This is a genomic window from Amycolatopsis sp. NPDC051371 (assembly GCF_040682155.1).
GTDB lineage: Bacteria > Actinomycetota > Actinomycetes > Mycobacteriales > Pseudonocardiaceae > Amycolatopsis.
The window spans coordinates 112,836-158,863 of the sequence record NZ_JBFBAG010000026.1 but is presented as its reverse complement, the minus strand read 5'-3'; the positions used below and the strand labels follow the sequence as shown (position 1 = coordinate 158,863).

39 protein-coding genes and 2 pseudogenes (1 of these 41 only partly in view) are annotated in these 46,028 nt (G+C 65.7%); 18 read left to right on the top strand and 23 right to left on the bottom strand.

Annotation, left to right across the window (positions count from 1 at the left end; genetic code table 11):
- A partial coding sequence (locus AB0M59_RS29590) for an SAVMC3_10250 family protein (RefSeq protein ID WP_364621387.1) occupies window positions 1-621 on the bottom strand: 621 nt, incomplete at its 3' end.
- A 213-nt stretch (window positions 622-834) separates the two neighbouring features.
- Window positions 835-1,950 (bottom strand): hypothetical protein, encoded by a 1,116-nt coding sequence (locus AB0M59_RS29585; RefSeq protein WP_364621386.1) that lies wholly within the window; start codon window positions 1,948-1,950, stop codon window positions 835-837.
- Window positions 1,951-2,202: 252 nt separating this feature from the next.
- On the opposite strand from AB0M59_RS29585, the gene AB0M59_RS29580 reads away from it, so the two are divergent.
- The gene (locus tag AB0M59_RS29580) at window positions 2,203-3,447 is read left to right on the top strand and encodes an RNA-binding domain-containing protein (protein WP_364621383.1); all 1,245 of its coding nucleotides are present in this window, start codon (window positions 2,203-2,205) and stop codon (window positions 3,445-3,447) included.
- Window positions 3,448-3,694: 247 nt separating this feature from the next.
- Here the strand turns inward: AB0M59_RS29580 and AB0M59_RS29575 are convergent, their stop codons facing one another.
- Window positions 3,695-5,215, bottom strand: a complete 1,521-nt coding sequence (locus AB0M59_RS29575) for a hypothetical protein (RefSeq protein WP_364621381.1) — start codon at window positions 5,213-5,215, stop codon at window positions 3,695-3,697.
- 2 nt (window positions 5,216-5,217) lie between these two features.
- Window positions 5,218-5,805 (bottom strand): hypothetical protein, encoded by a 588-nt coding sequence (locus tag AB0M59_RS29570; RefSeq protein ID WP_364621379.1) that lies wholly within the window; start codon window positions 5,803-5,805, stop codon window positions 5,218-5,220.
- Between the two features lie 202 nt (window positions 5,806-6,007).
- On the opposite strand from AB0M59_RS29570, the gene AB0M59_RS29565 reads away from it, so the two are divergent.
- A complete protein-coding gene (locus AB0M59_RS29565) occupies window positions 6,008-6,667 on the top strand; it encodes a hypothetical protein (RefSeq protein ID WP_364621377.1) in 660 nt (219 codons plus the stop codon).
- 62 nt (window positions 6,668-6,729) lie between these two features.
- Here the strand turns inward: AB0M59_RS29565 and AB0M59_RS29560 are convergent, their stop codons facing one another.
- Both AB0M59_RS29560 and AB0M59_RS29555 read right to left on the bottom strand, forming a co-directional pair.
- Window positions 6,730-6,897 carry a hypothetical protein gene (locus tag AB0M59_RS29560; protein ID WP_364621375.1) on the bottom strand — a complete coding sequence of 56 codons (168 nt, stop codon included), beginning with the start codon at window positions 6,895-6,897 and terminating at the stop codon, window positions 6,730-6,732.
- On the bottom strand, window positions 6,890-7,090 hold the full coding sequence (locus tag AB0M59_RS29555) for a hypothetical protein (protein ID WP_364621372.1): 201 nt from the start codon (window positions 7,088-7,090) through the stop codon (window positions 6,890-6,892). Before AB0M59_RS29555 ends, AB0M59_RS29560 begins: the two co-directional genes overlap by 8 nt.
- A gap of 826 nt (window positions 7,091-7,916) precedes the next feature.
- Between AB0M59_RS29555 and AB0M59_RS29550 the strand changes: the two genes are divergently transcribed.
- Complete coding sequence (locus AB0M59_RS29550; RefSeq protein WP_364621370.1) at window positions 7,917-8,795, top strand: hypothetical protein; 879 nt, start codon at window positions 7,917-7,919, stop codon at window positions 8,793-8,795.
- A gap of 361 nt (window positions 8,796-9,156) precedes the next feature.
- Here the strand turns inward: AB0M59_RS29550 and AB0M59_RS29545 are convergent, their stop codons facing one another.
- From AB0M59_RS29545 to AB0M59_RS29530, 4 genes and pseudogenes are all read right to left on the bottom strand, one after another.
- Entirely contained in the window at window positions 9,157-9,792 is a 636-nt protein-coding gene (locus AB0M59_RS29545) for a hypothetical protein (protein WP_364621367.1), read from the bottom strand.
- A gap of 425 nt (window positions 9,793-10,217) precedes the next feature.
- Window positions 10,218-11,249, bottom strand: coding sequence for a site-specific integrase (locus AB0M59_RS29540; protein WP_364621365.1), 1,032 nt, complete (start codon window positions 11,247-11,249; stop codon window positions 10,218-10,220).
- Window positions 11,246-11,581: an AbrB/MazE/SpoVT family DNA-binding domain-containing protein gene (locus AB0M59_RS29535; RefSeq protein ID WP_364621363.1), complete on the bottom strand. Its 336-nt coding sequence runs from the start codon at window positions 11,579-11,581 to the stop codon at window positions 11,246-11,248. Before AB0M59_RS29535 ends, AB0M59_RS29540 begins: the two co-directional genes overlap by 4 nt.
- Window positions 11,582-12,000: 419 nt before the next feature.
- A pseudogene (locus AB0M59_RS29530) lies at window positions 12,001-12,432 on the bottom strand (integrase core domain-containing protein); the annotation flags it as partial.
- Between AB0M59_RS29530 and AB0M59_RS29525 the strand changes: the two are divergent.
- Window positions 12,415-13,191, top strand: a complete 777-nt coding sequence (locus tag AB0M59_RS29525; protein ID WP_364621360.1) for a hypothetical protein — start codon at window positions 12,415-12,417, stop codon at window positions 13,189-13,191. The pseudogene AB0M59_RS29530 and the gene AB0M59_RS29525 sit on opposite strands and share 18 nt — an antisense overlap.
- A gap of 217 nt (window positions 13,192-13,408) precedes the next feature.
- Here AB0M59_RS29525 and AB0M59_RS29520 read toward each other — a convergent pair whose 3' ends face one another.
- The 6 genes from AB0M59_RS29520 to AB0M59_RS29495 form a co-directional block, all read right to left on the bottom strand.
- On the bottom strand, window positions 13,409-13,891 hold the full coding sequence (locus AB0M59_RS29520; RefSeq protein WP_364621357.1) for a hypothetical protein: 483 nt from the start codon (window positions 13,889-13,891) through the stop codon (window positions 13,409-13,411).
- Window positions 13,891-16,122, bottom strand: coding sequence for a CATRA conflict system CASPASE/TPR repeat-associated protein (locus AB0M59_RS29515; protein ID WP_364621354.1), 2,232 nt, complete (start codon window positions 16,120-16,122; stop codon window positions 13,891-13,893). Before AB0M59_RS29515 ends, AB0M59_RS29520 begins: the two co-directional genes overlap by 1 nt.
- Window positions 16,115-16,471 carry a CATRA system-associated protein gene (locus AB0M59_RS29510; RefSeq protein ID WP_364621352.1) on the bottom strand — a complete coding sequence of 119 codons (357 nt, stop codon included), beginning with the start codon at window positions 16,469-16,471 and terminating at the stop codon, window positions 16,115-16,117. The genes AB0M59_RS29515 and AB0M59_RS29510 overlap by 8 nt, the downstream gene beginning before the upstream one ends.
- A gap of 19 nt (window positions 16,472-16,490) precedes the next feature.
- On the bottom strand, window positions 16,491-19,556 hold the full coding sequence (locus AB0M59_RS29505) for a CHAT domain-containing protein (protein WP_364621349.1): 3,066 nt from the start codon (window positions 19,554-19,556) through the stop codon (window positions 16,491-16,493).
- A 92-nt stretch (window positions 19,557-19,648) separates the two neighbouring features.
- Window positions 19,649-20,476 carry a hypothetical protein gene (locus tag AB0M59_RS29500; RefSeq protein ID WP_364621346.1) on the bottom strand — a complete coding sequence of 276 codons (828 nt, stop codon included), beginning with the start codon at window positions 20,474-20,476 and terminating at the stop codon, window positions 19,649-19,651.
- Window positions 20,473-21,780, bottom strand: a complete 1,308-nt coding sequence (locus tag AB0M59_RS29495) for a hypothetical protein (RefSeq protein WP_364621344.1) — start codon at window positions 21,778-21,780, stop codon at window positions 20,473-20,475. Before AB0M59_RS29495 ends, AB0M59_RS29500 begins: the two co-directional genes overlap by 4 nt.
- Window positions 21,781-22,138: 358 nt before the next feature.
- Here AB0M59_RS29495 and AB0M59_RS29490 point away from each other — a divergent pair, with 358 nt between their 5' ends.
- On the top strand, window positions 22,139-24,592 hold the full coding sequence (locus AB0M59_RS29490; protein ID WP_364621410.1) for a tetratricopeptide repeat protein: 2,454 nt from the start codon (window positions 22,139-22,141) through the stop codon (window positions 24,590-24,592).
- Here AB0M59_RS29490 and AB0M59_RS29485 read toward each other — a convergent pair.
- Window positions 24,578-25,255 carry a transposase gene (locus AB0M59_RS29485; protein WP_364621342.1) on the bottom strand — a complete coding sequence of 226 codons (678 nt, stop codon included), beginning with the start codon at window positions 25,253-25,255 and terminating at the stop codon, window positions 24,578-24,580. The genes AB0M59_RS29490 and AB0M59_RS29485 overlap by 15 nt on opposite strands.
- Window positions 25,192-25,548, bottom strand: a complete 357-nt coding sequence (locus AB0M59_RS29480; protein WP_364621340.1) for a transposase — start codon at window positions 25,546-25,548, stop codon at window positions 25,192-25,194. The genes AB0M59_RS29485 and AB0M59_RS29480 overlap by 64 nt, the downstream gene beginning before the upstream one ends.
- A gap of 96 nt (window positions 25,549-25,644) precedes the next feature.
- Between AB0M59_RS29480 and AB0M59_RS29475 the strand changes: the two genes are divergently transcribed.
- Window positions 25,645-25,842 carry a hypothetical protein gene (locus AB0M59_RS29475; protein ID WP_364621337.1) on the top strand — a complete coding sequence of 66 codons (198 nt, stop codon included), beginning with the start codon at window positions 25,645-25,647 and terminating at the stop codon, window positions 25,840-25,842.
- A gap of 490 nt (window positions 25,843-26,332) precedes the next feature.
- On the opposite strand, the gene AB0M59_RS29470 is transcribed toward AB0M59_RS29475, so the two are convergent.
- Complete coding sequence (locus AB0M59_RS29470) at window positions 26,333-27,082, bottom strand: Ltp family lipoprotein (RefSeq protein ID WP_364621335.1); 750 nt, start codon at window positions 27,080-27,082, stop codon at window positions 26,333-26,335.
- 501 nt (window positions 27,083-27,583) lie between these two features.
- On the opposite strand from AB0M59_RS29470, the gene AB0M59_RS29465 reads away from it, so the two are divergent.
- Window positions 27,584-28,951, top strand: coding sequence for a recombinase family protein (locus tag AB0M59_RS29465; RefSeq protein ID WP_364621332.1), 1,368 nt, complete (start codon window positions 27,584-27,586; stop codon window positions 28,949-28,951).
- A gap of 183 nt (window positions 28,952-29,134) precedes the next feature.
- Here AB0M59_RS29465 and AB0M59_RS29460 read toward each other — a convergent pair whose 3' ends face one another.
- On the bottom strand, window positions 29,135-29,401 hold the full coding sequence (locus AB0M59_RS29460) for a hypothetical protein (protein ID WP_364621329.1): 267 nt from the start codon (window positions 29,399-29,401) through the stop codon (window positions 29,135-29,137).
- Window positions 29,402-29,625: 224 nt separating this feature from the next.
- Here AB0M59_RS29460 and AB0M59_RS29455 point away from each other — a divergent pair, with 224 nt between their 5' ends.
- Together AB0M59_RS29455 and AB0M59_RS29450 are read left to right on the top strand one after the other, a co-directional pair.
- The gene (locus AB0M59_RS29455; RefSeq protein ID WP_364621327.1) at window positions 29,626-30,459 is read left to right on the top strand and encodes a nucleotidyltransferase domain-containing protein; all 834 of its coding nucleotides are present in this window, start codon (window positions 29,626-29,628) and stop codon (window positions 30,457-30,459) included.
- Window positions 30,456-31,067, top strand: a complete 612-nt coding sequence (locus AB0M59_RS29450) for a metallophosphoesterase (RefSeq protein WP_364621324.1) — start codon at window positions 30,456-30,458, stop codon at window positions 31,065-31,067. The genes AB0M59_RS29455 and AB0M59_RS29450 overlap by 4 nt, the downstream gene beginning before the upstream one ends.
- Here the strand turns inward: AB0M59_RS29450 and AB0M59_RS29445 are convergent.
- Together AB0M59_RS29445 and AB0M59_RS29440 are read right to left on the bottom strand one after the other, a co-directional pair.
- Window positions 31,015-32,670 carry a DUF4062 domain-containing protein gene (locus tag AB0M59_RS29445; protein ID WP_364621321.1) on the bottom strand — a complete coding sequence of 552 codons (1,656 nt, stop codon included), beginning with the start codon at window positions 32,668-32,670 and terminating at the stop codon, window positions 31,015-31,017. The two genes, AB0M59_RS29450 and AB0M59_RS29445, sit on opposite strands and share 53 nt — an antisense overlap.
- A gap of 521 nt (window positions 32,671-33,191) precedes the next feature.
- Window positions 33,192-34,436: a toll/interleukin-1 receptor domain-containing protein gene (locus AB0M59_RS29440; RefSeq protein WP_364621407.1), complete on the bottom strand. Its 1,245-nt coding sequence runs from the start codon at window positions 34,434-34,436 to the stop codon at window positions 33,192-33,194.
- Window positions 34,437-35,414: 978 nt separating this feature from the next.
- Between AB0M59_RS29440 and AB0M59_RS29435 the strand changes: the two genes are divergently transcribed.
- From AB0M59_RS29435 to AB0M59_RS29415, 5 genes are read left to right on the top strand one after another with little or no spacing between them, the layout of a single operon-like run.
- A complete protein-coding gene (locus AB0M59_RS29435) occupies window positions 35,415-35,792 on the top strand; it encodes a TIR domain-containing protein (RefSeq protein WP_364621318.1) in 378 nt (125 codons plus the stop codon).
- Complete coding sequence (locus AB0M59_RS29430; RefSeq protein WP_364621315.1) at window positions 35,750-36,745, top strand: caspase family protein; 996 nt, start codon at window positions 35,750-35,752, stop codon at window positions 36,743-36,745. The genes AB0M59_RS29435 and AB0M59_RS29430 overlap by 43 nt, the downstream gene beginning before the upstream one ends.
- Window positions 36,742-37,218, top strand: coding sequence for a hypothetical protein (locus AB0M59_RS29425; protein ID WP_364621313.1), 477 nt, complete (start codon window positions 36,742-36,744; stop codon window positions 37,216-37,218). The genes AB0M59_RS29430 and AB0M59_RS29425 overlap by 4 nt, the downstream gene beginning before the upstream one ends.
- On the top strand, window positions 37,215-37,865 hold the full coding sequence (locus AB0M59_RS29420) for a DUF6338 family protein (RefSeq protein WP_364621310.1): 651 nt from the start codon (window positions 37,215-37,217) through the stop codon (window positions 37,863-37,865). The genes AB0M59_RS29425 and AB0M59_RS29420 overlap by 4 nt, the downstream gene beginning before the upstream one ends.
- Complete coding sequence (locus tag AB0M59_RS29415; protein WP_176170833.1) at window positions 37,866-38,066, top strand: hypothetical protein; 201 nt, start codon at window positions 37,866-37,868, stop codon at window positions 38,064-38,066.
- A 212-nt stretch (window positions 38,067-38,278) separates the two neighbouring features.
- On the opposite strand, the gene AB0M59_RS29410 is transcribed toward AB0M59_RS29415, so the two are convergent.
- The gene (locus tag AB0M59_RS29410) at window positions 38,279-41,344 is read right to left on the bottom strand and encodes a TIR domain-containing protein (protein ID WP_364621307.1); all 3,066 of its coding nucleotides are present in this window, start codon (window positions 41,342-41,344) and stop codon (window positions 38,279-38,281) included.
- A gap of 657 nt (window positions 41,345-42,001) precedes the next feature.
- Here AB0M59_RS29410 and AB0M59_RS29405 point away from each other — a divergent pair.
- The 4 genes and pseudogenes from AB0M59_RS29405 to AB0M59_RS29390 form a co-directional block, all read left to right on the top strand.
- Window positions 42,002-43,987: a hypothetical protein gene (locus AB0M59_RS29405; protein ID WP_364621304.1), complete on the top strand. Its 1,986-nt coding sequence runs from the start codon at window positions 42,002-42,004 to the stop codon at window positions 43,985-43,987.
- Window positions 43,988-44,367: 380 nt separating this feature from the next.
- Entirely contained in the window at window positions 44,368-44,682 is a 315-nt protein-coding gene (locus tag AB0M59_RS29400; RefSeq protein ID WP_364621302.1) for a transposase, read from the top strand.
- Window positions 44,679-45,272: pseudogene (locus AB0M59_RS29395) on the top strand (IS3 family transposase); the annotation flags it as partial. The gene AB0M59_RS29400 and the pseudogene AB0M59_RS29395, both read left to right, overlap by 4 nt.
- Before the next feature lie 293 nt (window positions 45,273-45,565).
- Window positions 45,566-46,028, top strand: partial view of an IS30 family transposase gene (locus AB0M59_RS29390; RefSeq protein ID WP_364621404.1) — the 5' end (the start) only. 737 nt of this gene lie beyond the right edge of the window; only the first 463 of its 1,200 coding nucleotides appear in the window; it begins with the start codon at window positions 45,566-45,568; its stop codon lies off the right edge, out of view.

Here is a 46,028-nt window from a genome sequence, read left to right as displayed (position 1 = left end):
TGTAGGACCGGCGCTTGCGAGGAGGCATGAGGACATCCTTTCAGCAGGACGATGGGTCCTGCTAACTCGGTGTCCACTACCCGGGGTGAACCTCACGGCAGCGTGCGGCAGGTGCACGTGACAAGTCAGCGTGGGCAGCACATGCGCCAGACCCGAGGCACCCAGTTGCCTGTTGTACGAGTGAACGCTGTCAGAATCGCGACCTTCGATGTCCTGCTCGGATACAGCCCGGATCAGGTGATCGAAGTGCCAGAGCAGCGACTCGAACGCTTCCGCGCTCACCGACGAATGCTCGGCTGCTTCCACACTCAACTGCTCGACCGACGTCCGCGGCGCAGACCCAGTACCGACGAGATGCCGCGCCCCGCCGTGCAGCACGAGCCGGCGCTCACCGCCACTGGGATACAGATCCGTGGGCTGATCGACATCCAGGAACACAGCCGTAGTGCCGAACGTGGTGTAGGCCATCGGTGCTTCGAACTGGACCCACTGGCCTGGTATCACGTCCTCGGTGAACCACACCGGCTCCTGCCCTGGCCTACGGTCGAGATCGGCCACCGCCCTGTCGATGTCGGGGAACTCGCGACGGCCAGCCCCGGCCTCGAACTCGACGTCACCCAACCCCAAAGGGGACTTTCAGTTTCACTTTGACCCGCGAAAGCAGGCTGCGCCGTCGGCCGCGATCGAAGGTTGCGAACTTCCCGTCCGACAAGTACACCAGTTCACGCACCACCACATGTTCCCACGTCGTGACGCTGTCAGGCAGGTCACAGCGCTGACCTGACCGTACAGATGCCTGGGGACTGCTGCTTCGGACTCCGCCGCTCGGCGCTGTTACCGGCTACTTGCCGCCGTGGCCTCGTTCAGCATTTCCCGCACCACGCGATCGAGTTTCCTCAGGTCGCCGCCAGTCTGTAAACGGTCCGCAGCGATCATCACCGCGTCATCTTCGAGCCCATCCAGCCAGGCCCGAATCAGCTCGGGGCCAACCCGCAGCGGATGCAACGCGAGAGTCTCGGTGAGACCTTGCCGCGCGGTCGCAGCCTGAATCCGCCACTCCGACCGCTTCAACGCCGGCTTCCCGGAAGCCGCGGACACCGCAGCGCGCAGGTCGTCATGACCGACCGTGATATCTAGGCCCACAGGAAGCGGGCTCACGTCGCGTGTACCGGCGATCAAGTGCGGGATCGCCGTGGCGCGAACCCATTCCTCCAGCCAGCCCAGCTCTTTCATCACGATGTGCCAGCTGCCGGTATGGGGACGTTGAATCGATACCTCGGGCCAGATTGTCACGGGCACCCGCTTGTCAGCCGGCCCGGTCGCAAGAATGTTCCCGGCGTGTATCGGACCGCCGACCATCGTCGTGATCGACGGCTCTGGCCTATCGAGCCTGACAGATCCAAGGCGCGCCGCCACGACCGCGGGAGTGCGGTGCTTCGCCAGATTGGTGTGCTCGGCCAGCACTCGCATCGGGTGATTGTCTACGTTCGTGCGCTGATACGGCTGTAGCAGGCGAAGGCGGTCCACCAGTGGCTCACCTTCGTGCAGAGGCGGAAGGCGTCGGCGGCGGCCGTTGTTCAGCCACTCGACAAACTTCGCCTCGCTGACCGCGGCCGGCATCTCGATCCCCTTCGCCTCTTCGTCGGTAAGTTTCCGGCCAAGCGTGTATTCGACCTCGGCGAAGATCGTGTGCTCGATGACCGCCCGCAACTGAGTCATCGCGTCCGCCGCGTACCGTGCCGCCGCAGCGGGCAACGGTGCGACAGCCTTCACCCGCACCATGGCGACTTGGCCCTCGGCGACGTTCTCCAGCGTGAACGGACCCCGCTCGAAATAGTCATGCAACATTTCGCCGACACGCGCGATGAGCGTGTCGGCGTGCGCGAGCGTGTACGCGGCGTGGACCTGATGCTCAGGAGGCCACGCGAAGTCCCGTCCAGACGGAGTCATCACGGCAGCGTAAGCCCCACCCTCAGAGCCGTCTCCAGATTTCTGGTTCGCCGTGTCGCTCCTGGCCTCTTGTGCAGGGAGCGAACACGGACGCGGAACCGGTGTTGCCAAAGATCAACAGATGGTCAGGTCGGCACTATGCCCCCTGACTTCGGCACAGTTAGCCAGCAGCGGTGCGTAGCCGTCACTGTACGGGCGACCAAGGAGCGTTAGTCGATCCGTACAAATCAGGCCCCGGCGTACAGTGCCGTGATGCTCTTCACGCCCCTGCACCGGGAGCTCGGCCTGCCGCCGGGACCGTTGACTGACGATATGGTGAACGCCGCGGTCTCCGCCGGTGTCGCGGAGACCGACGACCTCGACTGGAAGAAGCCGCCATTCCCCGACCCGAAGGAACTGGCCAACAGCGATGTGCCGAAGGACATCGCGGCCATGGCCAACCGCGGCGGCGGACTGATCGTCTACGGTGTCAAGGAAGAGCAGAAGAAGGCCACAGGACGAGCCGACATTGGCGAGATACCAGAGACCTACGAACGCACCTACCACTCCGTCGCGGTCCGAAGCATTCACCCACCGGTGTTCGGCCTGGGGTTCTACCGGCTGGGCGAGGCCCCGGAGCGCGCGGTCGCGGTTGTCGTGCCGCCGAGCGTCGACGTGCCGCACCTGATCTACCGGGGCGAGTATTTTGGAGCGCCGATCCGCAACAACGCCGACACCGTCTGGATGCGCGAACCGCAACTCGAACGGCTCTACCGGGCGCGCCTCGACGACCGTCGCAACGCCGACCAACGACTCTTCCAGGACTACCAACACGCACGCCAGCAGCACGTCACCGACGAGCGTGTGTGGATCATCGGCGCCGCCCGCCCGCGTGTCACCCCGACGCTCACCGCTCACATGACACAAGACGACGCACGACAGATCATCGAAGACGCGTCAACCCTGACTCGCCTCATCCTCCCGGACGGTCTGTATAACCATCCGCTCGGTGCAGTTGCCGATTTCCCCCGGCCCGGACTACGGCGATGGGTCACGCCACCAACCAGCACCAGCGACAGGTCAAAGTGGAAGGAGGCATGGGCCAGCGTGCACTTCGACGGCGCAGTCTCCCTCGCCTCCGTCATCGGCGGAATCCCGACCGATACCGGGCACTATGCACCGCCGACCACGATCGCCTCCCGCCGGATCGAATGGTTCGTCACCGACCTGCTCGCCCTGACCAAGAAAGCCGCCGAGACACTCAACGTGTCCGAGTACGAGCTACGCATCGGCATTGAACATGACAACCACGAGCCATTGACCATCACGACCGTCGACCAGTTTGGACATGACCTCGGCGGCATCCTCCCTGTCCGACACTTCATCCCCGTCGAAACCAGCATCCGAACCGACGTCGCCGACGACAGCTACATCGACCAAATCCGACAAGCGGCGCTCGACGTCGTCAACCAGGCCGGCATCCGCAATCTGATCGCCATCACGTCGAAAGGCAACTAGCGACTCGGTCGACAGCGTCGCCACGTTCCGACGGTTCAGCGGCTGAGTCGCAGCCCCGTCGCGCCCAGCTTCTCCTCGTGGACGTGTCTAGTCGACGCCTGTGTTAAAAGTTCTTTTCTTGTTCAAGGCGCGGCCCCTGCGAGGCCGCGCTGCCGGGACGGGCACCGGGGCATGCGGCCTGGCGGCCGGTCCCCGGACCCGCCCGGCAGCACCCCGTCGGCCGAAACAACACACGAGCCGACTCCGCCTACTCGCCGCCACTCTCGGAGCCGTCAAAACGCGGCAACTGCGGGATCGGCGGTTGCACTGCCTCCGGCGGCTCTGGCACATCGATCCCGGGACCAGCCGGCACCGGTGCACCCAAGATCTGCGCCCGCTCATCCTCCGACAACGGGTATCGCCAACCCAGCACGTCGAAGGCAGCGAACGCCAGATCGCCCAAGATGGCGTTCCTGCCTTCGACAGTCATCGTCTTAAAGTTCAGCTCCAGGTCCGAGGACTCCTCGTCGGTCGGGTGCAGCGTCAGCGAGCGAACCCGGAAGTCGTCGTTGATCGTCGAGCTGATCGTGTCCACATCGGCGAACACGTTCGAACCATCCTCCGCCGATACCCGCACCCGGCGGGTCATACCTTGCAAATCAACCGACGACAGCGACGATGTCGACAAATTGGGCCACACGTCTTCCCACCGCACCAGCATCTGGTCGTCCCGGCTGCCGCCCTTGCGCTTGTCCGCGGTGAAACTGACCCGCCACGCGCCTGCGGTGGCGGCCAGCATCTTCGCCTGCACCGTCCATGACGGAGCCGGCCGTTCCTGCTCGACAGCCTCCGGAGAGAACGACACCAACGCCCGCGCTGCTCGCCACTCACCCAGGTTCGCCACGACTAGGCGGTTGAGGTCTTCTAGTGTGATCGTCTCCGCGAGCTGTTCCAGCTGCTTGAGCGAGATCATCCCGCCGATGTACCGCCAGAACGCGTCACTCTCGAGCGCGTTGGCCCGATCCAGCAGATACGGCAGCAAGATCCGAAGCTCATCGAGCTCCAGCTTCCCGCCAATCAACCGTCGATTGTCATCGAGGTCGGCGCGCTGCTCGAACAACCGTGTGTCGCCAGTGCGGGCAGCACGCACGATGTCCGCCGCCCGTTGCAATCGGGTCGCTGCTTCCGGCCGGAAGATCTCGGTAATCGTCTCCTCGAAGCCGGCGAGATATGCCAGATCCGCTTCGACATCGCCGGCCGGGGGTGTGGCTTGCAGCCGTTGCGCTGTCCCGCTGATCAGCAGCCCCCGGCCACCGCGCACGACATTGCGGCGGAACAAGCTCAACAACGGCTCCGACACCGAGCCGGTATCAGGAGTGTCCTGCTCGACGGTGAACCCGTCGATCGCGGGCGCGTTCGTTACCAGAGCACCCGACTCGGCCTCGAACTCGCCACGGAAATCCGCAGCGACCGAGACATCGTCGTGACGGGAATCCAGCGAGAAGAACACCGGAGCCGAACCACCCAGAAGATCAACATCGCGTGCCGCTTGCGCCGACCGCAAGTTGTAGCGCAGGTACACCTCACGCACTTGCCGGTCACCCGCCCACGACAACACCAGATCCGGGGCATAGCTGTGGTTGAAGTAGTCGGTGTTGGTGATCTCCGCGCACGGGTCCAGGAGCTCGATCTCGCTGATCACCGCACCCTTGATCCCCTCGATCACATCAGTCTGATTGGACGAGTTCAACGCCGCGGCGACGGCGTCCTGCAACGAGTTGCCCGGCATGGCTACGCGCCCTCCCTCTTCAAGTGCATCATCGCCAGCTTCAGTTCCTCAGGACTCAGCACCAGCTCGTGTTGGCGATCGGACAACACCAATAGCCACAGACGGTTCGACACCAGCCGACACAGCTCGTCGTCGATCTGGACATCACCGGCACTTTCGGGCAGCTTCAGCCGTTGCGCGTGTTCTTTGACCGCATCACGTACGTAGTCATGGTGAGTCAGCTTCGCCCAGTTGTTCTGACTGAACGGATGCCAGGTGACCCACATGAACTCGGCTTCGTCGTCCATATCGTTCTGGCAAGCGCGAGCGGTGACGCTGTAGATGTCGGCGAGATACTCGGTGTACATGCCGCCCTGGCCGCCGACCACCGAGTACTTCTTCGCCTCCACGAACAGTGGATGTCGCCGCTGACCAAGAAAATGACCTGATAGGTCATAAACTTTCTTGCTGCCGTCGAGCCGCTGACGCTTGCACATCGACTCGTGGTCGTAGGCAGTCCAGGGCAGTCGAAGATGTGTCGTGCTCTCCAGGTACTGCTTGGCCCGAAACACACCCTCGCGGCCTGTCTCTTGCGACTTCTCAGCAGGCATAACCGCGCAGCCTAGTAGCCGATCACCGCCTCGTCAGCCAGCAATCACCTCCGCCGATCCAGGAGATCACGAAATGAAACTTCCTACCGCCAACCGAGTGAAGAAACCCACCCGACCAGGGCTTACCGCGCGGTAACCACCGATTCACCTTGCCCGCCGGGACCGCATTAGCGATCAACTTCCAGGCAGGCATGATGTCGCGATGTTCTCGTCTCTCCTGCCAGCCATTACCGGCTTGACCGGTGTTTTCCTCGGCTACCTCGGATCGCTCCACATCCAGAGAAGAAACGCCCGCGCCGAGCTACAACGACGGATCGCCACCACCGCAGGCGAGGCCCTCGCCGCGGCCGGCGAACTGCAGACCGCGTTGGAGGCCTACCGGCTCCAATGGAGCACCTGGCGCACCACCTGGCCCACGATCGCCATCGCAGCCGCCGACCTCATCGCCGCCGACCGGACCTGGATCAAAGCTGCTCCCACCGCGTTCCACACCGCCGACCGGTTCCGACGCGACCGGGACGAAGCCGCCAGGACCACACTGACCGCACCCATAGCGCGCCTGACAACTGCGCTGGTCGCCGTGTCATTCCTGGAGTACCGGGAGCTGCGAATCTCCGCGGACGCGCTCCGGGAGGCGGTCGCAGGTCTCCTGCCACTGGCGAACAAGACCGCAGTCCGCGAACGCCAACTTGACGCCCTCAACGTTCGTATCCGCGACTTTCGCGGCGATGTCGACCGCGTGCTTGATGAACCACGTGAGCTTCACAGGGGTCGCTGGCGCTTGTTCCGCCGCGGCACACGCCGATCCCACCAGCCGGCAGTCCAGCAAGGCGACACACCACAGCGGTTGAGCCGCTCGTAGACCGAGGAGGCACGGGTCTGAAGAGCGAAGACAGATCGCCTGGTCGATGCCGTCGTAGTCTGTCAGTCATGCACCCGTCCCCAGGCGAACCAGCCACGCAGGGCTTCGACATCGAGGAGATCCTCGACCGTCGCTGGCTCTACGCCGACGAGTTCACCAAGATCGCCGGCGAGATCCGGCTCTGGGACGAAGACAACGTACTGGAACTGCTGCGCGCCCTGCTCATGCAATCCGGCCCCCTCGGCGTCGACGCCGAGCGGTACCGACAAATCGACCGCTACCCCGACCTGCCCACCGGACCGGCACGCGAGTACTGGCGATCTCCCAGACTGTGGACGGCGCGATCCGATACCCCAGCCGGGCCAACTCGCCCTGGACTCTGCGGTGGCCCCACCGCGGGTTCTCATGCGCCAAACGCAGCACCAGCCTCTTCAGCGCAGCCGCCGTAGGTGGACGCCCAGCGCGTCGACGTCGAGCGGTGTAGTCCACTTTCTGGCGATCAGTCGGCGGTGCCAGCTCAGCAGTATCCCTGGGGTGACCATGAAGACACTGCGCCAGCGGCGGCGCGGGACCAGCGACGACAGCGCGGCCAGCCAGAACCGGTCTGCGCGCTCATAACGGACCGGACCGTTAACCCTGTCGCCGCAGCAACGCGTTCTGATGTCGGAGAACGAGCAACTCGGCGTCCTTGCCGGCATCCCGGCGCAGCAGGATCGCCGGCACGGACAGCAACGCTCGAGTTGTTCGGTACAGCAACGAAATGATCATCCGGGTAGCATCTCAGCCGCCGAAGAGGAGCTGCGCACATGGGCTCCCACCAGCGGCGATGACTTCCCGAGCCCCGCAGGCTCCGGCGATTTCCCGGGTGCTTGGCTCACCGGCCTGGAGCTGCAGTTCGCGCATCGCGGCGAAGAGCTGACTCAACGCCTGGTCCGCCACAGCTTGGTTCTCCCGGGTCCGCGGCCACACGCTCTGTCAGCGTCCGTACGCCAGCGTAAACCATTCGGCGCGCACCGTTCACCAGCTGTCCAACGAGGCGAGATTGCCGAGCTCCGGGCCCATGCGAAGAACTTGCTGTGGTCGGAGCCGGGCGGACACTGCCAGAACCCGCAATGCCGTGCCGACCTTCGGCGGCCTGCCGGGTACTCCCATAGCGACGCGCACCTCTTTCGAAAACTGGAGGTATCCCGTAAATAGTTGACGTCGCCCCGGATGTAACAAGCCAGGAGGAGCGTCCGACAGAAGTGAAGTGTCCGATGGCGACGATGACGACGGCGAAGAGCGCGAGAGCGGCGGCCTATTTGGCCAATTCTCTTCATTTGCACGTCATGGAACCGCCGACAAGCGACAGATGTGGCGAAAGTCGCCGGAACGGAAGTCCTTTAGGCGACTGACTGTTTCGGTGACAGCAATCGCCTTACTGACAATAATTGCAGGCAAGCAAGGCTTACTTCTGCTGCTTCGAATCTTTGATCCGGCCGCAACTAATTCGATCACCTCCTGGACATTCGAAAACATTCTAGCGTTCTGTTCGATATTGTCGTTCTTTATTGCCAGATGGAAGTTTCGTCAAGCCTTCAGCGAGTTTTCAGATCGATACGATCTCGAACTCGCACTAAGTCACGTTGACGCTTCAGTGGGCGGCGAAAGGGATTCAAACGCCCACGATCTCACCCTTACCGACCTTTGGCATCAGAACCAAGAACGACTGAGCGCGTATCACACTATGGCGACAGGTCAAGCCGCCAAGAGTTACCGCAACGGTCAGAACGCAACAGTAGCGGGGTTTGTGGTCCTACTATTTTCGGTAATCTTCGCATCCGTGACTAGTTCGCTTACGGGCGCCTTGGCGGCTGGTGGAATCGGCGCGGTAGGTGCAGTGCTAACGGCCTATCTCACTCGCACCTTCCTGCGGATGCATGAGTCGTCTTCGCGGCAGTTGCGGTCGTACTTTGACCAACCTGTTGACCTATCCCGCATCCTCGCCGCTGAACGACTGTTGAACATGATCTCCGACGACGCCCGCCGCGGTGAGGCGATTGTCGAACTCATTCGAACCAATAATCGATTGCCTGCCGAGACCGTAGACGGATCCGAGATGAAGCTGAGGTCCGAACCCGGCTCATGATTCGGGTGCCTCGTCTCCGGCGTTCGGCAACTGTCCCGCTTCGGCAGGTGGCCAGTCGCGGACGTCCGACAGGTCGCCCCGTCGGTACACGCCGACAACCTGGTGCACCCGGCCGAGCTTGCGGTCGCTGTGAACGGCCCGGCGCCATGCAGAAGCGTCGCCGCCGGCGCGGCGACCAGCCCCGCGGGTAACGCCAAACCGTCAGTGCCGAGTTCTGCCAGCAGCACACAAACGAATCCGCCAGAGTCACCGACCGACGGGCCACTGATTGCGCTCGACCGCGAGACCACTGACATCGACCCGAGCTGCGTCCAGCGACCACAAATAGCGCCTTGGCGGTTGGCTGACGGAACTGCCACCGCTATGCGGAGATACTGCGCTCTGCACGTACCAGCTTCACTAGGGCGCGCGACCGGTCTGCGCCTACACCCAGCGCCTTCCGGAGGTTCTCGGCAGAGACCGGACGCTGATGCAGCTCGCGATGCCGCCGATCCTCATGCCGAGCCCGTTCCAGCAACTCAGCGTCCACGTTCACCCCTTCCGGGTGGCCCGCCGAGACGCCGTCGGAGTCGGTGGTCTGCGCACAGGCAACGCCAGCCGGGCGCTCGGTGGCTGATACGGCGGCCAACGCCTGCAACAGGACCGGTCCGACCTCCGACCAGCCGATCAGCAACAACGGACCCACCGCATCGAACAACGCCTTTCCCACCTCACCAGCGATCAACGGCTCAGCGACATTCAACGCCAACGTCACCACACTCGACGCCAACAACAGCCGCCGAGCCGGCCGAATCACCTCAACAGGAGCGCCCCGCAACGACAGGGACCGAATGGCGACCAACAGACCGACCACCGACAGATCGACCGCAGGCGCCACCAACGGCGCGACCCAGGCCGGTACCCCCAGCCGGAGGGCCAAGGTCAGCACGTTCCCGAAACCGAACAAGAACGTCAGAGCCACGATGACCGCCACGATCAACGTCACCGCCGACAGCACCGGATCACGTTCCCCGCTCGGGCTCAACACAGCAACCACCCTGCCCCGCGGTCCACACCACGAACCACGAACGACCTGCACGAACAGCCCGGCAGAATCCGACACGGACGTGCCCGAGAAGTGCCCGAGAGGTCTCGCACACGTCGACAGTAAGCGGTATAGTTCGATACAAGTGATGTCCGTTGACCAGCCGAAAAGGTCTTGTCCGACATCACTCGGCACCACCCGACACCCCAAAAAGCGATCTCTTAACCAGCGGGTTCAGATTCGATCGGTATCTGACTCGACTTGGTCCGCGCTCGTCGTTGGCAGCACGACCTTCGCCGTGCGAAGCGGGCACTGGCCTGGGCTCCTTCCCGAGCGGCGCTTCGGTAACGCTGAGGTCGTCTAAAGTTTCGATCGCACCACGTCCTTCTCGGCCAACGTCATGCAAGCGGGTGAGGTTCTCCGGTGAGCGCGGCCAGCGCGGCGGCGACTTCCTGAAGGCTGGCCCGCACGTACGTGGTTGTGGTTCCGGCGTCGCCGGCTGAGTCGGCGTGTCCTGCGTAGGCGCGGGCGACGGCGTAGCCGAAGTTGCGTTCCACCCAGGTCAAGGTGGTGTGGCGAAGCCAGTGGGTGGAGATCTGCTGGGTGGCGACCCATGGCAGGTGCTTGCCGAGCCGGGCCCAGAGGTGGTCGTAGCGGCGGGTGGTGATCGGCCGACCGTCGGCGTAGCGCAGCAGCTGACCGTCGCGTGGGGCGCCGCGCTCGGCGGCGTGACGGACCAGGTGCGCCATCAGCGTCGGCGAGACCGGTTGCCAGCGAACCGTCTCCCCCTTCTCGCGCAGGAAGATCAGGCACTGGTCCGGGTCGAGGTCTTGCGGCCGGAGCGCGAGTGCGCCACCTCGGCGGCAGGCGGTCTCGGTGTGCAGCCGCAGCAGCAGGCTGTCCAGCGCCGGATCGTTGCCGGAAGTTGCGACGGTTTCGTTGATCTCGGCCAGCCGGGTATCGGCCACCGCGCGCCGGGTCGAGGGCAGGCGGCGGGGTTTCGCGACCTTGCGGGCGGGGTTGTCGGCAGCGGCGATCAGTTTGTCGTCTTCGGCGTGCCGGTAGAGGCAGCGCAGCGCGGCGATGAGGTGCTCGCCGGCGCTGCGGCCGCCGCGTGCGTTGCGCCGAGCCACGACGTTGACTTTCACGTACTCCACCAGCTGCTTGATCTCCGACGGCGTCGGCTCGTCGAGGTGGCGGTCGCCCCAGTGTTCGGCGATGCGGTTCCAGTAGGAGCCGTACACGCGGCGGGTGCCGTCGGTGACGGCGGCCGAGACGGTCGGGATGTACTCCGCGAACGTCGGCACCGGCGGCCGGTCGACGGGTGCAGCGAAGAGGTCTTCGGCTGAGACGCCCATCCGGGCCAGCAGCAGCCGAGCCGCGTCCAGCTCAGCAGCAGTCGCCGCCGACGGCGGTGTCTGCGCGGTCATCCGAGATCACCGCCGAGCAGCTCGGCGTGGCGTGCGGCGAGCAGGTCGTCGAGCACGGCGGGTGGGTGCACGATCAGCACGTCACGCCGGGGATCTGCGGCCAGCAGGACGCGGTCGCCGGGAATCAGGCCGCAGCAGTGCCGGACGGCGGCAGGCAGCCGAAGGTGCCCCTGCTTGGTCACGCTGAAGACGCCGTATGTGTCGGGGCGGATGACGAGCAGCCCGTGGGACTCGCGGATATCGAGGCGGCTACCGGGCTGCCAGCCGAGGGCGGCAATGATCGCGTGGTCGGCAACGCGGCCCCGGCAGTCCACGGCTGCCAGCCCGTACACGGTGGTGCTCGTGCGCGGCGCCGGCACAACAGGTAGCGGCAGCGTTCGCCGACCGATTGAGGGACCAGCCGGGGCGCCCGTGGGATGCCCGCCGCCAGGAGGAGCCGGAAGGACCAGCGGCTTGATCACGGCGCCGGTCATGACGACCGCCCCAACCGAATGCGGAACAGCCAGGAAGACGCTGACTTAGCGTGTTGAAGTGCGTTCGAGCACTGATACGTCAGTTGTGGCAGCCTTGCCACGAATATGTGTCCGAGGGGGGACTTGAACCCCCATGCGTGGGATATCTCCCGTGTTCAGGGAGATCATGCGCTCATGTTAGCGCAGAGTCACGTCGCCCGCAGCTACCTTCGGCGCCGGGACAGACTTGACGGCAGCTGGCCCACCCATGGTCGCCACGCTCCAGGTGTACCTGGCCATCAGGATGGTTGCAGTCGGCTGGTGGGTGGGTGGCCTCCGAGTGCGCTGTGGCGCCGATGAGTGTTGTAGTGCTCGAGTCAGGGTGCAAGGGCTGCTGTGCGTTCGGTGTTGCTGGTGAAGGCTTGGCGGTAGGCCCATTCGGTTTGCAGCGTGCGGTTGAGACGTTCGACCTTTCCGTTTTGCCAGGGGCAACGGGGTTTGATGAACTTCTGCCGGATGTCATGCTCGGCGCAGACCCCACGCAGTGACCAGCGGTAGGCCCAGGCGTTGTCGGTCATCAGCCGTTCGATCCGGGTGATGCCGTGGCCGGCGAAGTAGGCGATCGCGCGGGTAAGGAAGGCGGCGCAGGTCGGCGCCTGCTCGTCTGGATGGATCTCGGAGTAGGCCAGACGAGAGTGGTCATCAACCAGGGAGTGGACGTAGTCGAAGCCGATCTTGAGGATCGGCCCCGCAGAAGCGAACTGGCGCTCAAGGCCAGCGAACGCGCGCACCAGCAGCGGCTCGCCGCCCTGACCGAGGACCTCACCGAGGAACTGACCACCGCGGGCGTCACGATCTCCGACCAGAGCCTGCCCGCGCACGACGGAGACGCGCGCTCGCTGGACCGGCTGCGCCCCAACCCCGAGGACGAACCCCGCACCGAGCTGAGCGCCGAGGACCACGCGTCCTGCCCGGGACACGGCGCCTGGATCGAGACCGACCACCACGACGAGCAGGGCAACCAGATCCCGGTGGCCGTCTACGGCTGCGCCGACTTCCTCGCCCACGGTCACGCCCTCAGCTACGCCCCGGCCGGCCGCGCGGACTTCACCCCCGTGCCCACCAGCACCGGCACATCCGACGACGACGAATCGTCCGATGACGAGCAAGCGGCCGAGCAGGCCGATGAAGTCGCGGTCGCGCGCGCCGCCCAGGCCGCCGCCGAACTCGAGCGCCGGAAGGCGGCGATCATCCGCAAGTGGGTGATCCAGAACAACAAGGACTGGGACGCCTCCGCGACGCCGCGCCGGCAGTGGCTGGCCGCGCTGGTGCAGCGCAGCACCGCGCCCAAGGGCGCACGGATGCTACTACCTCTACCCCATGGGCGGCGGACGAAGCTGACCGAGGAACTGCTCGGGTACGACGTGGACGTCAGCTGGTGGGTCACCCCGGATGCTTACGAGAAGGTGTACCGCGCGTTGAAGCAGTAGATGACCGAGTTGCCGTTCAAGCAGCCTTACTACTCCAACAAGGAACTGCCTGAGGACTGAGCGGATCGGCCCTTGCCGGTGGCGCCCGTCGTCGATCGGCTCCTCGCGCCCCCACCCCTCCTCGGCTTCGCCGTCCGGAGGAGGTGGGTGCCGGGGCCGGCACTGACCCCGGTCGACGCGATGTCGACCGTTCCGGGCAGCGGGAGTTCGCATTGGCTTATGCCTTCTCGCCACTCCGGCGGACCACCCTCCTCGCGAGATTGCGAAGCTCCTTCGCCGCGTCTTCATTGCAGAGTTTCTTGACCTTCCCCGGCACGAAAAGTGCCATCGCACCGGTTGCGATGCGGTCGACGAACGCATGGGGAACGCCGACGTACTCCCACCTCATCGATGTCGAGTCGCCGTCGGCCGACAAGTGCAGTGCGCCGCTACCGCCGTCCGCTGCTCGCCACGCCAGGCAGTTCGGCTTTTCGAACTGCGTGAACCGGGCCCGGATCGGACGGTGCTCGTCGGTCAACGTGAACGCACTGCCCTCCTCCGGCGGGGCGAGGAAGGCAATCTGGTCCCAACCCACCAGCCACTCGAGCGATACCGCCGCGTCCCACACGGCTTCCAGCGGGGCTTTCACCGTCAGGCTTGCCGTTCCCGGATACTGTCGAACCATCCTCGATCCTTTCGCGAGCGACAAAGATTGCTTCACTACCCGACAATCTCGTCATATAGTTTCCGTATTCCCGCGGCGACCGCGGACCACGTCCGTTCTCGGGCCATCGTGTCGCGCACGGCCGCCGCCGTGGCGAATGCTCCCTCGCGGTCGAGCAGCGCCGCACTTATCCGGGCACCCCAGAGCTCCACGTCCGATTCGCGGTCATCCACCGGCACCACGACCCGGTCCCCCTGCTCACGGGGAAGCACCTCTCGCAAGAGAACGCCCAGGCCGCTCTGGTCACTGACCAGAACGGGCGTTCCGGCGACAATGGCCTCCAGACCGACCAGGCCGAAGCCTTCGGCTCTCGAGGGCAGCAGGAGCAAGCTGGCCCGGCGGAGATCTTCGCCCACCCTCGGCAGGTGCGACGTGTACGGGCGGACGACCACCGACACCGCAGCGTGGTCGATCCACCGTGCAACCTTCTTCTGCAGCGCAGCCGACACACCTTCGGCAGCTCCTCGTACCAGTAGTTCCCACCTGGCACCCGGTCGCCCGAGCCGTGCCGCACGTCCGATCGCTTTAGCGCCCAGATCGACTCCCTTTATCGGGATGTCCTCCATCCTCCCCATCATGAGGATCTGCGGGACTCCCGGAGGCGGTTTCCGCTCCACCCCGGCGCTGTCGAAACCCGGATCCACCCGGAGTGCCGGCGGCGGTGCGCTGTCGAGGGCGGAGAAGTCGCGCTCGAGCCACTGGGCGAGTCTGGGGCCGACCGCGATGGCCCGGGTCGCCTCGCGACCGAGTTCGAGCTCGATTCGACTCCGGACATCCGCTCGTTCACCTGCGTCACCGCCACGATCAGGCCGGTGCCACTCGAGGCGATCGGGTTCCATGTGCACGACGTGGAGCCAGACAGCTTCCGGATACAAGTCGACCGCCAAAGTCTTGGCGGCGGGTCCGGTGATCCGCCCGTGTCCGATGATGACATCCGGTGCAGTCGCGTCAGGCAGCCTGGGCCTGCGCAGCAGTGCGGACTCAGGTGCCATACCGGGTTCCTGCGCGGCCTCGATCAGGTGCACCCCGTGCCCCGCGGCGTCGGCGAGCTCTTCCGCGCTCGGGTTCAGGGCGACACAGAAGACGGTCATCTCGTTCGCGGCCAAGGCGATGCACAACGACCTGTTGAAGGCACTGATACCCCCGCGGGCCGGGAACCACTCGTCGGCGATGACGAGAACCCGCAAAGCGCCCGGTTCGTCGGCGCGATGCTCGGTCGCTCTCCTTTCGACGACACCTCTGCTCGTTTTCGCCAGTCCTCGCCGTCGAGCGCCCTCTCGAAACGTTTCCAGATAGTCCAGGTTGTCCTCGAGCTGTCGCGTGAACCATGCCGACAAAGCGCGGTCGTCGCTGATCGGATCCACTCCTGGCTCGCGGTACCCGCCGGCCTTCGCGAGGGCACTCACGGCGTTGTCCTCCGCGATCTCCACCGTGTGCCGCATCGCACCGATCGCCACGATCGTCTCGCCCAGCGGGATCGCTCCGGAACCCACCTGCTGAGCGAGGTCTCCGGCCTGCGGGAGCTTCGACCACACCCGCAGCTCGTAGCGCAGCTTCGCCATGTGCATCAGGTACCTGGCCAGCCGCGGCATGGCCGGCCGTCCGTCGAAAGCCCATACCCAGTCACCCAGCTCGCGATCGTGCCGGGGGTCGGCCAGCACGACAAAATCGCGTAGTGCGCGATCATCAGGCTCCGGAGATACCTCCCACAGAGTCAGTTCAGGCGTGAACTGCCTTCCGCGATGCCACCAGTCATCGGCTTCGAGAAGCGGTGGGAGATGCTCTCGTGCCAGGAGCGCCGGCTCAGGACCGGATGCCACGTCGGGCACCTTGGCCAGGTACAGCACGGCCTGACCGATCAGCGGATCCAGGTCGTCACCCAGTACCACCCGCAGGTCACGCCCCAGATCCAGCCAGGAATCCGGTGGCCCTTTCCGCAAGATCGAAAGGCCGAGAACATCGTGCTCCCGGCGGACGATCGCCTGGGCGCGCCGGTCACCGTCTTCCTGCGCGGCAATGAGCAGCGAGCCGAAGAGCTTCGCGGCCGGAACGTCCGATGGCAGGTCGGCGGGGAGTCGCGTGCCGGCGACGCCCTGGGTCGTCCCCAGCGTTCGACGGCACCGCAGCCAGATCCGCCGGACGAGGTCGTAGGCGCGGTCGGCGTCCGGGCCATCGAGGGGCGCGTAGACGTGGGCGACGACCTCATGCCCGGTCAAGGGATCAGTCATCCCGGTTCCGGCCTTCTCCGACAGGCGCCGCCCCGGGCTCCGACTGCAGCCGGTGGACGAGGATGTTGAGCCGGTCGCGGACCGGAGGTGGCGGCGGCTCGGTCGGCTCCTCTCCCAGTCTCTTGACGCGCACCGGGCTGATCTGTCTCAGTCCGCCTGTCGCGTTTCTGATACCGGCGATGTCTCCACCTTCGACGGCCGTCGAAAGCGTGACGATCAGATCTCCGACGTCGATCCACCGAGCCTGGGGAAGCAGCCACTCGTCCAGCTCTTCGAGGAGGTCGAGCGCCTCGGCGATGGCGTCTTCGGCTCGGTCATCCGGCGCGTAGCGTCGTTCATGCGATGGCATTGTCGCTCCTCTTCCGTTGTCACGCGGACGCCACCGTGCGGCTGATGCACACGAATCCGGCCCAGTAGGCGGGAGGTGGTGTCCTCCGCTTCGAGCGGACGTAACCGAGCTGCGCTTCCCTGAGAGCCGCAGCCGGGTGCTTCCCTTCGACGATCCGGCGGACGGTCTCCGGGGCCAGCCGTCCCGCGGCGACATCGCCCACGCCGACGATTCCGCCGATCACCGCAGAGGCACCACCGAGCACGCAACTGATCGGCAAGCCCAGGGGCTCCTCGCCTCGGTCGCCTGGAACGTGTCCGACGAAACAGGCCGCGAAAACGACCCACGACGGCCAGTCCAAGGTGAGTGCGGTGGCAGCGGATATCCGGCCGCCGTCGTGGAACAGCAGGTGCTGTTTCAGCCCCACGCCGTCGCCGTGCAGCGCGATGTACGCCCCGGACGGCTTGCTGCGGTGCAGCGCGTCCAGCAACTCGTCGCGCGAGGTGACCCGCTCGTGGTGCAGCAGTTCGAGAGCCGCTTCCTCCCGGCCGGACGAGACCTCGGCATCCAGGTAGGTGACGATCGGCCCGGGCGCCGGCACCGGAGCCGTTCGGGTCAGGACGGCGAGGGCCGGCACGATCTGGATCGACGCGCTCTCCAACAGCAGCCTGCCGTCCTCCAGGCGCAAAGCCGGCCAGGGCAGCGCGGCGAGAACGGAGCCGGGTACCACGATCAGGTTGCGCGCTTCGACGGTCTTCACCAGCTCCGCACGCAGCGCCTGCGGAAGCAACGCTGCCGCGAGACCACTCCATCGCCGAACCTCTTCCGGGTCGGACTGGGAGGTCAGCAAGACCTCGTACCTGCGTTCGGGGCGTCCCACGTCGACGACCTCGAGCAGGTTCGCGTCGTCGATCCGGATCCGGCTGGTCGTGGCCCGGCCGGCGGGCGAGAGCCACACCACGTGTCCCGACAGGACTCCCTCGGCCAGGTCGACCAGGTAGATCAGCGCATGACTGTCACCCACCGCACTTCGGAGCCGGGAAACGTCGACGGCCTCGGGGAGATACGCCGCCGCGAACTCCGCTGAGAGCTCGGTTGCGAGCTCTTCGTGCAGGCGGGCGAGTTCGTCGGCTTGCCGTTGGTCGTGGTCGCTCGCTTCGAGGGCCTCGATCCGGCGGCGCAGATCCTTGACGCTGTCGCTGTGGTCCCGGTTCTCCTGCCGCAGGGTGTCGGCGAGGGCGTTGCGCTTCAGCGATTCCACCAGCTCTAGGGCGATCAGCCCGCTGCGGTCGTCGACCTCCTGGATCCGGGCCAAGGCGTCGAGTGCGGCCCGGTAGACGCTGTCGTGCCGGATGGTCAGATCGCGCCGATAGCGGCCCAGCGCAAGCTGCCCCCGCAACGACTCGAGTTGCCGGGTACCGGCGGTCAGCTCGGGAAGACCTTTCCCCGCGTTGGTCCGGTTCAGGCTGCAGCCCAGGACGATACGGGCGATGGACTGTTCGAATCCGTCCGAGGGGTCGTTGAGTGCGTTGATGGCGGCTCTCAGGTTGTGCGCGGCCGTACCCGGTTTCGCGCGGTCGAGCTGGAGACGTCCAAGCAGCAGGTGCACCCGTCCGATGGTCGGCTCCAGGCGCTTGATCTGCTCGTGCGCGATCTGGAGGTCGGCACTGATGTCCGCCAGGGAGAGCAGTTCCAGCAGGCGTTCCTCCATCGCCTGCGACGGTTCTCTCTCGGCGAGCACCGAGACGACAGCCAGCTCCGTCTCGATCAGCTGCTCGAGATTGCCCGCCCGCAACAGCCCTCTGGTGGATTTCCCGAGTGCCACCAGGGTGGATTCGGTATCTGCTCCGCTCATGGCCAACGCTTGCGCGTGCGCGGCGAGCACGAGGGGGTTCCGGCGTTGTGACCGCGTCTTCACCGCTTCCGCGAGGATCTTCGTTGCGCAATCTGTGTCGCCGGCGGCCAGGAGGACCCGGCCCCTCGTTCCCAGGATCGGCGGCGGCACAGGATGGACTCCGGTGGCCAGGTCCCGCGCCTGCTCGGCTGCCCGTACCGCAGCCTGGATGCGACCGGAGGTCAACGCGACGTGCGCACACGCTGCGGCTGCCTGTGACCGGATCCGCGGAGAGATGCCGTCGTCGCCGGCCAGCTGTGCCCATAGCCGTTCGGCGATCCGGTAGCGCTTGTCCTCGAACGCCATCCGAGCCGCAGTCCACGTTTCCCGGGCCCGTGGCCAGCCCTCGAGAGCGCCCAGGCTCGGCCGGTACCTACGAGCCGACAACAACCTTTCGGACATTTTCGTGTAGGCGAACCGTGCCGGCGGAACCACCGCCAACGCGCATCCGAACAGCCAAAGGGTCAGCCAGCCGTACAGGATGAAGGAAGCGACCGTGAGCAGAACGGACCCGGTGATCGGCGGCGTCTTGGTCGCTGTGCGCCGAGTCAGCGACCACGTCGTCAAAGCCGCCGGCACCGCTGCCGACCAAGCCGGCAGGCTCCAGCCGAACAACGCTCCCGGCTGCAGCGAACCGGTCAGCACCACCAGCGATACGGCGGCTGCGACCGCGACGAGCCTGCTGATGACCAGAGCGGCCGATTCGTTCATCGCCAATCGCAGCAACCTCATCTCCACCTGTGGTCCGGTCGCGACCGGCCAGTCCCACAGCAGGAAGCCCCGCACGAGCTCGGCCGTGGCACGCCAGAGGACGGCAGGATCCGCCTGAGCCCAGCTCGCTACCCAGTAGGTCGCCGCAGGGCCGGCGAGTTCGAACTCATCGTCTTCGACTCGCAGGAGCTTGCGCAGCTTGGCCTTCGCCGCATGCGGACGCGTGCCCCCCACCAGTGCTCGCCGGCCACGCCGAACCAGCAGCACACCGCGTCGCAGCGAGCCTCCCCCCAGCTTGAGAGCCAGGACTCCGACGGTCGAACCGGCAACGACGGCCACGCCGATCGGCCAGAACACCAGACCTCCGAGGGCAGCGACCACGACCGACATCCACCAGCGGCGGTTCGGCCGTACCGTCACCACGAGCGTCGCCATTCCTGCCGCGACCCAGAACGGCACTCCGGCAGTCAGGGCCGAGACGCACGACACCAGAGCGGTCACGGTGCACGCCGGACGGATCAAGAACCAGAGCCACGCGGCGGAAGTCGGCCACACCGCGATCTGTGCTCGTACCGAACTGGCAACTGATCTGCTCATCGTCCCCACGTCCCGCTCGGGTTTCGGCCGGTGATCCTGGCCCAGTCGGTGTCGTCCAGCACCGAGGACCTCTTGGTGCGGCCACGCAGGTCGAGGTCGACACGGACGACTATGAGCCCTCCTCCTGGCTGTTTCGCCGCCTTGATCAGCATGTCCGCCATAGCCGGCTGCGACAGACCCAGCACTCGCAGCGGCAGTGCGTGATCCGCACCGAGGTTCGCGACGGCCGCGGACGCGCGGGAGTTCGGCAACAAGGTCGCCGCGGCCGCCACCGTGTGGATGTCGAGAACCTGGTGTGCGTCCGGGTGCTGTCCGGCGAGCAGAATCGCCTCCGCTGCGACCACCGTCCACCTGGTGTTCGCCACCAAGCCGCCTTCCCCGCTGACGTCGGCACGCACACCACGCCCGGCGGAGCCCCACCTGCCGGGGTCGAGGGCGATGGCGGCTTCCAGGAGGACCAGCGTGTCCACGACCTCTGCCGCGGGGAGCGTGATCGATCCCCGAGCTTCCGAAACGAGTGCTGACAACGCGTGTTCGTCGAAGACCGCCGGGACGCGTCCGAACCGCAGGGTCCACTGCCCGAGCGCTTCCGCCGCGGCGCCCAGCGCTGCTGCTGCGACGGCCACCCAGGCCCCGGCGAGCAGAGCCAGGACAAGCCCGGCTGCCTGGAAATGGTATTTGAGCTGGATGGTCACCAATACCGTCAGCGAAACGAGAAGCCAGCTCCAGTGCTCCGTTGCGGCAGCCTGCACGACCCCGCCCGCGGCGACGAACGTCGCCGTGACTTTGGTCCAGGCCTTGACCTGCAGGAATCCGCCTGTCATGCCCGCGCACCTGCCGCGGCCGAACGAACCAGGACGGCTACGCGACGGGGAAGCCGCATCCGGTCGTTCCGGGCCAGCTGCTTGGCGGTGTACCGCCGACGCTTCACCCAGCCGCGGTATTCCGCCGGCGTCAGCCGGACGCCGGTCCGCGCGGTCAGCGCCTGCCGTTCCGCCCTCTCCTGGAACCAGCCCAGCAGGGAATGCGCCGCCATCGTGAGGGCCGCCCACGGGTTCACGACCGCCAGGACGACCGAGACCGCGCCGGAGAACCACGAGGAAACCGCGGGCGGCCCGTAGAACACCGCGAGGAGCAGCACGAGCTCCCACCAGTTCGCGTTGCGCGCGATGTCCTGGACGACGAGGGCGATGGTCGCCAGGAGGAAGACGAGGTTGACCAAGGTCCAGGCGAAGACCCGGCCACCGACCTTGGTGCGCCCGGACGGTTCTCCGTGCTCGGCTGCCCCGGCAGCCAGCTGCTTCGGCGACAGGCCGATCACCGACAAGATGCCCTTCATCGCGGCCGAAGGCCGATCGGTCATCGCGAACAACAGTTGCTCCGCGCCGGGGGTCGCCGTGCCGAACTCCACCTTCGCCGCGCGAACCACGCTGTCGAGCGTCGCAGTGCCGAGGGAGCGCGCCGCATCGGCGGCCTGTTCGAGGGCCGGCACGATCAACGAGCCGTTCGAACTGGCCCCGATCTCGCCGTGTGCAGCGAGGACACCCAGGAGGTCCAGGTCGTCGGGATCCCGGCTGCCCGCGTGCATCGCCGCACGCAGGCACCAAAGGGAAGGGTCATCGGCCGCCGGGGTGATCGTCGTCTCCACCGGGCGATCGAGGCCGTCCAGCCGGTCGCCGAGCAATTCGTCCTGCACCACCTCCAGGAGGCGGGAGTGCCCCACCTCGCGCCGCGAAAGCAGGCTCACCGCCGCAGCGGAACCCGGCTCGAGCACCAAGGCGACTGCCAGCACGCCGGGCGTGATGGCGGGCATGCCGTGCGTGGCCGCGAGGTGTGCGGCTCGGGCAAGGGCCCGCGCCGCTGCCGCAGAAAGCGCAACGCCCGACCAATTCGCCTCGGCGGGCCTGCCGTCGGGGTCATGGTTCGAGACGAAGGTCCCCGGCGCCGGGTAGCCCACCTCTTGCCACACTCGCGACCAGTCCTCACGAGCGTCCACGCGGGCGAGCGCCAGGAACAGCCGGCCGGTCTCGATCGGCGTCCCCGGTGTCACCTCCCGCGCCGCGAGGTCGAGCGCGCCGCGGACGATCTCGCCCACTTGACGGGCGGCGTTTTCTCCGGGCTTCGTCACCGCCACTTCCTTCCTCGGAACTTCTTGCTATTAGCTTTCGCGCGTCCGGCTGTTACGGATGCCGGACATGGACGCCTAGGGTTCACTCGTTCGGATCACGATCGGTAACGGGAACGAATCGGCCCGAAATCCGCGGTCAGTGGGTGATCATGTGATTCACGCCCCTTCGTCGAACGTGCAAGCACGCGGCCGGATATCGATCGGCATTGCCGTCACGCGAAGCAGGACGAGCGCATCCGCATCTCGTACGACCGAGCGCAGCCACGCGCTTCTCCGCTCCGTTGCGCGCCACCCCACCACACCCGAGGTCCGGACCGGAAGCCAGACTGGACAACGCTGGAATACTCTGGACGGCGTGATGCCCGGAGAGCAGGAAATCGGAGGAGAGTTGCCGGTCAACCAACACGGCGACGCCGACGGAGATTCTTTGACCGCCCGCTTCGTCACCTTGCTGAACGAGGAAGTGCAGCGCAGAGAAAGGACACTCCAGCGGCAGTTCGACCGGCGTCAGCTCGCCAGATCGATGAAACTGTCACCGGCCAGCCTGTACGCCTACCTCAACGGAACGACACAACCTTCCGGCAAGACCTTCGACCTCATCTTGGCCGAACTGGGCATAGCCGGAGCACCGGCGCGCAAGCTGACAGCTCTGCGAGACAAGATCGAAGTCTCGCGCCGCAGCAAGCCTCGGCAACCGCGCGCAAAGGCCGTTGCACCTTCACCTGTACCCGACCAACTCCCCATGCCGAACAGGGCGTTCACCGGGCGTGGACCCGAACTCGAAATCTTGGACCGGTTGCACGCCGCGAATGGCGACGATCACCGATCACCCACGATCGCGATCATCGACGGGACCGCCGGGGTGGGCAAGACGGCCCTCGCCGTGCACTGGGCCCACCAGGTCAAGGACACGTACGCCGATGGTCGGCTTTATGCCGATCTGCACGGTTTCGCCGATGGCGCGCCCGCCGACCCCGCTCATGTGCTGGACCGGTTCCTCCTCGGACTGCACGTCGACGCTACAGCGATACCCGCGGACCGGAACGCGAAAGTCGACCTTTATCGAAGCGTTCTCGCCGGGCGACGGGTGCTTATCCTCCTCGACAACGCGCGCTCAGCAGAGCAGGTCCGTCCGCTCTTGCCCACGACCTCCACGGCCTTCACCGTCGTCACCAGCCGGAACCGGCTCAACGGGCTGATGGTGCGCGAAGGCGCGCGCGAAGTGCCTCTCGATGTGCTGCCCGGCCCCGACGCGATCCAGCTGATCGGCTTCCAGATCGGCCGGCAGCGGCTCGAGGAGGAACCCGAGGCTGTGACCGCTTTGGCTCGTGCCTGCGCTCGGCTGCCACTGGCTCTGAGCATCGCCGGAGTCCACCTCGCGGCGCATCCGGCGGTGACCGTCTCACACGTGGTCGACGAGCTGCGCACCAGCGCACGGGGCTTGCTGGATCCACTGCGAACGGACGAACCGGATCTCGACCTGCGCTCCGTTTTCGACTGGTCGTACGACACCTTGCCCGGCGAGGCGGCGCGGCTGTTCAGGTTGCTGAGCCACCACCCGGGCCCCGACATAGACGCGGACGCTTGTGCTGCTGTCCTCGGCGTCGACCTGGCGCCTCGTGCCGAGCTTTCGAAGCTGGAGAGTGCGCGCTTGATCGAAGAGCGGCGCCAAGGGCGCTTCAGCTTCCACGATCTGCTCCGCACCTACGCCGCCGAGCTGGCCCGCCGGGACGACCCGGCTCGAAGTGGCGAGGCGGTCGAACGAATGCTCGAGCACTACCTCTGCGCCGCCCGCGCGGCCCATGCGCTGATCCAGCCGTGCGCGCGAGGTGTCGGAAGCCCGGCAACCGTGGCCGGCTCACAGTTGCACAGCTACTCCGACGCAATGTCGTGGTTCACGAATGAACTCGATGTCCTGCGCTCGCTGATCACGAAGGCCGCCGACACCGGCTTCGAACGCTACGCTTGGGAGCTGACCTGGGCCTGCTCCGTATTTCTCCGGCGCACCGGCAGGCGCGCCGACCGGGAACAGCTCCACCTCACCGCCCTCCGCGCGACCGAGCAGGCCGGTGATCGCAGAGCGCGCGCGATCACCCTGCGAATGCTCGGCGACGCCGTGGCGCGTATGGGACGGCTCGAGGAGGCGGCGGCTCTCGCCCTGAGTTCGCTCGCCGAATCGAACCTGCTCGAAGAGGTCGACCAGGTCCGCCAAACCCACCTGTCGCTCGCTCGCATCCACGCGTCCGAGGGGGAGTACGAACTGGCACTCCAGCACGCCGAACAAGCCCTCCGCCACGCCGAGGACGGGTCCGACGAACTCGCGAAGGCCGACGGATTCGCGTCCTTGGCCATGCAGAACCTGCACTTGCTCCGGCACGACGAAGCTGGTCGTTTCGCTGCGCGAGCCTTGTCGATCTACGAACGAATCGATCACCACGAGGGCCAGGCCAGTGTACTCAAGATCCTCGGCACGGCTGATCTGCGAAGCGGAAGACTCCGTCAGGCGCTCGAACACCACACTCGCGCCCTCGCACTCGACCGAAGGCTCGGCGACCCCTACTGGGAGGCTCACGGCTTGAGCCAGCTCGCCGATTGCCACGCAGAGCTCGGAGAGATCGAGGAAGCAGGGCAACTGCGCCGACAGGCGATCGGTCTGCTAAGAGGTCTGAATCATCCGGATGCCGAAGTCATCGCCGGAGATCCGGGACTTCCGCCGGACCTTGCGCGCGAATACCCGGCCGGAGGTCCTCAAACGGCCGCTCCGAAACCTTCAACGGCACACCCGTACAGCAACCGCTCAATCCGGACGTAGCGGCCACATCGCCAGGGTTGATCCCTGCCTCCGGTCCGACCTACTCTTCAGCGTCGCTGATTGCCGAGGAGTCTCAATGAGCCTGTCAAGCGACGGCAGTGGTCGTGACTGGTGGTGAGGGGTGGAACTCGCGGCGGTCGCGCAGCAGGCCCAGATGACATCGACCAGGCGGGGGGCCAGGGCGATCAGGGCTTGGGTGTGGCGTTTCCCTTCGCTGCGTTTGCGCAGGTAGAAGGCGCGGGATGGGCTGTCGGGGCGTTTGATCGCCGACAGGGCGGCCAGGTAGAACACTCGGCGCAGCCCGCGGTGGTAGCACTGGGGGCAGTGCAGGTTGCCGCGTATCCGCCCGGAATCTCGGGGCACCGGCGCGAGACCGGCGTAGGCGGCCAGGTGCCCGGAGCTGCGGAACGCGGCCTGCAGGTCGCTGCCGGTGCCGGCCAGCAGCTGGGCCCCGAGGATGGGATCGAACCCGTCGAGGCTGGTGATGGGCCGGGCGTCGGGGTGTTCGGCGAACCGTGCGCCGAGTTGCTTGTCCAGGTCTTTGATTTCCCGGTCCAAGTCGGGCAGTCGCCGGGCCAGCCGGGCGATCAACGGCGCGGTCACCGGCTCGCCCGGCAACGCCACGGTCTGCTCCGCCGTGGCTGCCTGGGCCTTGTCCACCATGGACGGGATTGCCTTGGTCCAGGCGCCATGCTCGGCCAGATAGGCCGACAGACCGGCTGCTTCGGGAGCGCGGACGCCGGCCGGGGTTTGGAACCGGTGAGCAGGATCAACCCGGAGCGGGTGGAGTAGTCGAATGCCCGTTCCAGCGCCGGAAAAATGCTCGCGAGCAGCTCGCGGATCCGGTTGATCCCGCGCACCCAGTCGGCCATCAGGTCTTCCCGTCGCGCGGTGAGCACCTGCAGGTCGGCCACGATCTCCTCGGGGCTGGTGATCGGGGTCAGATCGCGGCGCATCCGGGCGGGTTCGGCGATGGCGCGGGCGTCACGCGCGTCGACTTCTGGACCGCGCTGGGCGCGCTCACCCTGTTCGCGGACGTCATCGACGACAGCGTGAAGGCGTACGAGCTGCGCCAGGACACGTATCTCCTGGCGGCCGGCGTCCTCTACGCCGTGGCCGCCTACCTCCTCCAGAAGGACGTACTGGCTGTCTCGGAGGCGGTCAAAGCCATGGACAGCTTCAGCTTCAGTCGCACGAAGAAGGTCAATGACCCTGGCGCAAGAATTACTCAGCCAAACAGAAAGCTATGACGACGTCACATGACCTCAGATCGTGCCGCTCCGACGTCGGGCAGATCACGTCGGGGCAACTGATGGCCCAGACTGGGGAATAACGTTTGAGCCCGCTGCTGAATACCACTGATCACAGCGTTGCGCAGGTGAAGCTCGACAGGATCTCGGGCTAGCTCCAGCGATGCTTCGCCAGCTGCCACTGCGTCGATGAGAATCTCGGGCGCATCCAGGTGCCCCTGAGACGGCCAGCCATGCGTCACAGCGTATGACTATCGTCGCCGTTACTTGAGGCCTCCGCGAGGACCCCGCCCGCTACTTCCGGCTACGCATCAGGCGATGGTCAACGCGACGCGCCCCCATAGAAGACGCCGGCCGCGTTGCTGGAACGCCTTACCCGCTTCCCGGCGCGAGACGCTCGACGTCCCGTGCTCGGCGACGATCGGCGACCAATTCCGCGACAAGGTCGTATGGGTGAGGACATCCGTTACTCCCGTTGGTTGCGGCGGATCTACTTGCAGGCTGCAGTCTGGCCAGCCCCATAGGCGGCCTGGGCCTTCGTGAAGCCGTCACCCGCCGACGATGACAGCTGCTGCTTCAACCCCGAGCAAGAGAACGACGTGAAGCTCAAGTAGTTCTCCGCCGACTTGACCGCCTGCGCGTTCCAGTCCACCGACAGGCTGTCGACGGCCTGGGTCGCCACATCCTTCGGGAACCCGTCGCCAGCCGACGAGGACAGCTGCCGGATCAGGCCGTTGCGCGAGAACGCGGTGAAGCTCAGGTAGTTCTGGGCGGAGGCGCGGGCCTGCTCGACCTGCGGCGGGAACTTGGGTGCCTCGCTCGTAGTGGGTGCCGGCGGCTCGACCGGAGCAGTGGCCGCGGCCGAAGCGGCGGCGTCGTTCAGGTTGGGGCTGGTGGTCTGAATGTGGTCGGGCGCGGCGACCGAGCTGGTCAGGGCAGCGGCGGGCATCCCGTTAGCGGCGTCGTTGACCGCCTTGCCGAAGGCCGCGGTCCAGAGCACGCAGATGACCAGCCCAATCGCCGACAGCACGACGGCGGTGATGGCCAGCCCCTTGTTGCTCGCCTGGCCCCGGTTGGCGCGCAGCGTCCCGACAATGCCGAAGATCAGCCCGAGGATCGTCAGCGGCCACGCGACGATCCCGATGATCGGGATGAACGCAAAGATCAACCCGATCAAGCCGAGCACGAACCCGGCCGTGCCGAGGCCGTTCTTGGGCTGGCTCGCCACCGACGGCGGCATGGGGGCGTAAGACACGAGGCTGCCTCTTTCAGTCCAGCGGCGACGCAACGGAACGCGTCACGCTCTGTGGCATTCGTCGACATCCGCATCCCGCGCGTAACAGTGCCCGAAAGCCGCTTCCGGTCACGAAAAGGACTCAGCCGACGATATTCACGATCATTTCCGCTGGTGACCGCAGTGAGCGACTGACTCACCACCGTTACCTAGGGTAAGAAATTGAAACTTCAAGTTCACTCGTTCGGAGCAAGAGGAGACGTGGGACGACGTCGCCCCGAGCTGAGTTACGACATGAGCGCTCACTGTCACTGGCTGGCGGCGAGCCTGCGAGACGACGACCCACCCTCACCTCCGGAGCTGCGGAAAACGCGTGCGTCGGGAGCGCCGCGGGCTAGATGACGCGTTGACTGCGCTGATCGGATGAACCGCTCAGAGCGCGCCGTCATAACCCAACGGCCGCGACATCCGTCCAGCGTGATCCCACCGCACCCGCCCTCGCCTCAGATGGCCGCACCACCTGCTGGCGCAGCCGACCTGCTGGCACAGTGGATGAACGGCAAGAACCTGGCAACCACCACCTCTACCCGCCCCGACCATGGCAGTGGCTTGCGGTTCGCCTTCTACGGCCGAACCTCGACCACCCGCCACCAAGACCGCGTGTCGTCACAAGGGTGGCAACGCGACATGGCCGATGAGTTGATCGCGGGCCACGGCCAGGTCGCCGCCACTTACTTCGACGCCGGCACTTCACGCCGCGTCCCGCGGCGACAGCGACCGCAGGCTGCCCAGCTCATGACCGCGGCCTCGAGCCCAGAATCCGTGATCGACGCGATCGTGATCGGCGAGTACGAACGCGCCTTCACCGGCACCCAGTTCGCCACCCTCTACACCTGGTGCGCCCGGCACAGCATCCAGCTCTGGCTCCCCGAGACAGGAGGTCCAGTCGATCTCGCCAACCGCGACCACCGGGCGCTGCTGTCGCTTCTCGCGACCCAGTCGCAGCGCGAAGTCCTACGCGCCCGCCACCGGGTGCTGGCGGCGATGCACAACCAGGCCACCCAGCAAGGCCGCTACCTCGGCGGACGACCACCCTACGGCTACCAACTCGTCGACGCCGGCCCGCACCCCAACCCCGCCGACGCCCGCTGGGGCCGACGCCTCCAGCGCCTCGCCCCCGATTCCCGAACCGCACCCCACGTCGCCTGGATGTTCCGCCAGCGTCTCGCCGGGCACAGCGTCGCCAGCATCGCCCGACACCTCAACGAGCGCGGTATCCCCTGCCCGTCCAGCGCCGATCCAGACCGGAACCGGCATCGAACCCGCAGTGCCTGGACCCTACGCACCGTCGCCGTCATCCTGGCCAACCCGCGCTACACCGGTCGCCAAACCTGGAACCGCCGCGCCACCGGCACCGAAGGCCCAGCCTCAACGCCCGCTCTGTCGACGAAGGCCGCCCATCCGGCGCTGATCACGGAGCAGGACTTCGTCGCCGCCCAGCAAGTCCGAGCGGCACGCCCCGCCAGCGACGGCCAGACTCGCCGATTCGCCCTCGCCGGGCTCATCCACTGCGGCGTTTGCAACCGGCGACTGGACTCCCACTGGAACCACGGGCGACCGACCTACCGCTGCCGCCACGGCCACACCAGCACCCAACGCGCGGGCCAGCCGCGGCCGAAGACGCTGTACGTCCGCGAGGACCATCTCGTCGACGAGATCAGCATCCGACTCGGAGATGAAGGTAACAACGGCCACACCACACCGGAGCTTGATCGGCCACGTCGCAGAAGTGTGGCAGCAGCGCTGCACAACTCGGGAAAGATCATCGTCTACGACGGCGCCGGATGGCGCCTGCAGAACATCGATTCGAGCTGAGCTACGATCATCCCAGCCTCAAGATCGCGTTTCGCGATCCGTGGGGTAATACTGTGTCCGACCATACGTGGGATATCTCCCGTGTTTGGGGAGATCATGCGCTCATAGTAGCGCAGAGTCACGGCGATCGCACGGACGGCTCACCGCGCGTCCGTACCTGACAGCGGCATTCAGCGTGGCCAGCTACCCGGACGCAGGCGGCACCAGCAGGGCAGCGCGGGTCCGGATCATCGCCGACGCGCCGGCACAGCCGGACCGTCTTGACCAGATGAGCGCCTGCACGAACTCGATCCCGAGCGCCGGTACCAAGACGACCCGGCACGCGCCCACGGCGAACAGGCACCCGGCCCGTGGCTTCAGGTCCGACCGCCTCACCGTCCAGCCGAGCCTCGAGAACACGGCCATCAGAACGTCCGAACCGGACTTGTACAGCGCGACCGCCCACAACACGGCCAGGACGGCCTTGCCGAGGTGCCGGCCGAGCTCCCCCGCCGCGTCCCGCCGCCCCGCGCCGGATGCGCTCGACGAGGCCGACCTGACCCCTCCCGGCCCCCCTGCGCCCTCGCACCCCGCCTTGTCGCAACAATCCCGCTGTTCAAGTCGGACATTGCCACCGAGTCGTTACGCTTCGACATATCGACACCTGAACGGGACCCGCATGGTATTCGTAGTCCATGACACCCGCCGCAGACAGTTCGGGGAGCATCGCCGAGACGGCGGTCGATCAGGCTGAGTTCAGGCGTCGACTGAGCGACTTCGGTGTACCTGGTTCCCTCATCGACGACGCATGGGAGATCGTTGCGGGTCCCGCCCAGGGTGTGCTGCTCTACGGCAGCTATGCCAGGCGGGAGGCGTCGGCTCAGTCCGATCTAGACATCCTGGTGTTGTCCGACGAACGGACTCATTCCGCCGAGTCGGAGCGAGTCAGTGTGGCCCTCTACACGTCCCCCCAGCTCCGCGAGGCACATGAGACTCTGTACGGGATGCACCTGGTGCGAGACGGTGTGATCATCCATGACAGTGCCGGCGTGCTAGCGGAGATTTTAGCAACTTTCAGTCCCCCCGACCCGGATCAGCTCCTGGAACGCGTTCGCCAGTTCGGCGTGATCCTCGACGTCACCGACAGCGATCGCTCGACCTACCTTCCGGGCCTCGTTCAGGTAGCGCGCTATCTCCTGCGGACAGCGACGTATGCGCTGGCACTTCGCGACGGCGACCCCTGCTTCTCAGTGGAGGAACTAGCGGTCCGGTTCGGCCAACCGGAGCTGACCACTCTCCTGTCGTCGCACCCCGGCGTGTATCCCGAGCCGACGCCCGAGGTGCTGACCGACCTGACCGATCGTTTGTCCTCGGCCGTTGGCTCGCTGCCGCAGAACCGTCACCGTTCGCTCCGCGCGCTGATCGTGACGACATCCGTCAGCGACCCTGATGTTTCACACCTCGCCACCTTCGCCCTGGGCAACGACGCCACGTTACCCTACACCGAAATTCCCAAGGTCGTCCTGTGACTGAGTATGCTTTCGTCGGCGACATTCACGGTTGTTTCAACGAACTCGAAAGTGTCGTGGCTCGTGCCCGCTCCCGGACACGGCACTTAGTATTTCTGGGCGACTACGTCAATCGAGGTAGGCAGTCACGACAGGTCATCGATTTCCTTATGAGCCTGCAGGAATCACGCGAGCTCGAGTGCGCCTTCTTGCGAGGCAATCACGACCAGGCGTTCCTGGAAGCCCTCGACAATGCCGAAATCGACGTGCTGCTTCGTATGGGCGGAGCGACAACGATCGCGTCCTACGTCGACGAGCTTTCCGACGACGTCCTGGCTCAACTCAGGCGGTCAGTTCCGGACGAGCACGTTCAGTTTTTCCGCAACCTTGCGATGTCTATGTCAACCGATCAAGTGTATGCGAGTCACATTCCGGACCTACGACTAGGAGAGCAGCAAGCAGCGGCCGGGAAGTACCGAATCCACGGTCACGTGGTCCAATCGAACGGAGTTCCGACGATCACCGAAACCCATGCTCTCATAGACACCGGCTGCGGCACGACGCCGACCGGCCGTCTCACTTGCTTGTTCTGGCCGAGTCTGGAGTGGGTTCAGTCGGAGCCTCGGTAGCGGGAGCCGCCGCCCATTCGCGTCGCACGGCATCGATATCTCTCACCAGAGGCTCGTTGCCACTGCTCTGCGCATACTGCTGCGCCTTGGCGAGGTCTTCGGCGGCGGCGCGCCCATCACCCTCTTGGCGGGCGATCATCGCCTTCAGCAAATACGACGTACCATACCCCGTCGCACTGTTCGTCCGCTCGCTCTCCTCGCGACAGAGTTCGGCGTGGCCACGTGCGAGACCCACATCGCCCTCGGCCAGAAAGTACTTAGCTAGCAGGGCATGAGCGATGCTGGTTCCGTCCGAGTTTCCTAGTGTTTCGTTGACTTCGAGCGCACGCTCGAGCAGCGCTCGAACGCCGTCCCGCACCCCAGCCCGCAAGCGCGCCTCAGCCAGCCCGCACAATGCGTTGGCCAAACAATGACCGTCGTTCTCGGTCTCGAGGATGCCCAGCGCCTCTTCGAAGAGCGTAGTGGCGTGGGCGAAATCCTCGCTAACCAAGCTCTGTCGCGCCAAGTTGATCGCGGACTGCGCGAGTTCGAGCGATGTGCCAAACTCCTTGCGCACGGAGTACGTCTTCTCAAACTGCTGCCGAGCCAGGTCAAGTTCCCCTACACGCAGCAGACTTAGCCCGTAGTTGTCGAGGGCGTAGCAGAGTTCCTGGTAAACCGGAGTGACGCTGGATTCCGCCGTGCGCACAGCCTCCCTGAGCACCTTGATCGACTCGGTGAGCGAACTTCGCTTTCGGTGGATGATGCCCATGTTGACCAAAGCTCGCACCCTGCGAGCCACAGAATCATGGTCTGTCGAGCTCAACACGCCGGGGTCTTCGATGATCTTCTGGTTCAATTCCAGCGCAGTGTCCAGCCGGCCAGTCCTCCGCATAAACAGGGCAAATTCAGCGACAGCTTCGACATCACCATCCTCGATCGCCTGAGCGAACAACAGCTCGGCTTGCATGAGCAATCCGCTCTTCGCGTGCTCCTTCGCAGCTTCGAGCAGTTTGATGTGACTTGCCACTGTCGCCCCTGCCTCGATAGTCCGAAGCTTCGGAAGGTCGATCTTGACCGGCTCACGCTCCGACAGCGGGCGGGCCCACTCGGCGAGCTGCTTCCGAATCGCCGCCTCAAAGCTCTGCTCCGAGTCGAAACTAACGAACTGCAACGACTTTGCCTCTTCGAGGTCGTTACGGAAGTTCATGACTTCCAGCAACTGCGGCCCCGGATCACGCAATCGTTCCGGCTCCAACGTGCGAAACACAACGAGCAAGTCGCGCATCACCGCGGTCGGACTGGCGAGAAGGTCAAGACACCGGTAGAACTCTTCCTCCGTCCCGGAGGAGTACGGCCCCTTCACCGCTGGCGGGGAGCCCCACCTGTCCCCGAGGATCAGGATCATGTAGTCGCACTCGTCGAGTTTGGGGTTGATGCGGTCTTGCGGGCGCCCGACGCCACCCGGCATGTCCTCCCAGGCACGAAGCAGAAAAACCACCTGCTCGGATTCGCTGGACTTCTCGTTGAACTCCCTGACCACCATGCGGCAGGCTTCGCGCTCCTTCGCCATGTTTCCCGGCGAAGCCAGGAAGATCAACCGACCCGAGAGTTCGACAGGCATGCGGACAGGGTACCGGGAGAGCGACTCGCGAACACTCTAGAGTACGCGTGTCCCAGTCCCTTTTTCCAGCACTTCGGTGCGAAGCCGATCGACGTCGCGACCGTCCGCAGTGGCCCCTGGACAGCAGCCGTCGACAGATGGCCGACCGCGACAGTGCTCGGCCGGCGCTGGCCGACAGGTTTCCTTAGCCGCACACCGCACCCTGACCGCAGTGAGCGCATGTGGAGTCGAACATCTTGGCGTCGTGGCTGCTGCTCCGGCCGCCAGCTCGGGTCGGAGCCTGGCGTTGGACAGTGCGGTCGCACCGGCGCTCAACTCCGCCCGGTACGTCGTGATCGGGATGATTGAGGAGTCGCTGCCACGTCCTCGTACAGACGTACAGAGTGGAAGATGCCGGACAAGGACCAGGCACGATGCTGGCCGTTCGCCCATCTAGACCAGTCCGCAACAACAGCCGGAACGAAGCCGACTGGCGGCAACACGAGGCACTGTGACGCCGTCGCGGATCGGATAAACTACACTTACTGAACTATTTCTGAGGCTGAAACAAACCCACAAGAACCCTTCCACACGTTGACTAGGTACCACTCACCATTCGCCAGCACTCCCTGAACTCGCGAGACACCGACGTCGTGCCCCTCGCTCGGCTTGTCACCTGCTCCGATGATGATCGATCGAGCGCCACGAGAAGGGCGTTCCCGGAACACGGCACCCGGCGTCACCGCAAGGTTATCACCTGGCAATACCGGGCTGATTATCAAAGGATTACATTGCTCAAGAATTACACCCTCACAGAACTCATAGTGGTCGAGCACATAGTTCCGATCGCGCAATTTATAGATCGAGTACAGCGGCTCGCCACTAATAAACAGGTCTGACGCAATGATCTCCTTGCCGCCACCTTGAGCCCGCCGAACTCTTGGCGCCGAGGAGCCCTGCACATCGAGAACCATCGCGTACGATCCCGGCGAATTAGTCATGTATACTTCCATCGGGCAGCCGCCCGATCCACAATAGAGGTCATTGCTGATAAAGTAATCTACCAGGCCATCTTCGTTTAGATCATCCGTGCGAAGAATTCTGTAGCCCGCGCCGTCGCTGGGCGACATTCCGGGAAGCTTCCTCAATTCGGTTGTAATCCACTGCTCAAATGCGACTTGCTGCTGCTCTGGAGACCTTTGCTCCGCGGCACGCTGTTGCCACAGTGCCGTGCCGACGACCGCGATGACGACCGTCGCGACTGCACACCAAGCCGCAATCATCTTTTGATGACGTCGGCGGTGTCGGCGCCACAGTACGTCAAAGTCGACGGCCAAAATGGCAGCAACGACACGTACGAGGCTGTGGCGCTTCAGTCGGCGCTTGACTCGACAATCCACCCACAAAAATTCCTGCTGCTGTTCACGCAAGGTCGAAGGAAGTTCAGGTGGCCGATTTGGATCGCCGCCAGTTACAACTATGGCAAGGCGTTCAGTACCATGGGTGGCAACAAAATGAGCGACCTCAAGATCTACATAAGGTGATCTTGCGGACGCGGGGGATGCCAGCAGCACCATCGCTGAAGAATTTTCTATAGCCTGGCGCAGCCTTTCGTCTAGCACCCCAGAACCGGTCATCTCGTCGTCGTCGCGGAACACCGGACGTAGACGTCGATCCGGGAGGCCAGGTGCACGTATGACAGGTCGGACAGGCCGAGGAACCTCAAATCGCTCCAGCCGTCGGTGCAACGAGCGTGCACGTCGCTTGTCTGACCAGTTGTAGGACATGAAGGCCCAGTAGCGACGCATAGTACCCGTGACATCGGCAGGCACGAGTAATTCCACCCCCAAGACTACTGCGGCGAACCAAATGCTGGTCTCAACGGTCGCACCGGGGCCGCGACAAACCTACGCGCATCAGGATACGCGAGAGCGGCAGGCGACTGCGGCCGGATCTCAACCACGGCGCGCAGACCCGACGACCCAGGCCGCGAGCTCCAAGTAATCGCCTGGTCCTGGCCAGTAGACGTCGAGGGGGACCAGCTTGCCGATGTGGTCGAGCCCCAGACGAACGAGGGTGTTGTGGGGACGAGGGATGGGGATGACACCTGGCGCCAGGACAGCGAATGGCCATCAGATGAGTCCTCGTCGCTGGTCGCGCCTTTGAGCAGCGGCGACTGGTGGTTCTGTTGTGATGGTCCTGTAACCGGTGCAGCAATCCCAGCCACTGATCCCGATGTGGCAGCGACTAGTCGGGCGTCGTGTGCAGCTCCCGTGCGTGCGTCGCGTCGATCACCCGAGTGCATCACGGCACGGATCGCCGAATCCGGCAAACCGCGAGCGCGACAACGTGGCGACTGGAGGCCGGGACACCCAGCCCACCGTCCGGTCGCGCGGCAAGATCAAAAACCAGCCCAAGTCGTACCCCGACCGGGTCACTAGCAGCAGTGCCGCACCCAATCAACCCCCGATGCCCACCGTCGACGATCGCGCCAGACACTCTGTCACCGAACGTTCCAATCGTTAGACTGTGAGTAATCTGAGGAAGGTTGTCGTTTCGCGCCGAGATACCGCGTGAATAGCCCAAACTCGCTTTCGAGTGTTCGAATCCCGTGGCGTATCCATCACCGAGGGTGACCGAATTGCCCCGAACGAACGGAGCAGTCCCGATTTTGTCGGTGCCCTCGGGTACGGTCACTCGCTATCAGAGTCGCCGCGCAGCATGGGATGTCTACGCGTCGAGGGAAAGGCACGAGAGGGCTCACGATGGCGGACCAGAAGACAGTGTTCATCGCATTTGCCAAGGAGGATGTGGCGAGCCGGAACCTGTTCAACGGGCAGCGGTTGCTGGTGCACTCGCCATACGGGTACACGGACATGTCGGTGAAGGAGCCCTACGAGAGCGAGTGGAAGGCCAAGGTCCGGACCCGGATCCGCCGCTCGGACGGGGTGATCGCGCTGATCAACTCGAGCACGCCGAAGGCGGACGGGCAGCTGTGGGAGATCAAGTGCGCGGTCGAGGAGGACAAGCCGCTGCTGGGCATCTGGCTGGGACAGTACCGGGTCAAGCCTGCGGAGATGGGGTCCGCGCGGTGCACAGCATGGACGTGGGACACGATCGCCGCGTTCATCGACGGGCTGTAGCCATGCGGCGCGCTCTGCTGGTCGGCATCGACCACTACGATCACCAGCGGCCGCTGACCGGGTGCGTCAACGACGCGACGGCGCTGCAGCCGCTGCTCGCCCGCAACGAAGACTCCACCAAGAACCTCGACTGCCGACTGCTGACCGGGACGGTGACCCGCAACGACCTGCTGGGCGGTGTGCGGGCCCTACTGGCCGGCGGCGCGGACTTCGCGGTGCTGTACTTCGCCGGCCACGGCACGCCCGTCGACGGCGACGTCGCCCTTGTCACCAGCGACGGCCAAGGCGAGACGCCTGGAGTCCTGTTCGCCGAGGTGCTGACGATCGCCCGGAAATCGCAGGTCAAGGAGATCGTAGTGATCCTCGACTGCTGCTTCTCCGGTGGCGCGGGCACCGTCGCCGCGCTCACCGAGGCAGCCGTGCTGCGCAGCGGCATGTCGATCCTGACCGCCAGCCGCGGTGACCAGTACTCCGCCGAGGCCGGCGGGCGCGGCCTGTTCTCCACTCATCTGGAGGGTGCGATCGAGGGTGGCGCTGCTGACGTGCTGGGCCACGTCACCGTCGCCGGTCTCTACGCCTATGTCTCGGAATGCTTCGACGCCTGGGAGCAGCGGCCGACGTTCAAAGCCAACGTCGACCGGCTGCATGACCTGCGACGATGCGAGCCGTCGGTGCCGTTGCCCACGCTGCACAAGCTGCTGGAGTGGTTCCCCGATCCAGCGCACCACTACCAGCTCGATCCCACCTACGAGCCGGACAAGTCGCAGTCCGGACTGGACCCGCACCCCGAGCACGAGGAGATCTTCGACCAGCTGCAGAAGTGTCGGGCAAACAAACTGGTCGAGCCGGTGGATCATCAGCACATGTACTTCGCAGCGATGGAGAGCGGCAGCTGTCGGCTGACCCCGCTCGGGCGACACTATTGGCAGATGGCCAAGCGAGGGACCCTGTGACGACGATCGGGATCAGCGGACACCAGAACCTGCCCGACATCGCCCGACGCCAAGCCGAACACGACATCCGCGCGCTGTTCGCACAGAAGCCCGGGCCGGTGACCGGGCTGTCCAGCCTCGCCGCCGGCGCGGACCACCTGTTCGCGCAGCTGCTGCTCGCAGCAGGACATCGGCTACACGCGGTGATCCCGTGCCGCGGCTACGCCGACACCTTCAACCCCGGTGACCTCGCGGTCTACCAGGAACTGCGGGGCGCGGCCGCCGAGGTCACCGAACTGGACTTCGCCGAGCCCAGCGAGGTCGCGTTCGACGCCGCCGGCAAGTACGTGGTCGAGCACTGCGAACTGCTGGTCGCGGTGTGGGACGGGCGACCAGCCCACGGCCTCGGCGGCACCGGCGACGCAGTCAACCACGCCCGCGAGCTCGGCCGCGACGTGTTGATCTCCTGGCCCGAGGGGGTCCGGCGGACGTGATCGCCACCTTCCAGGGACTGCTGGTGGCCGTGCTGGCGCTGCTGCCCGGCGCGGCCTACACCTTCGCGCTGGAACGAGTCACCACCGGCTACGGGGTCAGCTTCTCCGATCGCCTGGTGCGGTTCCTGGCCGCCTCCGCGGTGATGCACGCACTGCTGGCCTTCGGTGAGTACTGGGTCTATCGGTACCTGGTCGTCGAGCGACGGCTGGTCAATGGGACCGCCAACCTGTGGCTGCTGGAGGTCCTGGCCTTGGCCTACGTGCTGGGCCCAATCATGGTGGGCAGCGTCGTGGGCTGGGGCCACAAGAAGCACAAGAAGTGGGGGACGCTGCTGGTGGGGGCGGCCGTCGAGCCCCGGGCCTGGGACTACCTGTGGCGACGCGCCGACCGCGCGATCGTCCGGATCAAGCTCAAATCCGGGATCTGGCTGGCCGGCTATCGCGGCGAAGCTCCCAATGGCCAGCGCAGCTACGCCTCCGCACATCCCGAAGAAGGCGACCTCTACCTGCCTCTGAGCTTCACCATCAACCCCTCCAGCGGCGAGCTGACGCTGGACGAGAACCGCCGTCCCTTGCCCGTGCCCGGAGAGTCCGGGCTGCTGGTGCGGTGGACCGAAATCGAATACCTCGACATCAAGGAGTTCTAGATGCCCGACTACAGCAGCCGCGAGGTCCAGTACCGTGTCGTTCCCGACGGCGGCGATCACGTCATCGAGAAGCGCGGCGGCTATGAGGCGCCGAGCACGCCGTTCGCGCTGCCCGAGATGCCGGCCGGACCAGCTCAGGGGGCCTCCCCTGCTGGCGGGTCGGACGCCCAGTCGCAAACCACATCGACCAGCGATGACTGACCACGAATCGCGGTAAAGACTCGCGGACGGAGTGGGCCGTAGGGGCGACCCATTGGTCACGGGAGAGCCAAACCGCGACGGTCGGCTGATCCTGCGGAGACGGTCTTTCAACAGGAGCGCACAGATTGTCGCGGCTACGGTAATCACGATCATCGGGTGCGGGGCGGGTGAACAAGCTCCCACGAGGGCCAGCTGAGCTACGCATCGGGCAATCACCACCAGGCGGCACTGGGAGTGCCGTCCGGCTCCAGCCCGTAGTGCCGGATCTGCTGCCATCGTCGGTCGTCCCGGCATGCTTCCGCGATCATCCATAGAGACTCGGCATCTCCGGCGTTCGCGGCTCGTACCGCCAAGGCTTCCGCTTGCCGTACCTCGCCTCGGTTGCCTCGCGCAGCGACGAGGCTGCGGTAAACGGCGGGGTATCCGGCGCGTGCGGCCTGGTCTGCCAAGCGCTCCGCCTCGTCGTACTCGCCGTTGGTCTCGCAGACCTCGCTCAGCAGCTCGAGGTCGTGACTGCTTGGCCGGCTCCCCGCGGCCTCCGCGTCGGCGATCGTCTGCCGGAGCGATCTTTCCAGCTCGGCTGCGCCACCACTACGTTGCTGGATGTCGTGCAGGGGTCGTCGAACAACGGTCTTGACACCTTTGGCAGCAGACGCACGAAGCTCGCGCGCTTCCACAGCGTCCCCAGCCTCGGCACGCAGGCGAGCCAGCTGGCGGAGCGGGCGCCCGCGGTAGATCCCGGCAGCTGCGGCGGCTTCCCGCAGGAAGTGTTCCGCGCGAACGTTGTCACCCGCTGACTCGGCGTGTTGCGCCAGCATTTCAAAGGCGACATAGTCGCCCTGTTCTGCAGCCAAGGCGAGCCAGCGCTCCGCTTCGTCGGTGTCTCCGCGGACGTCACAACAGCGCGCGACTTCGATCTGCGCGGCCGCATCACCCGCCTCGGCGCCGCGCCGAAAGGAGATCTCCGCCAGTCTCGCGTTCCCACTTTCGCGGTACAGCCGACCGGCGTGCGCGTACGCGGTGAAACTGCCGAGCGCTCCGGCACGCTCGTAAAGCAGAGTGGCGTGCCGGGTCCGTCCCCTGGCTGCGGCAGCACCGGCGAGAACCATCAGCGCGTCAGCATCGAGGTGGGAGCAGGCGCCGTCCCAGAACGCCACAGGTGGAACGTCGAAGGAACGCCGGCCACCAGCCCAATGGGCGATGTAGTCGGCCAGCCGATACCCGGGTTCGCCCGGGGGATTGTGGCCGGGTTTGGGACGCCACTGCACCAGCAGACCCGCAGCACCGCGGCAGGGCGCAAGAGCGAGCCCGAGCGCTTCCTGGAACCAGTCCTCGCCGGTCGCCTGCCACTCGGTGTCCGAAAGGTAGCCCGGTGCCGCCCGCTCCAGGAACGACCACGGAACGTCACCGGCGTAACCCAGCCGGCGGGCATCGGCGGCGACGTCGATGACGGCGTGCGCGGCTACTGGGGCGACCTGGTACCGCTCAACCATCGCTGGTGCGCCCGCGAGGTACTGGGTGATTTCGCAAGATCGAGTGTGGCGCAGCGCTTGGCGAAGCCGTGAATCAATCTGCGCCGCTTCGCCTAGTGCCGCAAGCTCCGCCTGGTCGAAGCGCGAGGGCACCGCGATCTGAACGTCCTTGACGAGCTGTCCCGCTTGGGTGCAGGAGCCAAGATCCGCCGCCGGATCCACGGAGCTGATCGTACGCATTCGCTCCGGCCAAATGGTCCCGAGAACCAGGACGGGTGCGTTACGTCGATCTCGAAGCAGAGCCCGAAGCCGAGCCGCCACCTCTTCGCCCAGGCTGGGATCGGACGTGAGGAGGTACTGCTGGAGCTCGTCGAGCCAGACAACGGTCCGGGGCGGCACCTCGGCGAGCCCGTCGAGCAGCGCCTGCGGCGGCCTCGGCGAGATCGGATGCCAGACACTCCAGCCCGCCGGCAACTGTTTCACAGTTTCGAAACAGGCCCTCGTCTTTCCCGTGGAGGAACCCCCAACAAGGATCGCGATGCCGCTGGTGCCGGCGATCGCTTGCCGCACCTTGTCCAGAAGCTTTCGGTCGTGTGGCCGCGTCACGTATCGAGGCAAGGCTGGTAGCACCTCGCCTCCCGCATCCTGCGAGATGGCCCGATGGACATCGAGTTCGAACGGATCCAGGTCTTCGACGGGGACGAGCGGCAGACCGGGCCGGATCGTGGCAGGCAGCGGTTGTACCGCGACCTCACCCGCCACGGTGGAAAACGGCGGAAGAACCGGGACCTCACCCAGCGGAGGGCGGACGTAAGCGGGTTGAGCCGTAATCGTGCGCAGCAGCTCATCGATTCCTGCCTGGGTTAACGCTGCAAGCACGTAGTGGCCGCCGCAGTACGGCTGGAGAAACGATGAGATCTCGTCGATCGAACAGCCTGGCAGCACCACCGGGAGCAGCTTAGCTGTCCAGACGGCGCGATCCCGGTGGAGCAGGTCTCGAATGAGCGCTGCCTCGCTTTGCACGCCGCGGTTGTCGCTGGTGGCCACCACGCCGTCGCCGACATGGCGGTACCTCGGCGACGCCACGACCAGGACGAAGTCGGCGTTTTCGATGCACCCGGTAGCCCACGATCCCCAGTCCTTGCGCGCGGGCCCGGCCCACGAATCCAGGTCGACGTCGATACCGTTGTGCACCAGCAGCTCCGCCAAGGCGCGTACGGCGACCTTATGCGCCTCGTCATCGTGTGCATACGACACGAAAACCCTCACGCGATCAGGTGACACCGGCGCGCGGCACACGAGCTGGATCGTCCTTGCGCTCCCAGGCGGCCGCAGCGTGATCTCTCCGCCTCGCGATCGATGCAGTCCGGCCTGTTCGAGGCGCTCGATCACCTTGGTCTGTTCGCCGACCGGTTCCGCGTTCGATGCCGTGCTGTACAGCCTGGTCACCGCGATTCCGACCTCGACCCGGTCCACGGAGAACAGCGGGTTCCCCGCGCCGCTCAGGTCCACGATGGAGTGCCCCTCGAAGCCAAACCAGCGGAGGAACGTGGTCGCGAGGGCATCAGAGACGACCGCCCGGGCCGTCGCGCGCGGCAGATCGACACGCCACTCGACGCCGTGGATCCCGGAAGCCGCCGCCGACCCGGCATACCGCTCCACCAAGGCTCGCACCGTCGCCGACAACTCGGCCGGCTCCACCGCCAGCGCATCGGCCAAGGCGGCGACCAGCGAGACGTCGACGGTCACGACTGTTGTACCACCGGCGGCGGTCAGCAACCCGGCCAGCCGGTTCTCGAGCTCCACAAACGGATTCTAACTGTTCGCAAGTTCCGGCACCGCGGCCCAGAACCGGGGCACCGTAACGTCGGGACGCGCCACCGCGACTCGGACAAAGACGCGCGTGGTGACGCACCAGCCAACCAGACGGAGTGATTGCGATGGCCACCTCGCGCACCTCAGAGGCGACGGGGCGGTTGTGGGAGGCCAGATGTGCGTTCGAGGATTTCGGGCCGCCGCGGAGCGGCGTGGCGATGGGACGTGTTCGCTGGGCTCACCGACATGCCCTGACACATGCGGCACGCCCTGCTGGGCGGCTTCGACCACAACGACCGCCGGCGTGACCTTGGCGACTGCGTCGACGATGCGACCGCGTTGGCACAATCCTGCAGCGTTCTGATCTCCAGGACCGAGGAGTTCAGCAGATATGAACGCTACTTCGAGGGGATTGCTCGCAGATGTGTTGGCCTTGCTCCCCGATGCGGTCTCCACCTTCGCAACGGACCGGTTCTCGACCGGCTATGGGGTCGACTCCCTCCGCTAGGTCGTCCGGTCGCTCGCCGTCTCTGCCGTGCTGCGCATCACTCACCGTCAGGACGACAAGCGACGTCTACCCCGCGCACAGCCTTTTACCCAGTAAGGACAACCAGTCGACCTGACTGCCATAGTCTAGAAGGAAACCCGGTGGATCCGAACCATCCTCCCACTTGGGCCACCGGCCTCGTCGACTGGGCGACGTCCACCTGGACTGGACGCGTCGTGTGCGGCCTGGTCGTGCTAGCCATAGTCCTGTCCCGCCTGGGTAGAATCTTCAAGAAAATCATCCCGGTCGTCGTAGGCTGCCTGCCGATCGTTGTCACCTTCCTCTCCGCTTACTGGTTCGAGACACCGAGGACCTTCGACGCCGCCGGTTCTTCATGCGAAACGGCCAACAGTGCCTTATCCGTGTCGGAACCGGGCAACGGCGTCATCGCCGGACCGGTTGTCCCCGTGGAACTGCGGCTCCAGTCGAACAGCACCGACCTGTCATGGCTTGAGCAGTACTGGGCTATTCAGTGTGCGCTTTCCCGGACCTTCGACGATCACGGCGACACGGTCCTGATCGGGATCATGGACTATGCCACAAGCACTCAGGCTGCCGACCGGGTCGATCCGCCGAGCTCTCTATCGCCGTCGAACCTGCCTGGCAAGACGCACGCCTCGTTCGGCCCTACGGTGCGACCCGACGGAACGACCGTCGCGGAGGTCCAGTTCGCATCCGGCCGCCTCTTCACCGACGTGGTTGTCGACGTTCCGGGGCACGACAGCGAGTCAGCCGTCCGCGCGCGCGACTTGGCGATCAGCGCCGCACGAGCCACCAGTGATCACGAACGCGAGGCTGCCGACGTGGACGCACACCGGCCGTTCAGGGACTACCTCGCCGGGGTATGGGCCGCCTGGCTGGTCGTCCTGGCGATCCTGCCGGCCGTCATCTTGACCTTCGCGGACAGCGACCGCCGCAAACTTCTCGCCCTGCACCTCCAAGTCCTGGTACTCGAGATCCTCGGTTTCACCGGTATCGGTTCACGAATCGGCCTTTTATCCGAAATATCCGCGCCCGGCCGATCGTTGGTCACCCGCATCCGCGCGATACGCGCAGCACGCGCGCTCAGCAGCCTTTTCTCGGTCGCGGCGTGGGCAGTGGCACTGCTCCTCTTGCTCCGGTGGTTCCCGCCGCAGACTCCGTTGTGGGTGACTTCTGTGATGGTAGGCGGGATATACTTCTCAGCCGACCTCGTCCGCACAGCGTTTCTCGGGGTTATACCACGATATCGGTACCTCCGGGTTGTCTCCTGGCGTGAGTGGATCCGTCGACTCCTGTCGTTAGCAGTCGAGGCGACCTACGTCGGTCTCGTCGTTTACTCGGCAGGCATGTTGGCCATCGCCTGGGTCTGGACTCCGATCGACACCCCGAAGGCAGCGAACCCAATCGCTCCGATCGTCTACATGTGGCTTTTCGGGCCGATAGTTTTCCTTTCTGTCAGCGCGATCTTCCGTGCGGCGTCGCGTCGTGTCCAGGCACGTGATCTGGAGACGACACTCCGAAATGACCCACGACCTCAGGTGCTCTACCTGCGCTCATTCAGGGACGACCGGCATGCAATTCCCATTCATCTTTCGGTATACGAGTCGCTAGGCCAGCTCTTCGACTGGTCCCGGAAGTCGAGATTCGAGGAGGTCCTGGTTCGGCGTCTCTGGCGTCACGGGCCGGTCCTCGCTGTAGGGCGCCCCGGTGAGAAGCGGGCAAAACTCGGTGCTGCCCGGCTCTACTACCCCGAAGACGCGTGGCAGGAACCAGTGCGGAATCTCGTGGCCTCCAGCGCGTTGGTGGTCGTCACGATGGGAAAGACGCCGAGCCTCGGCTGGGAGCTGCGCACCCTCCGCGACTTAGGCGCGCTCAGGAAGACGATCGTCGTCATCCCCCCGACTCGTGACAGCCTCGCACGTGCGTCGGTGCTTGCGGAGCTTCTTGACCTTCACAAACCGTGGACGGGCTACGACGGAATCCGACATCCGATCGCATTCCGGTTCGACGAAGATGGCTCGTGCCAAGCCGTGTACGGCGATGTCTTCGACGATGTCGCGTACGAGCTCGCCCTAACAGCTGCCGTCCGGCCGATCGTCGCGTAACAAATGCAGCCGCATCACGACCTCAACCGGTGAACCGACACGTCGCAGGCGCTGGCAGGGAGTAACGTTGACCGAAATCTTCGCTGGACTCCGTGTCACCGAGACTGTCGCGGCAGCCCTCAGCTTGGCGGCGACCCGCCGATCCGGCGGTAGGAGCCTGGACACGCAGACACTGCTGTGGGCGCTCGCGGCAACAGATACCGTTGGCGACTGGCACCGGCTTCTCCTGACCGACCAGCCAGCGTCCGATCCTGCGAGCACCTCCGTACACACGTGGGCCGCGGTGCCGTTGACCGGAACCTGGGCTTGACCCGGTTTGGCGGACACCTCCGATCAGGGGCGCAAGCCCCCTGGAAGGGATGTCCCTCATCATGGATCCCATGGCCAAGAAGAAGCCCCGGGCGCGTCAGCGGCCTCGGCGGGTGTTCACCCCTGAGTTCAAAGCGCAGATCGTCGAGCTGGTGCAACGCGGCGAGCGAACCGTGCCCGACGTGGTCCGCGACTTCGAGCTGACCGACTCCTCAGTGCGGAAATGGATCACCCAGGCCGAACGCGACGCCGGGACCCGCACCGACGGGCTGACCAGCAACGAGCAGGCCGAGCTCGCCGCGCTGCGGAAAGAGAACACACGGCTACGTGAGGACGTGGAGATCCTCACACGAGCGACGGCTTTCTTCGCGAAGGAGACCCGGTGAACGTCTACCCGTTCATCGAGGCGGAGAACGTCAGCGCAGGCGGCAACGTCAAACGTGCCTGCGCCCTGCTGAAGGTCTCCCGAGCCGCCTACTACACCCACCGCACCACCGGCCCCTCACAACGCGCCCGCGACGACGCCGCACTGACCGAGAAGATCATCGAGGTGCACGAGGACTCCCGGGGCACCTATGGTGCGCCGCGGGTGCACGCCGAACTGCAGGCCCAGGGCCACCGGCACGCCCGCAAACGCATCGCCCGGCTGATGCACCAGGCCGGCCGGGCCGGGCGGGCACCGAAACGATGGCGGACCACCACCGTCGCCGACCCGGCCGCCCCGGCCCGCCCGGATCTGATCAATCGCGGTTTCTCCTGCCACCCGGCCGAACTCAACACCCGGTGGTGCGGGGACATCACCTACATCCCCACCTGGGAAGGCTGGCTGTATCTGGCCACCGTGATCGACCTCGCCTCCCGGCGGGTCGTCGGCTGGGCCACCGCCGACCACCTGCGCACCGACCTGATCGACACCGCGTTGCGTAATGCGCTCGCCCAGCGCCGCCCCACGCCTGGGGTGATCTTCCATTCCGACCGGGGTTGTCAGGGTGGATTCAACCGGTCGTCGCAACACCGCGATCGCGGGGGTGTGCGATGGGACGGGGAAGAAAGCAGACACCTGAGGATTCGGCACGGGCGCGGCGGCAGTGGGCGGCGGATCGGGCGATGCGGCCGCCGATGCGTTCACCGGGGCGACCGGAGCCGTCTCGGGCGGTGCAGCGCGATTTCTGGCGGCGCATCGCTTCCGGCGCGACGACAGCCGAGGCTGCGGAGGCGGTTGGCGTGTCATGGCCGGTCGGGTCCCGCTGGTTCCGCCACGCTGGCGGCATGCCGCCGATCAGCCTGGACGAGCCAACGGGTCGCTACCTGTCGTTCGCCGAGCGGGAGGAGATCGCGCTGCTGCGCGCCCAGGACGTCGGCGTGCGCGAGATCGCTCGCAGGATCGGCCGCGACCCGGGAACGATTTCACGCGAACTGCGGCGCAACGCGGCGACCAGGAGCGGGAAGCAGGTTTATCGGGCTGTGGTGGCGCAATGGAAGGCGCAGCAAGCTGCGAAGCGCCCGAAAACTGCGAAGCTGGCAGGCAACGACAGATTGCGTGAGTACGTCCAGAACCGCCTCGCCGGCGCCGTCCGTCGACCCGACGGGACGATCGTAACCGGCCCTGAGCCGCCGGCGTGGAAGGGATTGAACAAGCCGCATCGGCAAGACAGGCGATGGGCGACAGCGTGGAGCCCGGAACAGATTTCGCACCGGCTCCGGGCTGACTTCCCCGATGATGAGTCCATGC

Excerpts from the sequence above, each read along its gene's own strand:
- AB0M59_RS29470 (WP_364621335.1), bottom strand. The coding sequence starts at position 27,082 with ATGCCGCCGTCGGTGGCGAGCCAGCCCAAGAACGGCCTCGGCACGGCC.
- AB0M59_RS29510 (WP_364621352.1), bottom strand. The coding sequence starts at position 16,471 with ATGCCATCGCATGAACGACGCTACGCGCCGGATGACCGAGCCGAAGAC.
- AB0M59_RS29500 (WP_364621346.1), bottom strand. The coding sequence starts at position 20,476 with ATGACAGGCGGATTCCTGCAGGTCAAGGCCTGGACCAAAGTCACGGCG.
- AB0M59_RS29585 (WP_364621386.1), bottom strand. The coding sequence starts at position 1,950 with ATGACTCCGTCTGGACGGGACTTCGCGTGGCCTCCTGAGCATCAGGTC.
- AB0M59_RS29515 (WP_364621354.1), bottom strand. The coding sequence starts at position 16,122 with ATGACTGATCCCTTGACCGGGCATGAGGTCGTCGCCCACGTCTACGCG.
- AB0M59_RS29455 (WP_364621327.1), top strand. The coding sequence starts at position 29,626 with ATGACACCCGCCGCAGACAGTTCGGGGAGCATCGCCGAGACGGCGGTC.
- AB0M59_RS29540 (WP_364621365.1), bottom strand. The coding sequence starts at position 11,249 with ATGACCGCGCAGACACCGCCGTCGGCGGCGACTGCTGCTGAGCTGGAC.
- AB0M59_RS29440 (WP_364621407.1), bottom strand. The coding sequence starts at position 34,436 with ATGTCCTACAACTGGTCAGACAAGCGACGTGCACGCTCGTTGCACCGA.
- AB0M59_RS29435 (WP_364621318.1), top strand. The coding sequence starts at position 35,415 with ATGGCGGACCAGAAGACAGTGTTCATCGCATTTGCCAAGGAGGATGTG.
- AB0M59_RS29445 (WP_364621321.1), bottom strand. The coding sequence starts at position 32,670 with ATGCCTGTCGAACTCTCGGGTCGGTTGATCTTCCTGGCTTCGCCGGGA.
- AB0M59_RS29465 (WP_364621332.1), top strand. The coding sequence starts at position 27,584 with ATGGCCGCACCACCTGCTGGCGCAGCCGACCTGCTGGCACAGTGGATG.
- AB0M59_RS29430 (WP_364621315.1), top strand. The coding sequence starts at position 35,750 with ATGGACGTGGGACACGATCGCCGCGTTCATCGACGGGCTGTAGCCATG.
- AB0M59_RS29400 (WP_364621302.1), top strand. The coding sequence starts at position 44,368 with ATGGCCAAGAAGAAGCCCCGGGCGCGTCAGCGGCCTCGGCGGGTGTTC.
- AB0M59_RS29480 (WP_364621340.1), bottom strand. The coding sequence starts at position 25,548 with ATGCGCCGCGATCTGACCCCGATCACCAGCCCCGAGGAGATCGTGGCC.
- AB0M59_RS29415 (WP_176170833.1), top strand. The coding sequence starts at position 37,866 with ATGCCCGACTACAGCAGCCGCGAGGTCCAGTACCGTGTCGTTCCCGAC.
- AB0M59_RS29580 (WP_364621383.1), top strand. The coding sequence starts at position 2,203 with ATGCTCTTCACGCCCCTGCACCGGGAGCTCGGCCTGCCGCCGGGACCG.
- AB0M59_RS29490 (WP_364621410.1), top strand. The coding sequence starts at position 22,139 with ATGCCCGGAGAGCAGGAAATCGGAGGAGAGTTGCCGGTCAACCAACAC.
- AB0M59_RS29570 (WP_364621379.1), bottom strand. The coding sequence starts at position 5,805 with ATGCCTGCTGAGAAGTCGCAAGAGACAGGCCGCGAGGGTGTGTTTCGG.
- AB0M59_RS29485 (WP_364621342.1), bottom strand. The coding sequence starts at position 25,255 with ATGGTGGACAAGGCCCAGGCAGCCACGGCGGAGCAGACCGTGGCGTTG.
- AB0M59_RS29575 (WP_364621381.1), bottom strand. The coding sequence starts at position 5,215 with ATGCCGGGCAACTCGTTGCAGGACGCCGTCGCCGCGGCGTTGAACTCG.
- AB0M59_RS29565 (WP_364621377.1), top strand. The coding sequence starts at position 6,008 with ATGTTCTCGTCTCTCCTGCCAGCCATTACCGGCTTGACCGGTGTTTTC.